Consider the following 43,243-nt stretch of genomic DNA (forward strand, 5'->3'; position numbering starts at 1 on the left):
ACATAAAATATCGCTAATTTTGTTTATTTTGCTATTTTTTACGTGATGAATGTCACACTTATTGTTGCTGCCCGTTTTGTCCATATTTATAACCATATTTTTAATAGCTGCCTGAAATAGGGCTGTTTATTCTGCATAAAAATATTCGAAAATTCTTATTCTCTCCAGCGCGCTAATTTGGGCGAACACTTCCTGACTACCCTGCAATGAGGCTGAAATGATGAATAAACGTTTTGTTATCAATATGGTGTCTTCGCTGTTATTAGGCGCTGCGCTAATTTCTGCGCCGCTCCAGGCAGCGGAAAAAGTCGTGGTGAATATTTCTAAAGTCGATGGTATGCCGTGGTTTAATCGCATGGGCGAAGGTGTGGTTGAGGCGGGTAAAGCCTTTGGTGTTAATGCCTCACAGGTGGGGCCTTCAAGTACTGATACTCCGCAACAAGTTAAAATTATTGAGGATTTAATCGCCCGTAAGGTTAATGCAATTACTATCGTGCCAAACGATGCCAACGTGCTGGAACCGGTATTCAAAAAAGCGCGAGATGCCGGAATTGTGGTTCTGACCAACGAATCCCCCGGTCAGCCAAGTGCTAACTGGGATATTGAAATCATTGATAACGAAAAATTTGCCGCTGAATATGTTGAGCATATGGCGAAACGCATGGGGGGCAAGGGCGGCTATGTGATTTACGTGGGTAGTTTGACCGTGCCGCAGCATAACTTATGGGCTGACTTGCTGGTGAAATACCAGAAAGAGCATTACCCGGATATGCATGAAGTTACCCGCCGCATGCCGGTTGCCGAGAGTGTGGATGACTCACGTCGTACCACACTGGACCTGATGAAAACCTATCCTGACTTGAAAGCGGTTGTCTCCTTTGGTTCAAACGGTCCGATTGGCGCGGGACGTGCGGTGAAAGAGAAACGGGCGAAAAATAAAGTCGCAGTCTATGGCATGATGATCCCTTCACAGGCGGCATCACTGATTAAAAGTGGTGATATCACCGAAGGGATTACTTACGTCCGGCCTCTGCAGGTTACGCACTCGCAGCCGTCGCCAGCACGTTGCTGAAGGGTGAAGAGATCAAACCTGGATTAGAAATGCAGAATCTGGGTAAGGCCGACGTAGATATGGATAAGCGAATTATCCGTTTCCATAAGGTATTACTGGTCAACAAAGACAATATCGACTCACTTTATTAATCCATTTCTTCGGGGCGAAAGCCCCGATTCTTATTGCCAGGGGATGTTATGGAAACTTTCCTTTCCCTTCGTCATATCAACAAAACGTTTCATGCCACGCGAGCGCTGCGCGATGTTTCTCTCGACTTTATGTCGGGTGAAGTGCACTGCCTTGCCGGGCAAAACGGCTGTGGTAAATCGACGTTGATTAAAATTATGTCCGGTGTTTATCGCCCGGATGAGGGAGCGGAAATTACGCTTGGTGGGAAAAACTGGTCAAAGCTGACACCCGCCGCTTCGGTGGCGCAGGGGATTCAGGTGATTTATCAGGACCTCTCTTTATTTCCTAACCTGAGTGTCTGGGAGAATATCGCCGTGAATCACTATCACCACGGTCTGTTTGTTAACCGCCGTCGTCTGCGTGAGGTGGCGCAGGCGGCAATGACCAGTATTAACGTCACATTGCCACTGGATACACTCGTTTCTGAGCTTTCAATTGCCCGCTGTCAGCTGGTGGCTATTTGCCGTGCACTGGCGCAGGACGCACGGTTGATCGTGATGGATGAACCAACCGCTTCGCTGACCCATCAGGAAGTGCAAGGGTTATTACAGGTGGTGCATCAATTGCGTGAACGCGGGATCTGCGTGGTCTTCGTCAGTCATCGTCTGGAAGAAGTGATGGAAGTTTCCGACCGTATTTCAGTGCTGAAAGATGGTGAGCTGGTCGGGACTTTTCCGGCTGCAGAGATGACCACAAAACAACTCGGTTTCCTGATGACCGGCCAGGAGTTCGAATATCAGGTGCGAGAGTTGTGGCAGGGAAAATCCAGCACCCCGGTGCTTGAGGTGCGTAATTTAAGTCGTCATGGGGAATATCTAAATATTAACTTGCGGGTGGAAGCGGGCGAAGTGGTATCGATTGTTGGCCTGCTTGGTGCGGGGCGCACGGAATTATGTCTGAGTCTGTTTGGTATGACCCGACCGGATGCTGGCGAGATCCTCATCAACGGCCAGCCGGTTACACTGCATAGTAACCAGGACGCTATCCGCCACGGTATTGGTTATGTTTCGGAAGATCGCATGTCGCGCGGTTTGGTGATGGCGCAATCTATTGAAGACAACATCATTAGCACTGTTTTTCACAAGGTAAAAGATCGCTTCGGCTTTCTGAGTGAAACTAAAGTTCGTGACCTGGTGGACAGGCTAATCAAGGCATTGACCATCAAAGTCTCTGATCCTCATCTTCCGGTGAATACGCTTTCTGGTGGTAACGCGCAGCGAGTATCGATCGCCAAATGGCTGGCGATTGGGCCACGACTGTTGATTCTCGATAGCCCGACAGTCGGTGTTGATATCGCCAACAAAGCAGGAATATACGGCATTATCAGCGATCTGGCGGCTCATGGCATTGCGGTATTGATGATCTGCGATGAAATTGAAGAAGCGTGGTATCAAAGCCACCGGATTTTGGTAATGCAAAAAGGTCAGATCACCCATAGCTTCCTGCCTGACAGCAGTTCTCAGGCCAGGATTGCGGAGGTGGTAAATGGCTGAACTGAAAAAACGCCATGAATTCTGGCTGGCATTACTGATTGTGGTGCTGTTTGTTGGCCTTGCCTGGCGCAGCGACGAGTTTCTGACATTCGGTAATTTGTACGATCTCGCCAATAACTATGCCATGTTGACTATTCTCGCCTGTGGTTTGTTTGTGGTGTTGATTTCCGGTGGAATTGATATTTCGTTTCCAGCAATGACCATCATTGCGCAATACGGCATGGTGCTGTTGCTGCAAAAAATTGGTGGCAACTTCGCTGTCGCGTTTGCACTGGCGGGCTGCATCGGCATTTTACTTGGCTTAATTAACGCCTTACTGGTTAATCGCCTACGGGTGCCTTCTATCATCATCACTATCTCGACGCTGAATATTTTCTATGGCCTGCTGTTATGGTTGAGTAAAGGTGTGTGGCTGTACGACTTTCCGCCGTGGTTTGAGCAGGGGGTTATGTTGTTCAAGTACACCGATGCTGATGGCTATGACTATGGCCTTGGTCTGCCGCTGATCGCCATGATTACGGTGGTGCTGCTAACAGCGTTTATCATGAATTTCACCAGTGTAGGGCGCAAAATTTATGCCCTTGGCGGGAACCGCGAATCAGCCAGTCGCATCGGCTTTAGCGTGCTGAAACTGCAACTTTTCGTCTATGGCTATATGGGATTGATGTCTGGCGCTGCGGGTGTAGTGCAGTCGTGGACGGTGATGACTGTCGCCCCCGATTCTCTTCTGGGTTATGAGCTGACAGTACTGGCTGCGGTGGTGCTTGGCGGCACTAGTTTGCTCGGCGGGCGCGGCACGTTAACCGGTACTTTGCTCGGCGTGGTGTTGTTGGCAGTGATGCAAAACGGGCTAAATTTATTGGGAGTCTCGTCTTACTGGCAAACATTGATCACCGGCATCATCATCGTTGCCAGCATTAGTGCCACGGCGTGGAGTCAGCATCAGAACCGGAGTCTGCTATGAAAAAATCGTGGCGTAATAACGTTGAGTTTTACTTGATCGGCCTGCTGGTGCTAACTGTTGCCGCGTTCAGCATTACTATGCCGGAGATTTTCTGGTCGATAAGTAATTTCCAGTCCGTCGCTTCGCAAATGCCCGTGCTGGGCATTCTGGCGTTGGCTATGGCGGTGACCATGCTTTGCGGTGGCATTAACTTGTCAATTATAGCCACTGCTAACGCCTGTTCACTGGTGATGGCGTGGGTGGCGACTCAGTATCCACCGGGTATTGCTACGGTTGTCGCTACGTTACTGGCGGGCGCTGGCGCGGCGGTGATAATCGGTTTATGTAACGGCGTATTGATTGCTGGTATTCGAGTGTCGCCAATTCTTGCAACGCTTGGGATGATGACGTTGCTCAAAGGGATAAATATTCTGGTGACAGGTGGTAGCGCCATTGCCAATTATCCCTCATGGGTGCTGTGGTTGAATCATGCGCAATGGTTCGGTATTCCGCTACCGATGTGGTTGTTTGCCGCAGTGGCACTGGGGCTATGGATATTGCTGGAGAAAACGCCGCTCGGTAAAGCCATTTACCTGATTGGGTCTAACGAACGAGCAACACTTTACTCCGGCATTAACACTCGTCGGGTGCTGATTTGGGTTTATGTCATTTCCGCCTTGCTTTGTGCGGTAGCGGCATTTTTGATGATGTCGAAACTCAACTCGGCTAAGGCCTCTTATGGCGAATCGTACTTGCTGGTGTCAATCCTCGCGGCAGTACTCGGTGGGGTTAATCCGGACGGCGGCAGCGGGCGGATAATTGGTATGGTGCTGGCGCTGTTTCTTCTGCAAATTATTGAAAGCGGCTTCAATATTCTCGGTATAAGCCCCTACCTGACGATGGCCTTATGGGGAACGTTGCTGCTCTGTTTCATTCAGGTTCGCGGCATGTTGGGGCTGGATCGGGTGGTTTAAATATTGGCTATATTCAATGGACGCGTTTTGCCGCGATGACATATCAGGCGTCGCCAAATACACATAGCTAATCAGGAGTAAACACAATGAAGATCAAAGCTGTTGGTGCATATTCCGCTAAACAACCACTTGAACCGATGGATATCACACGGCGTGAACCGGGACCGAATGATGTCAAAATCGAAATCGCTTACTGTGGCGTCTGCCATTCCGATCTCCACCAGGTCCGTTCCGAGTGGGCGGGGACGGTTTACCCCTGCGTACCGGGTCATGAAATTGTGGGGCGTGTGGTAGCCGTTGGTGATCAGGTAGAAAAACATGCGCCGGGCGATCTGGTCGGTGTCGGCTGCATTGTCGACAGTTGTAAACATTGCGAAGAGTGTGAAGACGGGCTGGAAAACTACTGTGATCACATGACCGGCACCTATAACTCGCCGACGCCGGACGAACCGGGCCATACTCTGGGCGGCTACTCACAACAGATCGTCGTTCATGAGCGATATGTTCTGCGTATTCGTCACCCGCAAGAGCAGCTGGCGGCGGTGGCTCCTTTGTTGTGTGCAGGGATCACCACGTATTCGCCGCTACGTCACTGGCAGGCCGGGCCGGGTAAAAAAGTGGGCGTGGTCGGCATCGGCGGTCTGGGACATATGGGGATCAAGCTGGCCCACGCGATGGGGGCGCATGTGGTGGCATTTACCACTTCTGAGGCAAAACGCGAAGCGGCAAAAGCCCTGGGGGCCGATGAAGTTGTTAACTCACGCAATGCCGATGAGATGGCGGCTCATCTGAAGAGTTTCGATTTCATTTTGAATACAGTAGCTGCGCCACATAATCTCGACGATTTTACCACCTTGCTGAAGCGTGATGGCACCATGACGCTGGTTGGTGCGCCTGCGACACCGCATAAATCGCCGGAAGTTTTCAACCTGATCATGAAACGCCGTGCGATAGCCGGTTCTATGATTGGCGGCATTCCAGAAACTCAGGAGATGCTCGATTTTTGCGCCGAACATGGCATCGTGGCTGATATAGAGATGATTCGGGCCGATCAAATTAATGAAGCCTATGAGCGAATGCTGCGTGGTGATGTGAAATATCGTTTTGTTATCGATAATCGCACACTAACAGACTGAAAAAATTAATAAATACGCTGTGGTTTAACATATTAACTTCGCTCTCCACTTAACTTTTTAGTTAAGGAGAGCGAAATAATATCAAAGTAGCAGTAAAACCTATAACGTAAATTCAAATTGTTAAATTAACTCCCTCCAGTACACAATACTTCACACGTTAGTTATGAGCGATTTCTGATAGTGCCTGGTTTAATCAGAGCTTTATTATCTGCGACGTTTATTTTTATTTAAGAGAGATCGCGATGATATCATTAAAAGCTCCGCACAATAATTTGATGCCATATACGCAACAAAGCATACTTAATACGGTTAAAAACAATCAGTTACCAGAGGATATCAAAAGCTCCCTGGTTTCCTGTGTCGATATATTCAAGGTTTTGATTAAACAATATTATGATTATCCTTATGATTGTCGTGATGATTTAGTCGATGACGACAAACTCATTCATCTCATGGCTGCCGTACGAGACTGTGAGTGGTCAGACGATAACGCACTCACCATAAATGTGCAGTTTAATGATTTCCCAGGATTTTATGACTGGATGGATTACCCTGATCACCCGGTTAAGTTTGTTTTTCGCATACTTGAAAATCAAAAAGGGACAGTTTGGGTATATGACCAGGATGATGCGTTTCTTGATATTAAAGCAAATGTGCAGGCTGGACGCTTTACCGGGCTTAAGAAATTAGTGCAGTTTATCGATTCAGTGCGAACAGATTGCAAATGTATTCTTCTTGAACACCATATGCCTTTGCTGAGAATTTTCCCTAAAGGGAAAGAGTGTATGCGTGTGGAAAAATGGCTTCGCGAAATGTCGTCTATTCCGGAGACAGACGCGCCCATTAAGCAGGCGCTTGCGCATGGATTATTATTACACTTAAAAAATATCCACCCTGTTTTTCCTGAATCACTGGTGATGTTATTGCTCTCTGTTCTGGACGTAAAAACATACAGAGATGACGCACGATTAAATGAATGGATATCGAATAGAGTGCAGGAATTAGGTGACAGATATTATCCTGTAAATAAGCACGTTAAAATCCGCTACACTCTTTAGTTCAGAAAGGGTTCCACCTGCAAGTTGTTATTCCACCAGAGAGTGAATCGCAAAGCAGGTAATCATTTCATCTGTATATCCGTATGCCAAATGGCATTCCACCGCCTTTTCGCCGATATTTTGTTGTGATCGGCGACACTTCGCTTAAAAAAGCACCAGCAGTGGTTTCGCAGCCATGCGGTGTATAAAAAATGATCTCATGCAGATGTTTTGTGAATGTGTGGGTTGACATTCATATGAAAAAAATCATAATTCCATCATGTTTGTGTGGGGTCTTTTCTGTATCTTACGCATCGCACTCAAGCCTGACAGAAAATATGCTGTAAGGCTCATATCAAAAACCGCCATTAGCTCATCAGGAAGAGCAGACGACAACCAGGATTGTTGTATGGTACGGGGTTCGAGGCCTCGATGGCGGTCCAACTTTTCAAAACTCTTCTGAATCAGATCCCCTTATTATCGTCCCTGCAAAGTGGAACATTGCCATTGTTTGGCTATTCAGGACGGGTCAGACCAATGAAAAAAGCCCACACAGGGGAGAGTGGGCTGAAATGGGAAGCTAAAGACTCAAATAAACTTATCGGAAATAAGGACCACGCATTACGGGGGCTATCATCGCCGATGGCCGGGATTCGGCAAATCAGGTTGATTACGTAGAGAGTAAATTATCTGCTCACCGCTGCGTCACCCCTTCGTAAATCAGGCGTAGCGCGAATACACCAATAATTGCACCAATAACCCGACTGGCAACGCGTTGCATACGCCCATAAGCACGACGCACAGCGGGCAAAGAAAACGCCTGACTAAGAAAAACTCGCCAGATAATTGATGCGAGCACAATCCCCGCCCAGGCCATTAAACGTGCCCATGTTGGTGTTTCGGCATTTAATGTTACTGAGAAAATACTGATAAAAAATAAAACGGTTTGCGGGTTAGAGAGATCGGTAATTAATCCGCGGCGAAAAAAGACATACCAGGGGGCGCTAATCGGTTGTTGTAGTGTGCTCATTTGCGGTGTTGACTGGCGGCGCATGCTGCACCACGCAAACCATAAGAGATAAGCGCCGCCGACGATTCTGATAAGCGAAAAAATCTCCTCACACTGCGTAATTAGCGTTGCAAGACCAAACAAACCCAACCCGGAATAAAATGCATCGCCCAGCGCCACGCCCAGCCCGGTCAGCACCCCTGCGCGTCGACCGGAAGCCAGGCTGGTTTGTACTACCACAAAGAGATTGGCTCCCGGATTAAAAAAAGTAATCACGAACAGTCCTACGGTCAGGTAAACGGCGTGCAAAGGATCCATCGTGATTTCATCCATAAATAAGTGAAGTAACTTAATAATATTTCTACCAAAAATAATCGGGTGCGAGAGAGATCACAAAGTGTCTTATTTCCGGTTACTGGCGTTTATGCCCTGACTGAACTAATTATTAATCAACCCAATAATGTGGGTGGGTGATAGTGTGATAACAACTCTGGAGCCGTAATATGAAAATAATCTCTAAAATGTTAGTCGGTGCGTTAGCGTTAGCCGTTACCAATGTCTATGCCGCTGAATTGATGACCAAAGCGGAATTTGAAAAAGTTGAATCGCAGTATGAAAAAATAGGTGATATTTCAACCAGCAATGAAATGTCGACTGCAGACGCGAAAGAAAATTTGATCAAAAAAGCGGATGAAAAAGGGGCTGATGTGTTGGTACTGACCTCCGGTCAAACTGACAATAAGATCCACGGCACGGCAAATATTTATAAGAAGAAGTAATTCTGAACCCTATGTAAACATCCCCGATGCGTAAGTTTATCGGTGATCATCTATTGAAATTTATGCCGGATAAAGCGTTCGCGCTGCATTCGGCAGTTCAGCTTTTCAGCCGCCGCCAGAACGTCGTCCGGCTGATGCCTAAATAATTCGCCGCTGCTGTTTTATCGCCATTAAATTTCTCCAGTGCCTGTTGTGGTGTCAGTAAGCGTGGAGCGGGAGTTTTCGCCGACTCGCGCGCCAGTTCCGGCAGTAGCAGCTGCAAAAATTGCGGCGTTAAATCCGGCGTCGGTTCCACACTTAAAAATAGCGCCAGTCGCTCCATCATATTGCGCAGTTCACGAATATTACCTGGCCAGTCGTAGTGCACCAGCACGGTTTCGCTTGCCTGTAATCCCTGGCGTAATGCGGCAGAAAACGGGGCGGAGAGCGCCGCCAGAGACACTTTCAAAAAGCTTTCCGCCAGCGGAAGAATATCCGCCACCCGCTCGCGCAGTGGTGGCAATTGCAGACGCAAAATACTCAGCCGATAAAACAGATCACGGCGAAAACGTCCTTGCTGCATATCTTCTTCCAGCTTGCAGTGAGTGGCGCTAATGACCCGTACATCTACCGGAACAGGCTGATGCCCGCCGACGCGGGTGACCTCTTTTTCTTCCAGCACCCGTAACAGGCGAGTCTGCAAAGGTAGCGGCATTTCGCCAATCTCATCCAGAAACAGCGTACCGCCGTGGGCAATTTCGAACAGCCCGGCGCGACCTCCGCGTCGCGAGCCGGTAAACGCCCCTTCCTCATAGCCAAACAGCTCCGCTTCCAGCAGCGATTCGGCTATCGCCCCGCAGTTGACGGCAACAAACGGATGCGACTTTTTGCCCTGTCGCGCATCGTGGCGGGCAAAATATTCCCGATGAATCGCCTGGGCCGCCAGCTCTTTGCCCGTCCCCGTTTCCCCCTCAATCAACACCGCTGCACTGGAGCGGGCATACAGCAAAATAGTCTGCCGTACTTGTTCCATCTGTGGTGATTGACCGAGCATATCGCCCAGCACGTAACGAGTTCTCAGGGCGTTGCGGGTGGCATCGTGAGTGTTATGGCGTAACGACATGCGCGTCATATCCAGCGCATCGCTGAACGCCTGGCGCACGGTGGCGGCGGAATAGATAAAAATTCCGGTCATTCCGGCTTCTTCTGCCAGATCGGTAATCAGCCCCGCGCCGACCACCGCTTCAGTGCCGTTAGCTTTCAGCTCGTTAATCTGCCCGCGGGCGTCTTCTTCGGTAATGTAGCTACGTTGATCGAGGCGCAGATTAAAGGTTTTTTGAAACGCCACCAGCGCTGGAATGGTTTCCTGATAGGTGACAACGCCGATAGAAGAGGTGAGTTTTCCGGCTTTTGCCAGTGCCTGTAACACATCGTAGCCGCTCGGTTTAATCAAAATAACTGGCACTGACAGGCGGCTTTTCAGGTACGCGCCGTTAGAGCCAGCAGCGATGATGGCGTCACAGCGTTCGTTTGCCAGTTTCTTGCGGATGTAGGTCACTGCTTTTTCAAAGCCAAGCTGAATAGGGGTAATGTTCGCCAGGTGATCAAACTCGAGGCTGATATCGCGAAACAGCTCGAACAGGCGCGTTACAGATACCGTCCAGATAACCGGTTTGTCGTCATTAAGCCGTGGTGGATGTGCCATAGCGCACCGCAAAGTTAAGAAACCGAATATTGGGTTTAGTCTTGTTTCATAATTGTTGCAATGAAACGCGGTGAAACATTGCCTGAAACGTTAACTGAAACGCATATTTGCGGATTAGTTCATGACGTTATCTCTAACAAATTGAAATTAAACATTTAATTTTATTAAGGCAATTGTGGCACACCCCTTGCTTTGTTTTATTAACGAAAATAACAAGTTGATAACAAAGGATGGGCTATGTCTCTACACTCTCCAGGTAAAGCGTTTCGCGCTGCACTGACTAAAGAAAATCCATTGCAGATTGTTGGCACCATCAACGCTAATCATGCGCTGTTGGCGCAGCGTGCCGGATATCAGGCAATTTATCTCTCCGGCGGTGGCGTGGCGGCAGGGTCGCTGGGGCTGCCCGATCTCGGTATTTCTACCCTTGATGATGTGCTGACAGATATTCGCCGTATCACCGACGTTTGTTCGCTGCCACTGCTGGTGGATGCGGATATCGGTTTTGGTTCTTCGGCCTTTAACGTGGCGCGTACGGTGAAATCGATGATTAAAGCCGGTGCGGCAGGATTGCATATTGAAGATCAGGTTGGTGCGAAACGCTGCGGTCATCGCCCGAACAAAGCGATCGTCTCGAAAGAGGAGATGGTGGATCGGATCCGCGCGGCGGTGGATGCGAAAACCGATCCTGATTTTGTGATCATGGCGCGCACCGATGCGCTGGCGGTAGAGGGGCTGGATGCGGCGATCGAGCGTGCACAGGCCTATGTTGAAGCGGGTGCCGAGATGTTGTTCCCGGAGGCGATTACCGAACTCGCCATGTACCGCCAGTTTGCCGATGCGGTGCAGGTGCCGATCCTCGCCAACATTACCGAATTTGGCGCAACACCGCTGTTTACCACCGACGAATTACGCAGCGCCCATGTCGCAATGGCGCTGTACCCACTTTCAGCGTTCCGCGCCATGAACCGCGCCGCTGAGCATGTCTACAACGTCCTGCGCCAGGAAGGCACGCAGAAAAGCGTCATCGATACCATGCAAACCCGCAACGAGCTGTACGAAAGCATCAACTACTACCAGTACGAAGCGAAGCTCGACGACCTGTTTGCCCGTAGCCAGGTGAAATAAAACACAACGAAAAATATCTCGACCCTACAAATGACGAGGACAACATGAGCGACACAACGATCCTGCAAAACAGTACCCATGTCATTAAACCGAAAAAATCTGTGGCACTTTCTGGCGTTCCGGCGGGCAATACGGCGCTCTGCACCGTGGGTAAAAGCGGCAATGACCTGCATTACCGCGGCTACGATATTCTTGATCTGGCGGAACATTGCGAATTTGAAGAAGTGGCGCATCTGCTGATCCACGGCAAACTGCCGACCCGTGACGAACTCGCCGCTTACAAAACGAAACTGAAAGCCCTGCGCGGTTTACCGGCTAACGTGCGTACCGTGCTGGAAGCCTTACCGGCGGCGTCACACCCGATGGATGTTATGCGCACCGGCGTTTCCGCGCTCGGCTGCACGCTGCCAGAAAAAGAGGGACATACCGTCTCTGGCGCGCGGGATATTGCCGACAAACTACTGGCATCACTTAGCTCGATTCTCCTTTATTGGTATCACTACAGTCACAACGGCGAACGCATCCAGCCGGAAACCGATGACGACTCCATCGGTGGTCACTTCCTGCATCTGCTGCACGGCGAAAAGCCATCGCAAAGCTGGGAAAAGGCGATGCATATTTCGCTAGTGCTGTACGCCGAACACGAGTTTAACGCCTCCACCTTTACCAGTCGGGTGATTGCGGGCACTGGCTCTGATATGTATTCCGCGATTATTGGCGCGATTGGCGCACTGCGCGGGCCGAAACACGGCGGAGCGAATGAAGTGTCGCTGGAGATCCAGCAACGCTACGAAACGCCGGACGAAGCCGAAGCCGATATCCGCAAGCGGGTGGAAAACAAAGAAGTGGTCATTGGTTTTGGTCATCCGGTTTATACCATCGCCGACCCGCGCCACCAGGTGATCAAACGTGTGGCGAAGCAGCTCTCGCAGGAAGGCGGCTCGTTGAAGATGTACAACATCGCCGATCGCCTGGAAACGGTGATGTGGGAGAGCAAAAAGATGTTCCCCAATCTCGACTGGTTCTCTGCTGTTTCCTACAACATGATGGGCGTTCCCACCGAGATGTTCACACCACTGTTTGTCATCGCCCGTGTCACCGGCTGGGCGGCGCACATCATTGAACAACGTCAGGACAACAAAATTATCCGTCCTTCCGCCAATTATGTTGGACCGGAAGACCGCCAGTTTGTCGCGCTGGATAAGCGCCAGTAAACCTCTACGAATAACAATAAGGAAACGTACCCAATGTCAGCTCAAATCAACAACATCCGCCCGGAATTTGATCGTGAAATCGTTGATATCGTCGATTACGTCATGAACTACGAAATCAGTTCTAAAGTGGCCTACGACACCGCACATTACTGCCTGCTCGACACGCTCGGCTGCGGTCTGGAAGCTCTCGAATACCCAGCCTGTAAAAAACTTCTGGGGCCAATTGTCCCCGGCACCGTCGTACCCAACGGCGTGCGCGTCCCCGGAACTCAGTTTCAGCTCGACCCTGTCCAGGCGGCATTTAACATTGGCGCGATGATCCGCTGGCTCGATTTCAACGATACCTGGCTGGCGGCGGAGTGGGGGCATCCTTCCGACAACCTCGGCGGCATTCTGGCAACGGCGGACTGGCTTTCGCGCAACGCGGTCGCCAGCGGCAAAGCGCCGTTGACCATGAAACAGGTGCTGACCGCAATGATCAAAGCCCATGAAATTCAGGGCTGCATCGCGTTGGAGAATTCCTTTAACCGCGTCGGCCTCGACCACGTTCTGTTAGTGAAAGTGGCTTCCACCGCCGTGGTCGCCGAAATGCTCGGCCTGACCCGCGAGGAAATTCTCAACGCCGTTTCGCTGGCGTGGGTGGACGGTCAGTCGCTGCGCACCTATCGCCATGCGCCGAACACCGGCACGCGTAAATCCTGGGCGGCGGGCGATGCCACTTCCCGCGCGGTACGTCTGGCACTGATGGCGAAAACGGGCGAAATGGGTTACCCGTCAGCCCTGACCGCGCCGGTATGGGGCTTCTACGACGTCTCCTTTAAAGGTGAATCGTTCCGCTTCCAGCGTCCGTACGGTTCTTACGTCATGGAGAATGTGCTGTTCAAAATCTCCTTCCCGGCGGAGTTCCACTCCCAGACGGCAGTTGAAGCGGCGATGACGCTCTATGAACAGATGCAGGCAGCAGGCAAGACGGCGGCGGATATCGAAAAAGTGACCATTCGCACCCACGAAGCCTGTATTCGCATCATCGACAAAAAGGGGCCGCTCAATAACCCGGCTGACCGCGACCACTGCATTCAGTACATGGTGGCGATCCCGCTGTTATTCGGGCGCTTAACGGCGGCAGATTACGAGGACAACGTTGCGCAAGATAAACGCATCGACGCCCTGCGCGAGAAGATCAATTGCTTTGAAGATCCGGCATTTACCGCTGACTACCACGACCCGGAAAAACGCGCCATCGCCAATGCCATTACCCTTGAGTTCACCGACGGCACACGATTTGAAGAAGTGGTGGTGGAGTACCCCATTGGTCATGCTCGCCGCCGTCAGGATGGTATTCCGAAACTGGTCGATAAATTCAAAATCAATCTCGCGCGCCAGTTCCCGACTCGCCAACAGCAGCGCATTCTGGAGGTTTCTCTCGACAGAACTCGCCTGGAACAGATGCCGGTCAATGAGTATCTCGACCTGTACGTCATTTAAGTAAACGGCGGTAAGGCGTAAGTTCAACAGGAGAGCATTATGTCTTTTAGCGAATTTTATCAGCGTTCGATTAACGAACCGGAGCAGTTCTGGGCCGAGCAGGCCCGGCGTATTGACTGGCAGACGCCCTTTACGCAAACGCTCGACCACAGCAATCCGCCGTTTGCCCGTTGGTTTTGTGAAGGCCGAACCAATTTGTGCCACAACGCTATCGACCGCTGGCTGGAGAAACAGCCAGAGGCACTGGCATTGATTGCCGTCTCTTCGGAAACAGAAGAAGAGCGCACCTTTACCTTTCGCCAGCTGCATGACGAAGTGAACGCGGTGGCCTCAATGTTGCGCTCACTGGGCGTGCAGCGCGGCGATCGGGTGCTGGTGTATATGCCGATGATTGCCGAAGCGCATATTACTCTGCTGGCCTGCGCGCGCATTGGTGCTATTCATTCGGTGGTATTTGGTGGTTTTGCCTCGCACAGCGTGGCGGCGCGAATTGATGACGCTAAACCGGTGCTGATTGTCTCGGCTGATGCCGGAGCGCGCGGTGGCAAAATCATTCCCTATAAAAAATTGCTCGACGATGCGATAAGTCAGGCGCAGCACCAGCCACGCCATGTTTTGCTGGTGGATCGCGGACTGGCGAAAATGGCGCGCGTCAGCGGGCGGGATGTCGATTTCGCGTCGTTGCGCTATCAACACATCGGCGCGCGGGTACCGGTGGCGTGGCTGGAATCCAACGAAACCTCCTGCATTCTCTACACTTCCGGCACGACCGGCAAACCTAAAGGCGTGCAGCGTGACGTCGGCGGATATGCGGTGGCGCTGGCGACCTCGATGGACACCATTTTTGGCGGCAAAGCGGGCGGCGTGTTCTTTTGCGCATCGGATATCGGCTGGGTGGTGGGGCATTCGTATATCGTTTACGCGCCGCTGCTGGCGGGGATGGCGACTATCGTTTACGAAGGATTGCCGACCTGGCCGGACTGCGGCGTGTGGTGGAAAATCGTCGAGAAATATCAGGTTAGCCGGATGTTCTCAGCGCCGACCGCTATTCGCGTGCTGAAAAAATTCCCTACCGCTGAAATTCGCAAACACGATCTCTCGTCGCTGGAAGTGCTCTATCTGGCTGGAGAACCGCTGGACGAGCCGACCGCCAGTTGGGTGAGCAATACGCTGGATGTGCCGGTCATCGACAACTACTGGCAGACCGAATCCGGCTGGCCGATTATGGCGATTGCTCGCGGTCTGGACGACAGGCCGACGCGTCTGGGAAGCCCCGGCGTGCCGATGTATGGCTATAACGTGCAGTTGCTTAATGAAGTCACCGGCGAACCGTGTGGCGTCAACGAGAAAGGGATGCTGGTGGTGGAAGGGCCGCTGCCGCCGGGGTGTATTCAGACCATCTGGGGCGACGACGGCCGCTTTGTGAAGACTTACTGGTCGCTGTTTTCCCGCCCGGTGTACGCCACCTTTGACTGGGGCATCCGTGACGCTGACGGTTATCACTTTATTCTCGGGCGCACTGACGATGTAATTAACGTTGCCGGGCATCGGCTGGGGACGCGCGAGATTGAAGAGAGTATCTCCAGCCATCCGGGCGTTGCCGAAGTGGCGGTGGTTGGGGTGAAAGATGCGCTGAAAGGGCAGGTGGCGGTGGCGTTTGTCATTCCGAAAGAGAGCGACAGTCTGGAAGATCGTGATGTGGCGCACTCGCAAGAGAAGGCGATTATGGCGCTGGTGGACAGCCAGATTGGCAACTTTGGCCGCCCGGCGCACGTCTGGTTTGTCTCGCAATTGCCAAAAACGCGATCCGGAAAAATGCTGCGCCGCACGATCCAGGCGATTTGCGAAGGACGCGATCCTGGGGATCTGACGACCATTGATGATCCTGCGTCGTTGGATCAGATCCGCCAGGCGATGGAAGAGTAAGGTATTGTCGGATGCGTCGCGTGGCGCATCCGACACCATGCGCCGATGCCTGATGCGACGCTTACCGCGTCTTATTATGCCTACCCACTGTTTTTACACCGATAATTTTTCCCCCACCTTTTTGCACTCATTCATATAAAAAATATGTTTCCCCACGAAAACGATTGCTTTTTATCTTCAGATGAATAGAATGCGGCGGATTTTTTGGGTTTCAAACAGCAAAAAGGGGGAATTTCGTGTCGCAAGATAACAACTTTAGCCAGGGGCCAGTCCCGCAGTCGGCGCGGAAAGGGGTATTGGCATTGACGTTCGTCATGCTGGGATTAACCTTCTTTTCCGCCAGTATGTGGACCGGCGGTACTCTCGGAACCGGTCTTAGCTATCATGATTTCTTCCTCGCAGTTCTCATCGGTAATCTTCTCCTCGGTATTTACACTTCATTTCTCGGTTACATTGGCGCAAAAACCGGCCTGACCACTCATCTTCTTGCTCGCTTCTCTTTTGGTGTTAAAGGCTCATGGCTGCCTTCACTGCTACTGGGCGGAACTCAGGTTGGCTGGTTTGGCGTTGGCGTGGCGATGTTTGCTATTCCGGTGGGTAAGGCAACCGGGCTGGATATTAATTTGCTGATTGCCGTTTCCGGTTTACTGATGACCGTCACCGTCTTCTTTGGCATTTCGGCGCTGACGGTTCTTTCGGTGATTGCGGTTCCGGCTATCGCCTGTCTTGGCGGTTATTCCGTATGGCTGGCCGTTAACGGCATGGGCGGCCTGGACGCCTTAAAAGCGGTCGTTCCCGCACAACCGTTAGATTTCAATGTCGCGCTGGCGCTGGTTGTGGGGTCATTTATCAGTGCGGGCACGCTCACCGCTGACTTTGTCCGCTTTGGTCGCAATGCCAAACTGGCGGTGCTGGTGGCGATGGTGGCCTTTTTCCTCGGCAACTCGTTGATGTTTATTTTCGGTGCAGCGGGCGCTGCGGCACTGGGGATGGCGGATATCTCTGATGTGATGATTGCTCAGGGCCTGCTGTTGCCTGCGATTGTGGTGCTGGGGCTAAATATCTGGACCACCAACGATAACGCGCTCTATGCGTCGGGTTTAGGTTTCGCCAACATTACCGGGATGTCGAGCAAAACCCTTTCGGTAATCAACGGTATTATCGGTACGGTCTGCGCATTATGGCTGTATAACAATTTTGTCGGCTGGTTGACCTTCCTTTCGGCAGCTATTCCTCCGGTGGGTGGCGTGATCATTGCCGACTATCTGATGAACCGTCGCCGCTATGAGCACTTTGCGACCACGCGTATGATGAGTGTCAATTGGGTGGCGATTCTGGCGGTCGCCTTGGGGATTGCTGCAGGCCACTGGTTACCGGGAATTGTTCCGGTCAACGCGGTATTAGGTGGCGCGCTGAGCTATCTGATCCTTAACCCGATTTTGAATCGTAAAACGACAGCAGCAATGACGCATGTGGAGGCTAACAGTGTCAAATAACGCTTTACAAACAATTATTAACGCCCGGTTACCAGGCGAAGAGGGGCTGTGGCAGATTCATCTGCAGGACGGAAAAATCAGCGCCATTGATGCGCAATCCGGCGTGATGCCCATAACTGAAAACAGCCTGGATGCCGAACAAGGTTTAGTTATACCGCCGTTTGTGGAGCCACATATTCACCTGGACACCACGCAAACCGCCGGACAACCGAACTGGAATCAGTCCGGCACGCTGTTTGAAGGCATTGAACGCTGGGCCGAGCGCAAAGCGTTATTAACCCATGACGATGTGAAACAACGCGCCTGGCAAACGCTGAAATGGCAGATTGCCAACGGCATTCAGCATGTGCGTACCCATGTCGATGTTTCGGATGCAACGCTAACTGCGCTGAAAGCAATGCTGGAAGTGAAGCAGGAAGTCGCGCCGTGGATTGATCTGCAAATTGTCGCCTTCCCTCAGGAAGGGATTTTGTCGTATCCCAACGGTGAAGCGTTGCTGGAAGAGGCGTTACGCTTAGGGGCAGATGTAGTGGGGGCGATTCCGCATTTTGAATTTACCCGTGAATACGGCGTGGAGTCGCTGCATAAAACCTTCGCCCTGGCGCAAAAATACGACCGTCTCATCGACGTTCACTGTGATGAGATCGATGACGAGCAGTCGCGCTTTGTCGAAACCGTTGCTGCCCTGGCGCACCGTGAAGGCATGGGCGCGCGAGTCACCGCCAGCCACACCACGGCAATGCACTCCTATAACGGGGCGTATACCTCACGCCTGTTCCGCTTGCTGAAAATGTCCGGTATTAACTTTGTCGCCAACCCGCTGGTCAATATTCATCTGCAAGGACGTTTCGATACGTATCCAAAACGTCGCGGCATCACGCGCGTTAAAGAGATGCTGGAGTCCGGCATTAACGTCTGCTTTGGTCACGATGATGTCTTCGATCCGTGGTATCCGCTGGGAACGGCGAATATGCTGCAAGTGCTGCATATGGGGCTGCATGTTTGCCAGTTGATGGGCTACGGGCAGATTAACGATGGCCTGAATTTAATCACCCACCACAGTGCCAGAACATTGAATTTGCAGGATTACGGCATTGCCGCCGGAAACAGCGCAAACCTGATTATCCTGCCGGCTGAAAATGGATTTGATGCGCTGCGCCGTCAGGTTCCGGTACGTTATTCGGTACGTGGCGGCAAGGTGATTGCCAGTACACAACCGGCACAAACCACCGTATATCTGGAGCAGCCAGAAGCCATCGATTACAAACGGTAATTTCCTCTGTGTTGAAGAGCCACTGACCTGTGTCAGTGGCTACCGTGATTCATTCTCGCCAACATCCGCACATTCCTCCAACGCCATGTGCAAAAATGCCTTCGCGGCGGCTGTCTGCCAGCTATTTTTCCGCCGCAACAAAACCGCCGTTCTCTCCAGTAGTGGCGGGGCAAGAGAAATCGCTTTAAGCCCGTCATGTTGTGTGGCAATCGCTGCTGGTAACAATGTGGAAAGGGAAGTGCGGCGAATCAGCTCCAGAACCGCGCTAATTGAGTTCGCCTCAATGACCACCTGTGGATGTAGCCCCGCTTTCTCGCAGTAGTGGTCAATTTGCTCTCTGGTGGCAAATTCCGCGCTGAGCAGGACCAGTTTTTCATCATGCAAGCGACTCAACGCCACCTGTTCACAGGCAGCCAGCGGATGATGTTGCGCCACGACTAACGCTAAACTTTCTGTCAGTAAAGGAATTGCCTCCAGCTCCGGCGAATGCACAGGCGCGAAGGCAATCCCAACGTCCAGCTCGTCGCGACAAAGCAGATCTTCGATTTTCTCCTGCGACATTTCCTGTAGCTGGAGCGTGATGCCGGGGTAGCGCGCATAGAAATCCGCCATTAAAGGGCCGATAAAGTAGCTTGTAAAGGTGGGGGTGACGGCGATACGCAGCGATCCTCGCGTCAGATCGGCAACATCATGAATCGCCCGTTTACCCGCTCCCAGTTCCTGTAACGCCCGGCTGGCGTACTGTCGCCAGACTTCTCCTGCATCGGTGAGACGAATCGTTCGCCCGCTACGGTCAAACAGCGGCACGCCTAAACTCTCCTCTAACTGGCGAATCTGCTGGGAAAGCGCAGGCTGAGAGACGTGCAACGCACTGGCGGCACGGGTGAAGCTGCCATGTTCAGCCACGGCAAGAAAATAATTGATATGTCGAGAGAGCATTCGCCAACCTATAAGTAAATCCAATAGAACTCATCATAAATGAGACTTTTACCTTATGACAATCGGCGAGTAGTCTGCCTCTCATTCCAGAGACAGACAGAGGTTAACGGTGAAAGAGATTATTGATGGATTCCTTAAATTCCAGCGCGAGGCATTTCCGAAGCGGGAAGCCTTGTTTAAACAGCTGGCGACACAGCAAAGCCCGCGCACACTTTTTATCTCCTGCTCCGACAGCCGTCTGGTCCCTGAGCTGGTGACGCAACGTGAGCCTGGCGATCTGTTCGTTATTCGCAACGCGGGCAATATCGTCCCTTCCTACGGGCCGGAACCCGGTGGCGTTTCTGCTTCGGTGGAGTATGCCGTCGCTGCGCTTCGGGTATCTGACATTGTGATTTGCGGTCATTCCAACTGTGGCGCGATGACCGCCATTGCCAGCTGTCAGTGCATGGACCATATGCCTGCCGTCTCCCACTGGCTGCGTTATGCCGATTCAGCCCGCGTCGTTAATGAGGCGCGCCCGCATTCCGATTTACCGTCAAAAGCTGCGGCGATGGTACGTGAAAACGTCATTGCTCAGTTGGCTAATTTGCAAACTCATCCATCGGTGCGCCTGGCGCTCGAAGAGGGGCGGATCGCCCTGCACGGCTGGGTCTACGACATTGAAAGCGGCAGCATCGCAGCGTTTGACGGCGCAACCCGCCAGTTTGTGCCACTGGCAGCTAATCCGCGCGTTTGTGCCATACCGCTACGCCAACCGACCGCAGCGTAACCTTATTTTTAAACCATCAGGAGATGCACCATGATTCAGTCGCAAATTAACCGCAATATTCGTCTTGATCTTGCCGATGCCATTTTGCTCAGCAAAGCTAAAAAAGATCTCTCATTTGCCGAGATTGCCGACGGCACCGGTCTGGCAGAAGCCTTTGTAACCGCGGCTTTGCTGGGGCAGCAGGCGCTTCCTGCCGACGCCGCCCGCCTGGTCGGGGCGAAGCTGGATCTCGACGAAGACGCCATTCTACTGTTGCAGATGATTCCACTGCGTGGCTGCATTGATGACCGTATTCCAACCGACCCAACGATGTATCGTTTCTATGAAATGTTGCAGGTGTACGGCACAACCCTGAAAGCGTTGGTTCATGAGAAGTTTGGCGATGGCATTATCAGCGCGATTAACTTCAAACTCGACGTTAAGAAAGTGGCGGACCCGGAAGGTGGCGAACGTGCGGTCATCACCTTAGATGGTAAATATCTGCCGACCAAACCGTTCTGACAGCCATGCGCAACCATCAAAAGACGTTCACGATGCTGCTGGTTCTGGTGCTGATTGGTCTTAATATGCGACCACTGCTCACCTCCGTCGGTCCACTGCTACCGCAATTGCGCCAGGCGAGCGGAATGAGCTTTAGCGTGGCTGCCCTGTTGACCGCTCTGCCGGTGGTCACCATGGGCGGGCTGGCGCTGGCCGGAAGCTGGCTTCATCAGCATGTCAGCGAACGTCGCAGCGTCGCCATCAGTCTGTTGCTGATTGCCGTCGGTGCATTGATGCGTGAGCTTTACCCCCAAAGTGTGCTGCTGCTTAGCAGCGCACTGCTTGGTGGGGTGGGGATCGGTATCATTCAGGCGGTGATGCCTTCAGTGATTAAACGGCGGTTTCAGCAACGCACGCCACTGGTGATGGGGCTGTGGTCTGCGGCTCTGATGGGCGGCGGTGGACTTGGTGCCGCCATAACGCCCTGGTTAGTTCAACATAGCGAAACCTGGTATCAAACACTCGCCTGGTGGGCGCTGCCTGCCGTTGTTGCGCTCTTTGCCTGGTGGTGGCAAAGCGCCCGCGAGGTCGCCTCTTCCCACAAGACAACAACCACTCCGGTTCGCGTGGTATTCACTCCCCGCGCGTGGACGCTGGGTGTTTACTTCGGTCTGATTAACGGCGGTTACGCCAGCCTGATTGCCTGGTTACCCGCTTTCTATATTGAGATTGGTGCCAGCGCGCAGTACAGCGGTTCCTTACTGGCATTGATGACGCTTGGGCAAGCCGCAGGAGCTTTGCTGATGCCTGCTATGGCTCGCCATCAGGATCGGCGCAAACTGTTAATGCTGGCGCTGGTGTTACAACTGGTGGGGTTCTGCGGCTTTATCTGGCTGCCGCTGCAATTGCCGGTATTGTGGGCGATGGTGTGTGGGTTAGGTCTGGGCGGCGCGTTTCCGCTCTGTTTGCTGCTGGCGCTCGATCACTCTGCGCAACCAGCTATTGCTGGCAAGCTGGTGGCGTTTATGCAGGGGATCGGTTTTATCATCGCCGGGCTTGCCCCTTGGTTTTCTGGTGTGCTGCGTAGTATCAGCGGCAATTACCTGATGGACTGGGCGTTTCATGCGCTGTGTGTCGTTGGGCTGATGATCATAACCCTGCGTTTTGCACCAGCACGTTTTCCGCAGCTGTGGGTCAAAGAGGTATGATGCGACGCTTGTTTCGCCAGATGATGGAGCTATAAATAATTGTCGGATGTGCCCAGTGGCGCATCCGACATTAATTGCTTAAGCGACTTCATTCACCTGACGACGCAGCAGGGAAAGCGGGCCGGGGCCGCTAAGCGTGAACACGGAAATTAAGGTGAAGCCCAGCGCCACCAGACCCAGCACCAGATAAGCGCCCTGGAAACCGATGCTTTCATACATATTGCCCGCCAGTACAGACATAAAAATCATCGCCAGTTGCTTAAAGAAGCAGAAACAGACCAGATAAATCGTCGCTGAAAAACGCACTTCAAACTGGCTGGTAATATATTTAAAGCAGCCCACCAGCAGGAACGGTACTTCAAACATATGCAGCGTTTTCAGAATAACCACTTCCAGCGCTGAGGTGGCGAACGATGAGCCAATAATACGTACAGACATAATAGTGCCAGCCAGCAGCAGGGCATTTTTCCCACCGATGCGATTAATAATCAGTGGCGCAAAGAACATAATCGAGGCGTTAAGTAATTCGCCCATTGTCGTTACGTAGCCAAATACCCGCGTACCCTGTTCACCGGTAGCAAAGAACGAAGTAAAGAAATTAGCAAACTGTTGGTCAAAAACATCGTAGGTGCAGGAAACGCCAATAACATACAGTGACAAAAACCACAGTTTTGGCTGTCTGAACAGTTCCAGCGCCAGCTTAAGGCTAAATGCCGAATGGTTGGCACCTACCGCATTGGCAACCGTGGCGGAAGAGGGCGCATCCGTTTTGGCGAAAAAGAGTAAAACGGCGAGGATGAGTGCACAGCCAGAACCCAGCCAGAAAACAAACTGATTATTGATGGTGAACATGATGCCGACAATCGAGGCACACAACGCCCAGCCAACACAGCCAAACATCCGCGCGCGACCAAATTCGAAATTACTGCGACGGCTGACTTTCTCAATAAATGCCTCTACTGCTGGCGCACCGGCGTTAAAACAAAAGCCTAGATAAATACCACCAACAATCGATCCTACTAAAATGTTGTACTGTAACAGCGGGCCGAAGATAAAAATAAAGAACGGCGCAAACATCACTAACATGCCGGTAATAATCCACAGCAGGTATTTGCGCAGCCCGAGTTTGTCAGAAAGCAGACCAAACAGCGGTTGGAATAATAGCGAGAACAGAGAAATAGCGGCAAAAATAATACCCGTATCACTTTTGCTGATATGGTTGATGTCATGTAGCCAAATCGGGAAAAACGGGAAGTAGGCTCCCATGATAAAAAAGTAAAAGAAAAAGAATAAACCGAACATCCAAAAGTTTGTGTTTTTTAAATAGTACATAATGGATTTCCTTACGCGAAATACGGGCAGACATGGCCTGCCCGGTTATTATTATTTTTGACACCAGACCAACTGGTAATGGTAGCGACCGGCGCTCAGCTGGAATTCCGCCGATACTGACGGGCTCCAGGAGTCGTCGCCACCAATCCCCATATGGAAACCGTCGATATTCAGCCATGTGCCTTCTTCCGCGTGCAGCAGATGGCGATGGCTGGTTTCCATCAGTTGTTGTTGGCTGTAGCGACTGATATTGAACTGGAAGTCGCCGCGCCACTGGTGTGAGCCATAATTCAATTCGCGCGTCCCGCAGCGCAGACCGTTTTCGCTCGGGAAGACGTACGGGGTATACATGTCTGACAATGGCAGATCCCAGCGGTCAAAACAGGCGGCAGTAAGGCGGTCGGGATAGTTTTCTTGCGGCCCTAATCCGAGCCAGTTTACCCGCTCTGCTACCTGCGCCAGCTGGCAGGTCAGGCCAATCCGCGCCGGATGCGGTGTATCGCTCGCTACTTCAACATCAACGGTAATCGCCATTTGACCACTACCATCAATCCGGTAGGTTTTCCGGCTGATAAATAAGGTTTTCCCCTGATGCTGCCACGCGTGGACAGTGGTAATCAGCACCGCGTCGGCAAGTGTATCTGCCGTGCACTGCAACAACGCCGCTTCGGCCTGGTAATGGCCCGCCGCCTTCCAGCGTTCGACCCAGGCGTTCGGGTCAATACGGGTCGCTTCACTTACGCCAATGTCGTTATCCAGCGGTGCACGGATGAACTGATCGCGCAGCGGGGTCAGCAGTTGTTTTTCATCGCCAATCCACATCTGTGAAAGAAAGCCTGACTGGCGGTTAAATTGCCAACGCTTATTATCCAGCTCGATGCAAAAATCCGTTTCGCTGGTGGTCAGTTGCGGGATGGCGTGGGGCGCGGAGGGGAGTGTCACGCTGAGGTTTGCCGCCAGACGCCACTGCTGCCAGGCGCTGATGTGTCCGGCTTCTGACCATGCGGTCGCGTTCGGTTGCACTACGCGTACTGTGAGCCAGAGTTGCCCGGCGCTCTCCGGCTGCGGTAGTTCAGGCAGTTCAATCAACTGTTTACCTTGTGGAGCGACATCCAGAGGCACTTCACCGCTTGCCAGCGGCTTACCATCCAGCGCCACCATCCAGTGCAGGAGCTCGTTATCGCTATGACGGAACAGGTATTCGCTGGTCACTTCGATGGTTTGCCCGGATAAACGGAACTGGAAAAACTGCTGCTGGTGTTTTGCTTCCGTCAGCGCTGGATGCGGCGTGCGGTCGGCAAAGACCAGACCGTTCATACAGAACTGGCGATCGTTCGGCGTATCGCCAAAATCACCGCCGTAAGCCGACCACGGGTTGCCGTTTTCATCATATTTAATCAGCGACTGATCCACCCAGTCCCAGACGAAGCCGCCCTGTAAACGGGGATACTGACGAAACGCCTGCCAGTATTTAGCGAAGCCGCCAAGACTGTTACCCATCGCGTGGGCGTATTCGCAAAGGATCAGCGGGCGCGTCTCTCCAGGTAGCGAAAGCCATTTTTTGATGGACCATTTCGGCACAGCCGGGAAGGGCTGGTCTTCATCCACGCGCGCGTACATCGGGCAAATAATATCGGTGGCCGTGGTGTCGGCTCCGCCGCCTTCATACTGCACCGGGCGGGATGGATCGACAGATTTGATCCAGCGATAGAGTGCGTCGTGATTAGCGCCGTGGCCTGACTCATTTCCCAGCGACCAGATGATCACACTCGGGTGATTACGATCGCGCTGCACCATTCGCGTTACGCGTTCGCTCATCGCCGGTAGCCAGCGCGGATCATCGGTCAGACGATTCATTGGCACCATGCCGTGGGTTTCAATGTTGGCTTCATCTACCACATACAGGCCGTAGCGGTCGCACAGCGTGTACCACAGCGGATGGTTCGGATAATGCGAACAGCGCACGGCGTTAAAGTTGTTCTGCTTCATCAGCAGGATATCCTGCACCATCGTCTGCTCATCCATGACCTGACCATGCAGAGGATGATGCTCGTGACGGTTAACGCCGCGAATCAGCAACGGCTTGCCGTTCAGCAGCAGCAGACCATTTTCAATCCGCACCTCGCGGAAACCGACATCGCTGGCTTCTGCTTCAATCAGCGTGCCGTCGGCGGTGTGCAGTTCAACCACCGCACGATAGAGATTCGGGATTTCGGCGCTCCACAGTTTCGGGTTTTCGACGTTCAGACGTAGTGTGACGCGATCGGCATAACCACCACGCTCATCGATAATTTCACCGCCGAAAGGCGCGGTGCCGCTGGCGACCTGCGTTTCACCCTGCCACAAAGAAACCGTCACCCGCAGCTCATCGCGCAGCTCGCCATACATCTGAACTTCTGCTTCCAGTACCGCGCGGCTGAAATCATCATTAAAGTGAGTGGCAACATGGAAATCGCTGATTTGTGTGCTCGGTTTGTGCAGCAACGAGACGTCACGGAAAATGCCGCTCATCCGCCACATATCCTGATCTTCCAGATAACTGCCGTCACTCCAGCGCAGCACCATCACCGCGAGGCGGTTTTCTCCGGCGCGTAAAAATGTGCTCAGGTCAAATTCAGACGGCAAACGGCTGTCCTGGCCGTAACCGACCCAGCGCCCGTTGCACCACAGATGAAACGCCGAGTTAACACCATCAAAAATAATTCGCGTCTGGCCTTCCTGTAGCCAGCTTTCATCAATATTAAATGTGAGCGAGTAACAACCCGTCGGATTCTCCGCGGGAACAAAAGGCGGATTGACCGTAATGGGATAGGTCACGTTGGTGTAGATGGGCGCATCGTAACCGTGCATCTGCCAGTTTGAGGGGACGACGACAGTATCGGCCTCAGGAAGATCGCACTCCAGCCAGCTTTCCGGCACCGCTTCTGGTGCCGGAAACCAGGCAAAGCGCCATTCGCCATTCAGGCTGCGCAACTGTTGGGAAGGGCGATCGGTGCGGGCCTCTTCGCTATTACGCCAGCTGGCGAAAGGGGGATGTGCTGCAAGGCGATTAAGTTGGGTAACGCCAGGGTTTTCCCAGTCACGACGTTGTAATACGACGACCAGTGAATCCGTAATCATAGTCATAGCTGTATCCTGTGTAAAATTGTTATCCGCTCACAATTTCACACAACATACGAGCCGGAAGCATAAAGTGTAAAGCCTGGGGTGCCTAATGAGTGAGCTAACTCACATTAATTGCGTTGCGCTCACTGCCCGCTTTCCAGTCGGGAAACCTGTCGTGCCAGCTGCATTAATGAATCGGCCAACGCGCGGGGAGAGGCGGTTTGCGTATTGGGCGCCAGGGTGGTTTTTCTTTTCACCAGTGAGACGGGCAACAGCTGATTGCCCTTCACCGCCTGGCCCTGAGAGAGTTGCAGCAAGCGGTCCACGCTGGTTTGCCCCAGCAGGCGAAAATCCTGTTTGATGGTGGTTAACGGCGGGATATAACACGAGCTGTCTTCGGTATCGTCGTATCCCACTACCGAGATATCCGCACCAACGCGCAGCCCGGACTCGGTAATGGCGCGCATTGCGCCCAGCGCCATCTGATCGTTGGCAACCAGCATCGCAGTGGGAACGATGCCCTCATTCAGCATTTGCATGGTTTGTTGAAAACCGGACATGGCACTCCAGTCGCCCTCCCGTTCCGCTATCGGCTGAATTTGATTGCGTGTGAGATATTTATGCCAGCCCGCCAGACGCAGACGCGCCGAGACAGAACTTAATGGGCCCGCTAACAGCGCGATTTGCTGGTGACCCAATGCGACCAGATGCTCCACGCCCAGCCGCGTACCGTCTTCATGGGAGAAAATAATACTGTTGATGGGAGTCTGGTCAGAGACATCAAGAAATAACGCCGGAACATTAGCGCAGGCTGCTTCCACAGCAGTGGCATCCTGGTCATCCAGCGGATAGTTAATGATCAGCCCACTGACGCGTTGCGCGAGAAGATTGTGCACCGCCGCTTTACAGGCTTCGACGCCGCTTCGTTCTACCATCGACACCACCACGCTGGCACCCAGTTGATCAGCGCGAGATTTAATCGCCGCGACAATTTGCGACGGCGCGTGCAGGGCCAGACTGGAGGTGGCAACGCCAATCAGCAACGACTGTTTGCCCGCCAGTTGTTGTGCCACGCGGTTGGGAATGTAATTCAGCTCCGCCATCGCCGCTTCCACTTTTTCCCGCGTTTTCGCAGAAACGTGGCTGGCCTGGTTCACCACGCGGGAAACGGTCTGATAAGAGACACCGGCATACTCTGCGACATCGTATAGCGTTACTGGTTTCACATTCACCACCCTGAATTGACTCTCTTCCGGACGCTATCATGCCATACCGCGAAAGGTTTTGCGCCATTCGATGGTGTCAACGTAAATGCACGCCGCTTCGCCGTCCGGCCACCAGAATAGCCTGCGATTCAACCCCTTCTTCGATCTGTTTTGCTACCCGTTGTAGCGCCGGAAGATGCTTTTCCGCTGCCTGTTCAATGGTCATTGCGCTCGCCATATACACCAGATTCAGACAGCCAATCACCCGTTGTTCACTGCGCAGCGGTACGGCGATAGAGGCGATCTTCTCCTCCTGATCCCAGCCGCGGTAGTTCTGTCCGTAACCCTCTTTGCGCGCGCGCGCCAGAATGGCTTCCAGCTTTAACGGTTCCCGTGCCAGTTGATAGTCATCACCGGGGCGGGAGGCTAACATTTCGATTAATTCCTTGCGGTCTTGTTCCGGGCAAAAGGCCAGCCAGGTCAGGCCAGAGGCGGTTTTCAGAAGCGGCAAACGTCGCCCGACCATTGCCCGGTGAAAGGATAAGCGGCTGAAACGGTGAGTGGTTTCGCGTACCACCATTGCATCAACATCCAGCGTGGACACATCTGTCGGCCATACCACTTCGCGCAACAGATCGCCCAGCAGTGGGGCCGCCAGTGCAGAAATCCACTGTTCGTCACGAAATCCTTCGCTTAATTGCCGCACTTTGATGGTCAGACGAAAACTATCATCGGAGGGGCTACGGCGGACATATCCCTCTTCCTGCAGCGTCTCCAGCAGTCGCCGCACAGTGGTGCGATGCAGGCCGCTGAGTTCCGCCAGCAGCCCGACGCTGGCACCGCCATCAAGTTTATTTAACATATTTAATAACATTAGACCGCGGGTTAAGCCGCGCACGGTTTTGTATTCCGTCTGCTCATTGTTCTGCATATTAATTGACATTTCTATAGTTAAAACAAAGTTGTGCACCTGGTGCACATTCGGGCATGTTTTGATTGTAGCCGAAAACACCCTTCCTATACTGAGCGCACAATAAAAAATCATTTACATGTTTTTAACAAAATAAGTTGCGCCGTACTGTGCGCGCAACGGCATTTTGTCCGAGTCGTGAGGTACTGAAATGGCAATACAACACCCTGACATCCAGCCTGCTGTTAACCATAGCGTTCAGGTGGCGATCGCTGGTGCCGGTCCGGTCGGGCTGATGATGGCGAACTATCTCGGCCAGATGGGCATTGACGTGCTGGTGGTGGAAAAACTCGATAAGTTGATCGACTACCCGCGTGCGATTGGTATTGATGACGAGGCGCTGCGCACCATGCAGTCGGTCGGCCTGGTCGATGATGTTCTGCCGCACACTACGCCGTGGCACGCGATGCGTTTTCTCACCCCGAAAGGCCGCTGTTTTGCTGATATTCAGCCAATGACCGATGAATTTGGCTGGCCGCGCCGTAACGCCTTTATTCAGCCTCAGGTCGATGCGGTGATGCTGGAAGGGTTGTCGCGTTTTCCGAATGTGCGCTGCTTGTTTTCCCGCGAGCTGGAGGCCTTCAGCCAGCAAAATGACGAAGTGACCTTGCACCTGAAAACGGCAGAAGGGCAGCGGGAAACGGTCAAAGCCCAGTGGCTGGTAGCCTGTGACGGTGGAGCAAGTTTTGTCCGTCGCACTCTGAATGTGCCGTTTGAAGGTAAAACTGCGCCAAATCAGTGGATTGTGGTAGATATCGCCAACGATCCGTTAAGTACGCCGCATATCTATTTGTGTTGCGATCCGGTGCGCCCGTATGTTTCTGCCGCGCTGCCTCATGCGGTACGTCGCTTTGAATTTATGGTGATGCCGGGAGAAACCGAAGAGCAGCTGCGTGAGCCGCAAAATATGCGCAAGCTGTTAAGCAAAGTGCTGCCTAATCCGGACAATGTTGAATTGATTCGCCAGCGTGTCTACACCCATAACGCGCGACTGGCGCAACGTTTCCGTATTGATCGCGTACTGCTGGCGGGCGATGCCGCGCACATCATGCCGGTGTGGCAGGGGCAGGGCTATAACAGTGGTATGCGCGACGCCTTTAACCTCGCCTGGAAACTGGCGTTGGTTATCCAGGGGAAAGCCCGCGATGCGCTGCTCGATACCTATCAACAAGAACGTCGCGATCACGCCAAAGCGATGATTGACCTGTCCGTGACGGCGGGCAACGTGCTGGCTCCGCCGAAACGCTGGCAGGGTACGTTACGTGACGGCGTTTCCTGGCTGTTGAATTATCTGCCGCCAGTAAAACGCTATTTCCTCGAAATGCGCTTCAAGCCGATGCCGCAATATTACGGCGGTGCGCTGGTGCGTGAGGGCGAAGCGAAGCACTCTCCGGTCGGCAAGATGTTTATTCAGCCGAAAGTCACGCTGGAAAACGGCGACGTGACGCTGCTCGATAACGCGATCGGCGCGAACTTCGCGGTAATTGGCTGGGGATGCAATCCACTGTGGGGGATGAGCGACGAGCAAATCCAGCAGTGGCGCGCGTTGGGCACACGCTTCATTCAGGTGGTGCCGGAAGTGCAAATTCATACCGCACAGGATAACCACGACGGCGTGCTACGCGTGGGCGATACGCAAGGTCGTCTGCGTAGCTGGTTCGCGCAACACAATGCTTCGCTGGTGGTGATGCGCCCGGATCGCTTTGTTGCCGCCACCGCCATTCCGCAAACCCTGGGCAAGACCCTGAATAAACTGGCGTCGGTGATGACGCTGACCCGCCCTGATGCCGACGTTTCTGTCGAAAAGGTAGCCTGATATGCACGCTTATCTTCACTGTCTTTCCCACTCGCCGCTGGTGGGGTATGTCGACCCGGCGCAAGAGGTGCTCGATGAGGTCAATGGCGTGATTGCCAGCGCCCGCGAGCGTATTGCGGCATTCTCCCCTGAACTGGTGGTGCTGTTTGCGCCAGATCACTACAACGGCTTTTTCTATGACGTGATGCCACCGTTCTGTTTAGGCGTTGGAGCGACGGCAATTGGTGATTTCGGCAGTGCGGCAGGAGAGCTGCCCGTGCCTGTGGAGCTGGCGGAGGCCTGTGCGCATGCTGTCATGAAGAGCGGGATCGATCTTGCCGTTTCTTACTGTATGCAGGTGGACCACGGGTTCGCCCAGCCGCTGGAGTTCCTGCTCGGTGGGCTGGATAAGGTGCCAGTTCTGCCTGTGTTCATCAACGGTGTCGCCACGCCGCTGCCCGGTTTCCAGCGTACCCGCATGTTGGGTGAAGCCATTGGACGTTTCACCAGCACTCTCAATAAACGCGTGCTGTTCCTGGGTTCCGGTGGGCTTTCCCATCAGCCGCCGGTGCCCGAACTGGCGAAAGCCGATGCCCATATGCGCGACCGTCTGTTGGGGAGCGGGAAAGATTTACCCGCCAGTGAGCGCGAATTGCGTCAGCAACGGGTGATTAGCGCCGCTGAGAAGTTTGTTGAGGATCAGAGAACTCTGCATCCGCTCAACCCGATTTGGGATAACCAGTTCATGACTTTGCTGGAGCAGGGACGCATACAGGAACTGGATGCCGTCAGTAACGAAGAGCTTTCCGCCATTGCCGGAAAGTCGACACATGAAATCAAAACCTGGGTCGCCGCTTTTGCCGCTATTTCTACATTTGGCAACTGGCGTAGCGAAGGGCGTTATTACCGCCCAATCCCGGAGTGGATTGCCGGATTTGGCTCGTTAAGCGCCAGAACAGAGAACTGAATATGCAGGAGAAGATGATGAGTTATCAGCCACAAACCGAAGCCGCCACCAGCCGTTTTCTGAATGTAGAAGAAGCGGGTAAAACGCTGCGCATCCATTTTAATGACTGCGGACAAGGCGACGAAACCGTTGTCCTGCTGCACGGTTCCGGCCCGGGTGCTACTGGCTGGGCGAACTTCAGCCGCAATATCGATCCGCTGGTAGAGGCGGGCTATCGGGTGATCCTGCTGGATTGTCCGGGTTGGGGCAAAAGCGATTCGATCGTTAATAGTGGTTCACGATCGGATCTTAATGCACGAATCCTGAAAAGCGTGGTGGATCAACTGGATATCGCCAAAATCCACCTGCTGGGCAACTCGATGGGCGGCCATAGTTCTGTGGCGTTCACCCTTAACTGGCCGGAGCGCGTCGGCAAACTGGTGCTGATGGGCGGCGGTACGGGCGGCATGAGTTTGTTTACGCCGATGCCAACCGAAGGTATTAAGCGACTGAATCAGCTTTATCGTCAGCCGACTATCGAAAACCTGAAGCTGATGATGGATATCTTCGTTTTCGATACCAGCGATTTGACCGACGCCCTGTTTGAAGCGCGCCTGAATAATATGCTGTCGCGCCGCGATCACCTGGAAAACTTCGTTAAGAGCCTGGAAGCTAATCCGAAACAGTTCCCGGATTTTGGCCCACGTCTGGCGGAAATCAAAGCGCAAACCCTGATTGTCTGGGGGCGCAACGACCGCTTTGTGCCGATGGATGCGGGTCTGCGTCTGCTGTCCGGCATTGCCGGTTCTGAACTGCATATCTTCCGCGACTGTGGTCACTGGGCGCAGTGGGAACATGCCGACGCTTTCAATCAATTGGTGCTGAATTTCCTCGCACGCCCTTAAGGAATGGTCATGACGAAGCATACTCTTGAGCAACTGGCGGCGGATTTACGCCGCGCCGCAGAGCAGGGCGAAGCGATTGCGCCGCTGCGCGATCTGATTGGTATCGATAACGCTGAAGCGGCCTACGCCATTCAGCACATAAATGTGCAATATGACGTTGCGCAGGGGCGTCGCGTGGTAGGGCGTAAAGTGGGCCTGACGCATCCGAAAGTGCAGCAACAACTGGGCGTTGATCAACCGGATTTCGGGACATTATTTGCCGACATGTGTTATGGCGATAACGAAATCATTCCTTTTTCCCGTGTTCTGCAACCCCGCATTGAAGCGGAGATCGCACTGGTGTTGAACCGCGATTTACCCGCAACTGATATCACCTTCGACGAACTGTATAACGCCATTGAATGGGTACTTCCGGCGCTGGAAGTGGTGGGGAGCCGCATTCGCGACTGGTCGATTCAGTTTGTCGATACCGTGGCAGATAACGCTTCCTGCGGGGTGTATGTCATCGGCGGTCCGGCGCAACGTCCGGCGGGGTTAGACCTGAAAAACTGCGCCATGAAGATGACGCGTAATAACGAAGAGGTTTCCAGCGGGCGCGGCAGCGAATGCCTGGGACATCCGCTTAATGCCGCCGTCTGGCTGGCACGCAAAATGGCCAGCCTGGGTGAACCGCTGCGCGCCGGAGATATCATTCTTACCGGGGCATTAGGTCCGATGGTGGCAGTGAATGCGGGCGATCGTTTTGAAGCCCATATTGAAGGCATAGGTTCAGTTGCTGCGACATTTTCAAGCGCAGCCCCAAAAGGAAGTCTGTCATGAGTAAGCGTAAAGTCGCCATTATCGGTTCTGGCAACATTGGCACCGATCTGATGATTAAAATTTTGCGTCACGGTCAGCATCTGGAGATGGCGGTGATGGTCGGCATTGATCCTCAGTCCGACGGTCTGGCGCGTGCCAGACGTATGGGCGTCGCCACCACCCATGAAGGGGTGATCGGGCTGATGAACATGCCTGAATTTGCTGATATCGACATTGTATTTGATGCGACCAGCGCGGGCGCGCATGTGAAAAACGATGCCGCTTTACGCGAAGCGAAACCGGATATTCGCTTAATTGACCTGACGCCTGCTGCCATCGGCCCTTACTGCGTGCCGGTGGTTAACCTCGAGGCGAACGTCGATCAACTGAACGTCAACATGGTCACCTGCGGCGGCCAGGCCACCATTCCAATGGTGGCGGCAGTTTCACGCGTGGCGCGTGTTCATTACGCCGAAATTATCGCTTCTATCGCCAGTAAATCTGCCGGACCTGGCACGCGTGCCAATATCGATGAATTTACGGAAACCACTTCCCGAGCCATTGAAGTGGTGGGCGGCGCGGCAAAAGGGAAGGCGATTATTGTGCTTAACCCAGCAGAGCCACCGTTGATGATGCGTGACACGGTGTATGTATTGAGCGACGAAGCTTCACAAGATGATATCGAAGCCTCAATCAATGAAATGGCTGAGGCGGTGCAGGCTTACGTACCGGGTTATCGCCTGAAACAGCGCGTGCAGTTTGAAGTTATCCCGCAGGATAAACCGGTCAATTTACCGGGCGTGGGGCAATTCTCCGGACTGAAAACAGCGGTCTGGCTGGAAGTCGAAGGCGCAGCGCATTATCTGCCTGCCTATGCGGGCAACCTCGACATTATGACTTCCAGTGCGCTGGCGACAGCGGAAAAAATGGCCCAGTCACTGGCGCGCAAGGCAGGAGAAGCGGCATGAACGGTAAAAAACTTTATATCTCGGACGTCACGTTGCGTGACGGTATGCACGCCATTCGTCATCAGTATTCGCTGGAAAACGTTCGCCAGATTGCCAAAGCACTGGACGATGCCCGCGTGGATTCGATTGAAGTGGCCCATGGCGACGGTTTGCAGGGTTCCAGCTTTAACTATGGTTTCGGCGCACATAGCGACCTTGAATGGATTGAAGCAGCGGCGGATGTGGTGAAGCACGCCAAAATCGCGACGTTGTTGCTGCCAGGAATCGGCACTATTCACGATCTGAAAAATGCCTGGCAGGCTGGCGCGCGGGTGGTTCGTGTGGCAACGCACTGTACCGAAGCTGATGTTTCCGCCCAGCATATTCAGTATGCCCGCGAGCTCGGAATGGACACCGTTGGTTTTCTGATGATGAGCCATATGACCACGCCGGAGAATCTCGCAAAGCAGGCAAAGCTGATGGAAGGCTACGGTGCGACCTGTATTTATGTGGTGGATTCTGGCGGTGCGATGAACATGAGCGATATCCGTGACCGTTTCCGCGCCCTGAAAGCAGAGCTGAAACCAGAAACGCAAACTGGCATGCACGCTCACCATAACCTGAGTCTTGGCGTGGCGAACTCTATCGCGGCGGTGGAAGAGGGCTGCGACCGAATCGACGCCAGCCTCGCGGGAATGGGCGCGGGCGCAGGTAACGCACCGCTGGAAGTGTTTATTGCCGCCGCGGATAAACTGGGCTGGCAGCATGGGACCGATCTCTATGCGTTAATGGATGCCGCCGACGACCTGGTGCGTCCGTTGCAGGATCGACCGGTACGAGTCGATCGCGAAACGCTGGCGCTGGGATACGCTGGTGTTTACTCGAGCTTCCTGCGTCACTGTGAAACGGCGGCGGCGCGTTATGGCTTAAGTGCGGTGGATATTCTCGTTGAGCTGGGCAAACGCCGGATGGTTGGCGGCCAGGAGGATATGATCGTTGACGTGGCGCTGGATCTGCGCAACAACAAATAATGATGACTGCCGAGAACGTGCATTTTGTATGCCCATCCCAGCACGACTGCCGGATGCGGCGTGAACGCCTTATCCGGCCTACATTTCGCCCGTAGGCAGTCATTAAATAGTTCTGATTACGCGGCTGGCAATGTATCAGTCGCGATTCACCTGCACTCGCAATGAGGTTCATCTTATGTCGACTCGTACCCCTTCATCATCTTCATCCCGCCTGATGCTGACCATCGGGCTTTGTTTTTTGGTCGCTCTGATGGAAGGGCTGGATCTTCAGGCGGCTGGCATTGCGGCGGGTGGCATCGCCCAGGCTTTCGCACTCGATAAAATGCAAATGGGCTGGATATTTAGCGCCGGAATACTCGGTTTGCTACCCGGCGCGTTGGTTGGCGGGATGCTGGCAGACCGTTATGGTCGTAAGCGTATTTTGATTGGCTCAGTTGCGCTGTTTGGTTTGTTCTCACTGGCAACGGCGATTGCCTGGGATTTCCCCTCACTGGTCTTTGCGCGGCTGATGACCGGTGTCGGGCTGGGGGCGGCGTTGCCGAATCTTATCGCCCTGACGTCTGAAGCCGCGGGTCCACGTTTTCGTGGGACGGCAGTGAGCCTGATGTATTGCGGTGTTCCCATTGGCGCGGCGCTGGCGGCGACACTGGGTTTCGCGGGGGCAAACTTAGCATGGCAAACGGTGTTTTGGGTAGGTGGTGTGGTGCCGTTGATTCTGGTGCCGCTATTAATGCGCTGGCTGCCGGAGTCAGCGGTTTTCGCTGGCGAAAAACAGGCTGCGCCACCACTGCGTGCCTTATTTGCGCCAGAAACGGCAACCGCGACGCTGCTGCTGTGGTTGTGTTATTTCTTCACTCTGCTGGTGGTTTATATGTTGATCAACTGGCTACCGCTACTTTTGGTGGAGCAAGGATTCCAGCCATCGCAGGCGGCAGGGGTGATGTTTGCCCTGCAAATGGGGGCGGCAAGCGGGACGTTAATGTTGGGCGCATTGATGGATAAGCTGCGTCCAGTAACCATGTCGCTACTGATTTATAGCGGCATGTTAGCTTCGCTGCTGGCGCTTGGAACGGTGTCGTCATTTAACGGTATGTTGCTGGCGGGATTTGTCGCGGGGTTGTTTGCGACAGGTGGACAAAGCGTTTTGTATGCCCTGGCACCGTTGTTTTACAGTTCGCAGATCCGCGCAACAGGTGTGGGAACAGCCGTGGCGGTAGGGCGTCTGGGGGCTATGAGCGGTCCGTTACTGGCCGGGAAAATGCTGGCATTAGGCACTGGCACGGTCGGCGTAATGGCCGCTTCTGCACCGGGTATTCTTGTTGCTGGGTTGGCGGTGTTTATTTTGATGAGTCGGAGATCAAGAATGCAGCCGTGTGCCGATGCCTGACGCGCCTTATTAAGCAGGGGCGAAAGGGACTTGCCCCCAATACACCCACGGCGTTTACAGGTATACTCGCTAAAAATTATTCAGCGGGTTTGGAAACAAAGATGGCAAAACTTACCTTACAAGAGCAGTTGCTCAAAGCAGGATTAGTCACCAGCAAAAAAGCGGCGAAGGTCGAGAGAACGGCGAAAAAATCGCGCGTTCAGGCGCGTGAAGCTCGGGCGGCGGTAGAAGAAAATAAAAAGGCACAGCTTGAGCGTGATAAACAGCTTAGCGAACAGCAAAAACAAGCGGCGTTGGCGAAAGAATATAAAGCTCAGGTGAAGCAGCTCATTGAAATGAACCGAATCACCATTGCCAATGGCGATATTGGTTTTAACTTCACTGACGGCAATCTGATTAAGAAGATTTTTGTCGATAAGCTCACACAAGCGCAGTTGATTAATGGTCGTCTGGCGATTGCTCGCTTGTTGGTCGATAACAATAGCGAAGGTGAATACGCCATTATTCCCGCCAGCGTTGCCGATAAAATAGCTCAGCGTGATGCCAGCAGTATAGTGTTGCACAGCGCGCTCAGTGCCGAAGAGCAGGATGAAGACGATCCGTATGCCAACTTCAAAGTGCCTGATGATTTGATGTGGTAAACATAGATAAGTCGTGCGCAGATGCCTGATGCGACGCTATGCGCGTCTTATCATGCCTACGGCCTGCGGGCGAAATGTAGGCGGATAAGGCGTTCACGCCGCATCCGGCAGTCGTGCACTATTATCAACGCATATTCAGTTTATTGGCGTGGTAGGCAATATGCTCGCCAATAAAACTGGAGACAAAATAATAGCTGTGGTCGTAACCCTCGTGATAACGGATTAACGTCTTGATATTCATCTCCTGGCAGATCTTTTCAAGATTTGGAGTCCGCAGCTGTTCCGCGTAAAAATCATCACTCAACCCCTGATCAACCATGATTTCCGCAACGCGTTGACCTTGTGAAATAAGACTCACCGGATCGTAATCCAACCAGGCATCTTTATTTTCACCAAGATATGCGGCAAAGGCTTGCTGTCCCCACGGTACTTGCGATGGGGAGACAATGGGCGAAAACGCCGAGACGCTGACATATTCATCTGGGTTACGTAACGCCAGCACCAGCGCGCCCAGCCCGCCCATAGAATGACCAGAGATAGACTTTCTGGTCGTTGCCGGAAAATGTTGCATCACTAAATCCGGCAGCTCGTTGCGGATATAGTCATACATTTTGTAATGTTCATTCCACGGCGCTTGCGTTGCGTTCAGGTAAAACCCGGCACCTTGCCCGAGATCGTAACGGTCGGCATCTGCGACATGACTGCCTCGCGGACTGGTGTCCGGCGCAACAACAATAATGTTGTGCTCAGCCGCGTAACGCTGCATCCCCGATTTAGTAATGAAATTCTGCTCGTTGCAGGTCAGGCCCGAAAGCCAGTACAGCACCGGCAATTTTTCATTCGCGGCTTTTGGTGGGAGATAGACGCCGACATTCATTTCACATTTCAGTGATTGGGAATAATGCCGATACACATTTTGCCAGCCGCCAAAGCTGGCATGTTTTTCAATGAGTTCCATCAGTCATTATCTCACGGTTAATCCCCCGGACGGCTGCCCGGGGAGAGTATTAAGAACCCCGTCTGAAGTGGACGGGGTATACCTGCGGGAAATCAGTAACGAATTACGGTTCGAATGGATTTGCCTTCATGCATCAGGTCGAAGGCGTCATTAATTTCATCAAGGCTCATGGTATGCGTGACAAACGGTTCCAGATCGATATCACCTTTCATCGCATCTTCAACCATACCCGGTAACTGGGAACGACCTTTCACGCCGCCAAACGCGGAACCTTTCCATACGCGACCAGTGACCAACTGGAATGGACGGGTGGAGATTTCCTGACCAGAACCTGCCACCCCGATGATCACCGACTGACCCCAGCCGCGGTGCGCACTTTCCAGCGCCGCACGCATCACGTTGACGTTACCGATGCATTCAAAGGTATGGTCGATACCCCATTTGTTGATATCCAGCAGGACATCTTTAATCGGTTTGTCGTAGTCATTCGGGTTAATGCAGTCGGTAGCACCGAAGCGACGCGCCAGATCGAATTTCTTCGGGTTGGTATCGATAGCGATAATCCGTCCCGCTTTCGCCTGACGTGCGCCCTGAACCACTGCCAGACCAATCGCGCCAAGACCAAACACGGCAACAGAATCACCTGGCTGGACTTTAGCTGTGTTGTGCACCGCGCCAATACCGGTGGTCACGCCACAGCCCAGCAGACAGACGTGTTCATGGTTTGCTTCTGGATTAATTTTGGCCAGAGACACTTCCGCGACCACGGTGTATTCACTGAATGTAGAGCACCCCATGTAGTGATAAAGCGGCTGCCCGTTGTAAGAAAAACGGGTGGTGCCGTCTGGCATCAAGCCTTTACCCTGGGTTTCGCGAACCGCAACACAGAGGTTAGTTTTGCCAGAACGACAGAACTCACACTCGCCGCACTCCGCGGTGTAAAGCGGGATCACATGGTCGCCAGGTTTGACGCTGGTTACGCCTTCACCGACTTCAACCACAACGCCGGCCCCTTCGTGACCGAGAACCACCGGGAATACACCTTCCGGGTCATCCCCGGAGAGGGTAAATGCGTCGGTATGGCAAACGCCGGTATGGGTGACTTTAATCAGCACTTCACCTTTTTTCGGTGGTGCAACGTCAATTTCAACGATTTCCAGCGGTTTACCGGGAGCAAATGCAACGGCAGCACGTGATTTCATCTCTCGCTCTTCCTCAATATGGTAATAGATTCAGCTATTTAAGATAGGCTCGAACCAGTTCAATAGTGTCGTCAACGGATTGGCTGACTTCGCGGCTGTAGCAGTCATTTCGGTCAAACGTTTCCCGGATATGGCTTTCAAGCACTTCTGCCATCAGCCCGTTAGCCGCGCCCCGAACGGCAGCGATCTGTTGGAGTATGGCACGGCATTCGGCATCACCCTCCAGCGACCGTTCCAGAGCATCAATCTGCCCTCGAATACGACGAACTCGAGTAAGGACCTTTTTCTTCTCTTCCGGAGTACTGGGCATTTCGCACCTCATCATCTGCACGCAATATACTATAGGGGGGTATGCTATATGTCAATGCATACCCCCCTATAGTATATAACACTGGAGAATAAAATTTATCCGGTGAATGTGGTCGGAAAACAAAGAGGAAAGGGGGGGCTAATCGGCAGGGAAGGCCGCCCCGGATAGCGGGCGGCAGAAGGAATCAGAATTTCCAGGTCAGATGGGCTGCAAGTTGCAGACCGTTATAATCATCGGTTGGGGTGTCGTACCACACTTTACCTGCCGTCAGCCCGAGATTAAGTTGCTCAGTCAGCGGTTGAATACGTTGCAAACTGACGCTCTTCATGCTGCCGTAGCGTGTTTCTGGCGTCCAGTCATAGGTGTAAGCGCCTGTTCCGCGGCTTAGCCATAGTTGCGTATAACCAGTGCCGCGCGGGTCATTCAGACGCACGGAAATCATATTGCTATAACTACCACCTGCATCGCTGGAGTCATAATGGGTATAGCGGTAGCTGGTGATCACCGGGCCAGTATAGAGTGATACGCCGCCTTGCCAGGCATCGACTTCGACATCATCGTAATATTTAGTGTAGCGATAACCGGTCGTGAAAAGCGTTTTTGGCAACAGGGCCAGGTTAATATCCTGACGAAAATCCTGGCGGGCAAAGACCGGCGTATTATCCGCAAAGGCAATACCCGTTCGGGTTGTCAGCCAGTTATTCCATTTATACCAGACCGCACCCTGACCGCGAGTGGCATTGAAATTTTCAGTTTCATAATCACGACGCCCCTGGGAAAGATTAAAAAGCAGCGTTGCGTTTTCAACTTTCGCCACCAGTTCAGCATACGCTAAATTACGGTTGCCATGATCGCCAGAATAATCGGTAAAATCGTAGCCCGCGGTAATGGAAGTTAACCCGGCATAAGCGGGCAATGCGCTAAAAATGGCCGCCGCTAATAACGTCCGTTTTATCATTTTAATCTCCTGTACGGATAAGTTCTTGTCGGAGTGAATAAGTTCCGGCAGGTAAATTACGTTCTACAATCACGCGCGGGCCAAGTTGCGTGTTCGGGGAAATAATTCGCCCAGGCAAAATTATAACTTGTACGCCAAGGCGTGAACGCTGCCCGATATAACAACCTAATTTATCGCATCCGGTAGCGATAATTCCCTCTGGAGTTCGAACAGACACAGGCTGTTCATCCAGACGATGATTACTGGTACGTACTTGTGCGCCCAAATATGCCTGGTTTGCAACTACCGAGTCGGCAATAAAACATTGCGGACCAATCGTTGCTTCCGCTTCAATAACCGCATTTTTAATTTCGGTGGCAAAACCAATTTTTACACCATTGCTGATTATTGTGCCAGGACGAATAAACGCATAATTACCTATCAGGCAGTTTGCGCCAATCACTACCGGACCCTGAATAACGGCACCATGACAAATACGGGTATTCGCGCCGATAACAACTTCACCTGCAGTTTCATCAATAATTACCTGGTCTGCAATCTGAATATTTTTCTCTTTAACATTAAGCTTCAGATAGTTTTTCAGTTCCTGTGACAGAAGGTTGGGAATAAGCGGTTGACGCTTCCACCAGTGCGGAATAGCGGGTGGGTTTGTCGCGCTGAGGTTCGCGTCCAGTAAAAAAGGCAATAAGTCCATAAATAATCCAGATGGCATAAGCTAATAATACATACACAACGGAAAGCGGCGCTAAAGGCACCAACAACCAGCAACGATGAAACCAGGCGCTAAAAGCACCAATAACACAAACTACGCCGATCCAGATAAGCGGAAACATTGCCAACACCACACCATGCGGCCCGGTGGTGATGAATTCATTAAACCAGGTAGTGAGATAAATCCCAACGCCATAAATCACAACCAACAGCATAGGAAATATACTGAAGATACCGAAGCGGCTAAATAAAAGTCTTTTATGCAGGCGCATACAGACCGCGTATCCCACAATCCAACGCCGCCAGCGACGCCACTCCTCACGCGGACTGTTGCATTCCTGTGGGTATACGATGCAGCGATTCGCCTGCCGAATACGGTAGCCGTTTGCCACTAATGTCCAGGTGAGATCAAGGTCTTCGACTTTAGTACGATCCGAGAAACCGAACTTACGCAATACATCAGTACGGAACATCCCGCAGGCACCGCTGATAATAAACGGTGCGCCGCCCAGGAGCTGCTGTAGCGTGCGCTTCATAACAATCATCGGCAACTTTACGGTCGCGCGGATGTGCGGTAACAGCCCCGCGCCTTTCAACGCAGTAGAGGGAATGCCGCCTACGGCATCAGCACCGCGCTCAATTTCTGCCAGCATATAGCCCATTCCGTCTTGATCGGGCGGAACATAGGTGTCGGCATCACTTAAAAAAACCTGGTCGCAGGTGGCATAATTGAGGCCATTCATCAGCGCACCACCTTTACCGGTATTTTTTTGCGTGACGGCAACAAAGCGGTCGCCCCATTTGCGTTTGACTTCCGCCATGACCGCTTCGGTATTGTCCGTGGAGCCGTCGTTAACGCAAATTACCCGGCAAAAATAAGGGTTACGCAGTAGATTATCCAGTGACTGCGCCAGACACGGGCCTTCGTTATACGCAGGTATAATGGCGTCAATACAGCCTTTCTTTTGACTGGGTTTACGTCTTAGCGTACTTAAAAACCATAGCAACATTGCTATGGACATACAGATAAATATCCAGGTTTTCATGCAATTTGCTCAAAGAATCATTTTATGAATTACAAAGCCTTCACCCAGATCGCTATTGACCTGTTGCCCGCGAAATTGTGCAACTGCACGCAGGCGATCATGACGCATATAATCACGTCGTTCCTGGCTTTTATGTTTTTTTAATGCAGCAAGTTTGACTGTGAAATATTCTTCTTTAACGGATTCAAAAACCTGAGGCATAAATGAAAGCCAGGTACTTGGGGTTTCGTAGCCGAGAATTTGTGGAATAGTGCGGCAGGCAACCATTGAAGCTTGATAAACAGCGAGATGATCCTGATGGCGGTCGGCATCATGCATGGTATATACCCGCATGATTTCAACATCAGAAGGAATTTGATTTTTAATGATGTCTTCCAGGGCGGAAATCATATCATTGAGCTGTAAATGAGCGCGGGTGTCAGCAAAATTAAGATGAATAGTTTGGTGGCACCCTAATATCTTTAGGGCGTTGCGCGATTCTTCATGGCGATCGATTATTCCATCTGTACCAGAGTTGCCGGTAGTCATCACCACTGCTGCGATATAAATTCCTTTTTGCGCAAGACGAGCAAGCGATGCGCCACAGCCTAATTCTATATCGTCAGGATGTGCGCCAATAGCAAGGATACCCTTTCTTTTATTTGCCGAAGAAAGGAGGGCTGAATCTAAAACCTTATCCACTTAATGACACTCCATTTTATTTATTATACTACAAGCACAACGATGCACTCAGAGACGTAATCTCTGGCGCAGCCAGATGTTAATTTATAAATTTTAAAT

At 52.6% G+C, this 43,243-nt stretch carries 38 protein-coding genes and 1 pseudogene; 25 read left to right on the forward strand and 14 right to left on the reverse strand.

The genetic code is table 11. The features are described 5' to 3' along the window. Window positions 1-220: 220 nt before the first annotated feature. The 7 genes and pseudogenes from E0D98_RS05255 to yahM all read left to right on the forward strand — a co-directional run bounded on the left by E0D98_RS05255 (window position 221) and on the right by yahM (window position 7,504). A pseudogene (locus E0D98_RS05255) lies at window positions 221-1,203 on the forward strand (autoinducer 2 ABC transporter substrate-binding protein). 48 nt (window positions 1,204-1,251) lie between these two features. Beyond that, a complete protein-coding gene (locus tag E0D98_RS05260; RefSeq protein ID WP_000447335.1) occupies window positions 1,252-2,736 on the forward strand; it encodes a sugar ABC transporter ATP-binding protein in 1,485 nt (494 codons plus the stop codon). Then, a complete protein-coding gene (locus tag E0D98_RS05265) occupies window positions 2,729-3,700 on the forward strand; it encodes an ABC transporter permease (protein ID WP_000818900.1) in 972 nt (323 codons plus the stop codon). Before E0D98_RS05260 ends, E0D98_RS05265 begins: the two co-directional genes overlap by 8 nt. Next, the gene (locus E0D98_RS05270; protein ID WP_000750340.1) at window positions 3,697-4,653 is read left to right on the forward strand and encodes an ABC transporter permease; all 957 of its coding nucleotides are present in this window, start codon (window positions 3,697-3,699) and stop codon (window positions 4,651-4,653) included. The genes E0D98_RS05265 and E0D98_RS05270 overlap by 4 nt, the downstream gene beginning before the upstream one ends. A gap of 86 nt (window positions 4,654-4,739) precedes the next feature. Continuing rightward, a complete protein-coding gene (gene yahK / locus E0D98_RS05275) occupies window positions 4,740-5,789 on the forward strand; it encodes an NADPH-dependent aldehyde reductase YahK (protein WP_000692742.1) in 1,050 nt (349 codons plus the stop codon). Window positions 5,790-6,031: 242 nt separating this feature from the next. Further along, the gene (gene yahL / locus E0D98_RS05280; protein ID WP_001299540.1) at window positions 6,032-6,847 is read left to right on the forward strand and encodes a protein YahL; all 816 of its coding nucleotides are present in this window, start codon (window positions 6,032-6,034) and stop codon (window positions 6,845-6,847) included. Window positions 6,848-7,258: 411 nt separating this feature from the next. Then, window positions 7,259-7,504, forward strand: coding sequence for a protein YahM (gene yahM, locus E0D98_RS05285; RefSeq protein ID WP_000290611.1), 246 nt, complete (start codon window positions 7,259-7,261; stop codon window positions 7,502-7,504). Between the two features lie 16 nt (window positions 7,505-7,520). Here the strand turns inward: yahM and E0D98_RS05290 are convergent, their stop codons facing one another. Next, on the reverse strand, window positions 7,521-8,153 hold the full coding sequence (locus E0D98_RS05290) for a LysE family transporter (RefSeq protein WP_001299549.1): 633 nt from the start codon (window positions 8,151-8,153) through the stop codon (window positions 7,521-7,523). Window positions 8,154-8,338: 185 nt separating this feature from the next. Here E0D98_RS05290 and yahO point away from each other — a divergent pair, with 185 nt between their 5' ends. Further along, the gene (gene yahO / locus E0D98_RS05295) at window positions 8,339-8,614 is read left to right on the forward strand and encodes a DUF1471 family periplasmic protein YahO (protein WP_131890546.1); all 276 of its coding nucleotides are present in this window, start codon (window positions 8,339-8,341) and stop codon (window positions 8,612-8,614) included. 97 nt (window positions 8,615-8,711) lie between these two features. On the opposite strand, the gene prpR is transcribed toward yahO, so the two are convergent. After that, on the reverse strand, window positions 8,712-10,298 hold the full coding sequence (prpR, locus tag E0D98_RS05300) for a propionate catabolism operon regulatory protein PrpR (RefSeq protein WP_000941039.1): 1,587 nt from the start codon (window positions 10,296-10,298) through the stop codon (window positions 8,712-8,714). A gap of 237 nt (window positions 10,299-10,535) precedes the next feature. Between prpR and prpB the strand changes: the two genes are divergently transcribed. The 6 genes from prpB (at window position 10,536) to codA (ending at window position 18,820) form a co-directional block, all read left to right on the forward strand. Next, window positions 10,536-11,426: a methylisocitrate lyase gene (prpB, locus tag E0D98_RS05305; protein ID WP_000052202.1), complete on the forward strand. Its 891-nt coding sequence runs from the start codon at window positions 10,536-10,538 to the stop codon at window positions 11,424-11,426. A gap of 44 nt (window positions 11,427-11,470) precedes the next feature. Next, the gene (prpC, locus tag E0D98_RS05310; RefSeq protein WP_001285909.1) at window positions 11,471-12,640 is read left to right on the forward strand and encodes a 2-methylcitrate synthase; all 1,170 of its coding nucleotides are present in this window, start codon (window positions 11,471-11,473) and stop codon (window positions 12,638-12,640) included. Window positions 12,641-12,673: 33 nt separating this feature from the next. Further along, window positions 12,674-14,125: a 2-methylcitrate dehydratase gene (prpD, locus tag E0D98_RS05315; protein WP_001275861.1), complete on the forward strand. Its 1,452-nt coding sequence runs from the start codon at window positions 12,674-12,676 to the stop codon at window positions 14,123-14,125. Window positions 14,126-14,164: 39 nt separating this feature from the next. Next, on the forward strand, window positions 14,165-16,051 hold the full coding sequence (gene prpE, locus E0D98_RS05320; protein ID WP_000010294.1) for a propionate--CoA ligase: 1,887 nt from the start codon (window positions 14,165-14,167) through the stop codon (window positions 16,049-16,051). A gap of 236 nt (window positions 16,052-16,287) precedes the next feature. Beyond that, complete coding sequence (gene codB, locus E0D98_RS05325; protein WP_000076234.1) at window positions 16,288-17,547, forward strand: cytosine permease; 1,260 nt, start codon at window positions 16,288-16,290, stop codon at window positions 17,545-17,547. Beyond that, the gene (gene codA / locus E0D98_RS05330; RefSeq protein ID WP_001295686.1) at window positions 17,537-18,820 is read left to right on the forward strand and encodes a cytosine/isoguanine deaminase; all 1,284 of its coding nucleotides are present in this window, start codon (window positions 17,537-17,539) and stop codon (window positions 18,818-18,820) included. The genes codB and codA overlap by 11 nt, the downstream gene beginning before the upstream one ends. Window positions 18,821-18,859: 39 nt before the next feature. Here the strand turns inward: codA and cynR are convergent, their stop codons facing one another. Then, window positions 18,860-19,759 carry a transcriptional regulator CynR gene (gene cynR, locus E0D98_RS05335; RefSeq protein ID WP_000952485.1) on the reverse strand — a complete coding sequence of 300 codons (900 nt, stop codon included), beginning with the start codon at window positions 19,757-19,759 and terminating at the stop codon, window positions 18,860-18,862. 109 nt (window positions 19,760-19,868) lie between these two features. On the opposite strand from cynR, the gene cynT reads away from it, so the two are divergent. The 3 genes from cynT to cynX are packed head-to-tail and all read left to right on the forward strand — an operon-like array spanning window position 19,869 to window position 22,216. After that, window positions 19,869-20,528 carry a carbonic anhydrase CynT gene (cynT, locus tag E0D98_RS05340; protein ID WP_000658652.1) on the forward strand — a complete coding sequence of 220 codons (660 nt, stop codon included), beginning with the start codon at window positions 19,869-19,871 and terminating at the stop codon, window positions 20,526-20,528. A 30-nt stretch (window positions 20,529-20,558) separates the two neighbouring features. Further along, window positions 20,559-21,029: a cyanase gene (cynS, locus tag E0D98_RS05345; protein WP_000616241.1), complete on the forward strand. Its 471-nt coding sequence runs from the start codon at window positions 20,559-20,561 to the stop codon at window positions 21,027-21,029. A 5-nt stretch (window positions 21,030-21,034) separates the two neighbouring features. After that, window positions 21,035-22,216 carry a cyanate transporter CynX gene (gene cynX / locus E0D98_RS05350; protein ID WP_001348386.1) on the forward strand — a complete coding sequence of 394 codons (1,182 nt, stop codon included), beginning with the start codon at window positions 21,035-21,037 and terminating at the stop codon, window positions 22,214-22,216. A 78-nt stretch (window positions 22,217-22,294) separates the two neighbouring features. Here the strand turns inward: cynX and lacY are convergent, their stop codons facing one another. The 4 genes from lacY to E0D98_RS05370 all read right to left on the reverse strand — a co-directional run bounded on the left by lacY (window position 22,295) and on the right by E0D98_RS05370 (window position 28,789). Beyond that, window positions 22,295-23,548 carry a lactose permease gene (gene lacY, locus E0D98_RS05355; protein ID WP_000291549.1) on the reverse strand — a complete coding sequence of 418 codons (1,254 nt, stop codon included), beginning with the start codon at window positions 23,546-23,548 and terminating at the stop codon, window positions 22,295-22,297. Between the two features lie 51 nt (window positions 23,549-23,599). Further along, window positions 23,600-26,674: a beta-galactosidase gene (gene lacZ, locus E0D98_RS05360; RefSeq protein ID WP_000177970.1), complete on the reverse strand. Its 3,075-nt coding sequence runs from the start codon at window positions 26,672-26,674 to the stop codon at window positions 23,600-23,602. Window positions 26,675-26,796: 122 nt separating this feature from the next. After that, complete coding sequence (lacI, locus tag E0D98_RS05365; RefSeq protein ID WP_000805910.1) at window positions 26,797-27,879, reverse strand: DNA-binding transcriptional repressor LacI; 1,083 nt, start codon at window positions 27,877-27,879, stop codon at window positions 26,797-26,799. Between the two features lie 76 nt (window positions 27,880-27,955). Further along, the gene (locus E0D98_RS05370) at window positions 27,956-28,789 is read right to left on the reverse strand and encodes a DNA-binding transcriptional regulator (RefSeq protein WP_001297745.1); all 834 of its coding nucleotides are present in this window, start codon (window positions 28,787-28,789) and stop codon (window positions 27,956-27,958) included. A 190-nt stretch (window positions 28,790-28,979) separates the two neighbouring features. On the opposite strand from E0D98_RS05370, the gene E0D98_RS05375 reads away from it, so the two are divergent. The 8 genes from E0D98_RS05375 to E0D98_RS05410 all read left to right on the forward strand — a co-directional run bounded on the left by E0D98_RS05375 (window position 28,980) and on the right by E0D98_RS05410 (window position 37,278). Beyond that, the gene (locus E0D98_RS05375) at window positions 28,980-30,644 is read left to right on the forward strand and encodes a bifunctional 3-(3-hydroxy-phenyl)propionate/3-hydroxycinnamic acid hydroxylase (protein ID WP_001007402.1); all 1,665 of its coding nucleotides are present in this window, start codon (window positions 28,980-28,982) and stop codon (window positions 30,642-30,644) included. A gap of 1 nt (window position 30,645) precedes the next feature. Continuing rightward, the gene (gene mhpB / locus E0D98_RS05380; protein ID WP_000543459.1) at window positions 30,646-31,590 is read left to right on the forward strand and encodes a 2,3-dihydroxyphenylpropionate/2,3-dihydroxicinnamic acid 1,2-dioxygenase; all 945 of its coding nucleotides are present in this window, start codon (window positions 30,646-30,648) and stop codon (window positions 31,588-31,590) included. 17 nt (window positions 31,591-31,607) lie between these two features. After that, complete coding sequence (gene mhpC / locus E0D98_RS05385; protein WP_000121898.1) at window positions 31,608-32,474, forward strand: 2-hydroxy-6-oxonona-2,4-dienedioate hydrolase; 867 nt, start codon at window positions 31,608-31,610, stop codon at window positions 32,472-32,474. 9 nt (window positions 32,475-32,483) lie between these two features. Continuing rightward, entirely contained in the window at window positions 32,484-33,293 is an 810-nt protein-coding gene (gene mhpD / locus E0D98_RS05390) for a 2-keto-4-pentenoate hydratase (RefSeq protein WP_000160724.1), read from the forward strand. Then, window positions 33,290-34,240: an acetaldehyde dehydrogenase gene (gene mhpF / locus E0D98_RS05395; protein WP_000044314.1), complete on the forward strand. Its 951-nt coding sequence runs from the start codon at window positions 33,290-33,292 to the stop codon at window positions 34,238-34,240. Before mhpD ends, mhpF begins: the two co-directional genes overlap by 4 nt. Then, complete coding sequence (mhpE, locus tag E0D98_RS05400; RefSeq protein ID WP_001013499.1) at window positions 34,237-35,250, forward strand: 4-hydroxy-2-oxovalerate aldolase; 1,014 nt, start codon at window positions 34,237-34,239, stop codon at window positions 35,248-35,250. The genes mhpF and mhpE overlap by 4 nt, the downstream gene beginning before the upstream one ends. 175 nt (window positions 35,251-35,425) lie before the next feature. Next, window positions 35,426-36,637 carry a 3-(3-hydroxy-phenyl)propionate transporter MhpT gene (gene mhpT / locus E0D98_RS05405; protein ID WP_000107624.1) on the forward strand — a complete coding sequence of 404 codons (1,212 nt, stop codon included), beginning with the start codon at window positions 35,426-35,428 and terminating at the stop codon, window positions 36,635-36,637. A 101-nt stretch (window positions 36,638-36,738) separates the two neighbouring features. Next, window positions 36,739-37,278, forward strand: a complete 540-nt coding sequence (locus tag E0D98_RS05410; protein WP_050877162.1) for a DUF2058 domain-containing protein — start codon at window positions 36,739-36,741, stop codon at window positions 37,276-37,278. Window positions 37,279-37,402: 124 nt separating this feature from the next. Here the strand turns inward: E0D98_RS05410 and fghA are convergent, their stop codons facing one another. The 7 genes from fghA to E0D98_RS05445 form a co-directional block, all read right to left on the reverse strand. Further along, window positions 37,403-38,236 (reverse strand): S-formylglutathione hydrolase, encoded by an 834-nt coding sequence (gene fghA / locus E0D98_RS05415; protein WP_000419049.1) that lies wholly within the window; start codon window positions 38,234-38,236, stop codon window positions 37,403-37,405. 92 nt (window positions 38,237-38,328) lie between these two features. Further along, window positions 38,329-39,438 carry an S-(hydroxymethyl)glutathione dehydrogenase gene (frmA, locus tag E0D98_RS05420; protein ID WP_000842102.1) on the reverse strand — a complete coding sequence of 370 codons (1,110 nt, stop codon included), beginning with the start codon at window positions 39,436-39,438 and terminating at the stop codon, window positions 38,329-38,331. A gap of 34 nt (window positions 39,439-39,472) precedes the next feature. Further along, a complete protein-coding gene (gene frmR, locus E0D98_RS05425) occupies window positions 39,473-39,748 on the reverse strand; it encodes a formaldehyde-responsive transcriptional repressor FrmR (protein ID WP_001141271.1) in 276 nt (91 codons plus the stop codon). Window positions 39,749-39,932: 184 nt separating this feature from the next. Further along, window positions 39,933-40,706 (reverse strand): YaiO family outer membrane beta-barrel protein, encoded by a 774-nt coding sequence (locus E0D98_RS05430; protein ID WP_000596094.1) that lies wholly within the window; start codon window positions 40,704-40,706, stop codon window positions 39,933-39,935. A 1-nt stretch (window position 40,707) separates the two neighbouring features. Continuing rightward, a complete protein-coding gene (locus E0D98_RS05435) occupies window positions 40,708-41,289 on the reverse strand; it encodes an acetyltransferase (RefSeq protein ID WP_024194469.1) in 582 nt (193 codons plus the stop codon). Then, the gene (locus E0D98_RS05440; protein WP_000860438.1) at window positions 41,267-42,463 is read right to left on the reverse strand and encodes a glycosyltransferase family 2 protein; all 1,197 of its coding nucleotides are present in this window, start codon (window positions 42,461-42,463) and stop codon (window positions 41,267-41,269) included. Before E0D98_RS05440 ends, E0D98_RS05435 begins: the two co-directional genes overlap by 23 nt. Before the next feature lie 9 nt (window positions 42,464-42,472). Further along, window positions 42,473-43,144 (reverse strand): PIG-L deacetylase family protein, encoded by a 672-nt coding sequence (locus E0D98_RS05445; protein WP_000362029.1) that lies wholly within the window; start codon window positions 43,142-43,144, stop codon window positions 42,473-42,475. Window positions 43,145-43,243: the final 99 nt, after the last annotated feature.

The sequence above is a fragment of the Escherichia sp. KCJ4928 genome (assembly GCF_004352695.1).
GTDB lineage: Bacteria > Pseudomonadota > Gammaproteobacteria > Enterobacterales > Enterobacteriaceae > ECMA0423.

Excerpts from the sequence above, each read along its gene's own strand:
- E0D98_RS05260 (WP_000447335.1), top strand. The coding sequence starts at position 1,252 with ATGGAAACTTTCCTTTCCCTTCGTCATATCAACAAAACGTTTCATGCC.
- E0D98_RS05265 (WP_000818900.1), top strand. The coding sequence starts at position 2,729 with ATGGCTGAACTGAAAAAACGCCATGAATTCTGGCTGGCATTACTGATT.
- E0D98_RS05270 (WP_000750340.1), top strand. The coding sequence starts at position 3,697 with ATGAAAAAATCGTGGCGTAATAACGTTGAGTTTTACTTGATCGGCCTG.
- yahK (WP_000692742.1), top strand. The coding sequence starts at position 4,740 with ATGAAGATCAAAGCTGTTGGTGCATATTCCGCTAAACAACCACTTGAA.
- yahL (WP_001299540.1), top strand. The coding sequence starts at position 6,032 with ATGATATCATTAAAAGCTCCGCACAATAATTTGATGCCATATACGCAA.
- yahM (WP_000290611.1), top strand. The coding sequence starts at position 7,259 with ATGGCGGTCCAACTTTTCAAAACTCTTCTGAATCAGATCCCCTTATTA.
- E0D98_RS05290 (WP_001299549.1), bottom strand. The coding sequence starts at position 8,153 with ATGGATCCTTTGCACGCCGTTTACCTGACCGTAGGACTGTTCGTGATT.
- yahO (WP_131890546.1), top strand. The coding sequence starts at position 8,339 with ATGAAAATAATCTCTAAAATGTTAGTCGGTGCGTTAGCGTTAGCCGTT.
- prpR (WP_000941039.1), bottom strand. The coding sequence starts at position 10,298 with ATGGCACATCCACCACGGCTTAATGACGACAAACCGGTTATCTGGACG.
- prpB (WP_000052202.1), top strand. The coding sequence starts at position 10,536 with ATGTCTCTACACTCTCCAGGTAAAGCGTTTCGCGCTGCACTGACTAAA.
- prpC (WP_001285909.1), top strand. The coding sequence starts at position 11,471 with ATGAGCGACACAACGATCCTGCAAAACAGTACCCATGTCATTAAACCG.
- prpD (WP_001275861.1), top strand. The coding sequence starts at position 12,674 with ATGTCAGCTCAAATCAACAACATCCGCCCGGAATTTGATCGTGAAATC.
- prpE (WP_000010294.1), top strand. The coding sequence starts at position 14,165 with ATGTCTTTTAGCGAATTTTATCAGCGTTCGATTAACGAACCGGAGCAG.
- cynR (WP_000952485.1), bottom strand. The coding sequence starts at position 19,759 with ATGCTCTCTCGACATATCAATTATTTTCTTGCCGTGGCTGAACATGGC.
- cynS (WP_000616241.1), top strand. The coding sequence starts at position 20,559 with ATGATTCAGTCGCAAATTAACCGCAATATTCGTCTTGATCTTGCCGAT.
- cynX (WP_001348386.1), top strand. The coding sequence starts at position 21,035 with ATGCGCAACCATCAAAAGACGTTCACGATGCTGCTGGTTCTGGTGCTG.
- lacY (WP_000291549.1), bottom strand. The coding sequence starts at position 23,548 with ATGTACTATTTAAAAAACACAAACTTTTGGATGTTCGGTTTATTCTTT.
- lacZ (WP_000177970.1), bottom strand. The coding sequence starts at position 26,674 with ATGACTATGATTACGGATTCACTGGTCGTCGTATTACAACGTCGTGAC.
- E0D98_RS05370 (WP_001297745.1), bottom strand. The coding sequence starts at position 28,789 with ATGCAGAACAATGAGCAGACGGAATACAAAACCGTGCGCGGCTTAACC.
- E0D98_RS05375 (WP_001007402.1), top strand. The coding sequence starts at position 28,980 with ATGGCAATACAACACCCTGACATCCAGCCTGCTGTTAACCATAGCGTT.
- mhpB (WP_000543459.1), top strand. The coding sequence starts at position 30,646 with ATGCACGCTTATCTTCACTGTCTTTCCCACTCGCCGCTGGTGGGGTAT.
- mhpC (WP_000121898.1), top strand. The coding sequence starts at position 31,608 with ATGAGTTATCAGCCACAAACCGAAGCCGCCACCAGCCGTTTTCTGAAT.
- mhpD (WP_000160724.1), top strand. The coding sequence starts at position 32,484 with ATGACGAAGCATACTCTTGAGCAACTGGCGGCGGATTTACGCCGCGCC.
- mhpF (WP_000044314.1), top strand. The coding sequence starts at position 33,290 with ATGAGTAAGCGTAAAGTCGCCATTATCGGTTCTGGCAACATTGGCACC.
- mhpE (WP_001013499.1), top strand. The coding sequence starts at position 34,237 with ATGAACGGTAAAAAACTTTATATCTCGGACGTCACGTTGCGTGACGGT.
- mhpT (WP_000107624.1), top strand. The coding sequence starts at position 35,426 with ATGTCGACTCGTACCCCTTCATCATCTTCATCCCGCCTGATGCTGACC.
- E0D98_RS05410 (WP_050877162.1), top strand. The coding sequence starts at position 36,739 with ATGGCAAAACTTACCTTACAAGAGCAGTTGCTCAAAGCAGGATTAGTC.
- fghA (WP_000419049.1), bottom strand. The coding sequence starts at position 38,236 with ATGGAACTCATTGAAAAACATGCCAGCTTTGGCGGCTGGCAAAATGTG.
- frmA (WP_000842102.1), bottom strand. The coding sequence starts at position 39,438 with ATGAAATCACGTGCTGCCGTTGCATTTGCTCCCGGTAAACCGCTGGAA.
- frmR (WP_001141271.1), bottom strand. The coding sequence starts at position 39,748 with ATGCCCAGTACTCCGGAAGAGAAGAAAAAGGTCCTTACTCGAGTTCGT.
- E0D98_RS05430 (WP_000596094.1), bottom strand. The coding sequence starts at position 40,706 with ATGATAAAACGGACGTTATTAGCGGCGGCCATTTTTAGCGCATTGCCC.
- E0D98_RS05440 (WP_000860438.1), bottom strand. The coding sequence starts at position 42,463 with ATGAAAACCTGGATATTTATCTGTATGTCCATAGCAATGTTGCTATGG.